At 50.5% G+C, this 55918-nt stretch carries 61 protein-coding genes and 1 tRNA gene (2 of these 62 only partly in view); 48 read left to right on the top strand and 14 right to left on the bottom strand.

Annotation, left to right across the window (positions count from 1 at the left end):
• The 3 genes in view from DXD02_RS06775 to DXD02_RS06765 are tightly spaced (at most 37 nt apart) and all read left to right on the top strand, a layout consistent with a single transcriptional unit that may run on beyond the window.
• A protein-coding gene (locus DXD02_RS06775; RefSeq protein WP_117760631.1) for an NTP transferase domain-containing protein crosses the window boundary here: on the top strand, positions 1 to 723 show its 3' portion. It extends 1050 nt beyond the left edge of the window; the window shows 723 of its 1773 coding nt (coding positions 1051-1773); the start codon falls outside the window, past its left edge; its stop codon occupies positions 721 to 723.
• A gap of 12 nt (positions 724 to 735) precedes the next feature.
• A complete protein-coding gene (locus DXD02_RS06770) occupies positions 736 to 1524 on the top strand; it encodes an NTP transferase domain-containing protein (RefSeq protein WP_243001878.1) in 789 nt (262 codons plus the stop codon).
• A gap of 37 nt (positions 1525 to 1561) precedes the next feature.
• The gene (locus DXD02_RS06765; RefSeq protein WP_022461560.1) at positions 1562 to 3133 is read left to right on the top strand and encodes a BCCT family transporter; all 1572 of its coding nucleotides are present in this window, start codon (positions 1562 to 1564) and stop codon (positions 3131 to 3133) included.
• Between the two features lie 78 nt (positions 3134 to 3211).
• Here the strand turns inward: DXD02_RS06765 and DXD02_RS06760 are convergent, their stop codons facing one another.
• Both DXD02_RS06760 and DXD02_RS06755 read right to left on the bottom strand, forming a co-directional pair.
• Positions 3212 to 3403, bottom strand: coding sequence for a hypothetical protein (locus tag DXD02_RS06760; RefSeq protein WP_022461561.1), 192 nt, complete (start codon positions 3401 to 3403; stop codon positions 3212 to 3214).
• Positions 3403 to 4533, bottom strand: coding sequence for a glycoside hydrolase family 27 protein (locus DXD02_RS06755; RefSeq protein WP_118666605.1), 1131 nt, complete (start codon positions 4531 to 4533; stop codon positions 3403 to 3405). Before DXD02_RS06755 ends, DXD02_RS06760 begins: the two co-directional genes overlap by 1 nt.
• Before the next feature lie 130 nt (positions 4534 to 4663).
• On the opposite strand from DXD02_RS06755, the gene DXD02_RS06750 reads away from it, so the two are divergent.
• Positions 4664 to 5467: an AraC family transcriptional regulator gene (locus DXD02_RS06750; protein ID WP_117509373.1), complete on the top strand. Its 804-nt coding sequence runs from the start codon at positions 4664 to 4666 to the stop codon at positions 5465 to 5467.
• Between the two features lie 10 nt (positions 5468 to 5477).
• On the opposite strand, the gene sigG is transcribed toward DXD02_RS06750, so the two are convergent.
• On the bottom strand, positions 5478 to 6263 hold the full coding sequence (sigG, locus tag DXD02_RS06745; protein ID WP_055220491.1) for an RNA polymerase sporulation sigma factor SigG: 786 nt from the start codon (positions 6261 to 6263) through the stop codon (positions 5478 to 5480).
• A gap of 220 nt (positions 6264 to 6483) precedes the next feature.
• Here sigG and DXD02_RS06740 point away from each other — a divergent pair, with 220 nt between their 5' ends.
• The 4 genes from DXD02_RS06740 to DXD02_RS06725 all read left to right on the top strand — a co-directional run bounded on the left by DXD02_RS06740 (position 6484) and on the right by DXD02_RS06725 (position 9245).
• The gene (locus tag DXD02_RS06740) at positions 6484 to 6999 is read left to right on the top strand and encodes a transcription repressor NadR (protein WP_055220692.1); all 516 of its coding nucleotides are present in this window, start codon (positions 6484 to 6486) and stop codon (positions 6997 to 6999) included.
• Positions 7000 to 7152: 153 nt separating this feature from the next.
• Positions 7153 to 7226 (top strand) — tRNA-Arg (locus DXD02_RS06735).
• 200 nt (positions 7227 to 7426) lie between these two features.
• Positions 7427 to 8929: an alpha-N-arabinofuranosidase gene (locus DXD02_RS06730; RefSeq protein WP_118666604.1), complete on the top strand. Its 1503-nt coding sequence runs from the start codon at positions 7427 to 7429 to the stop codon at positions 8927 to 8929.
• A 61-nt stretch (positions 8930 to 8990) separates the two neighbouring features.
• Entirely contained in the window at positions 8991 to 9245 is a 255-nt protein-coding gene (locus DXD02_RS06725) for a DUF6171 family protein (RefSeq protein ID WP_118600883.1), read from the top strand.
• Between the two features lie 83 nt (positions 9246 to 9328).
• On the opposite strand, the gene DXD02_RS06720 is transcribed toward DXD02_RS06725, so the two are convergent.
• Positions 9329 to 10681: an MATE family efflux transporter gene (locus DXD02_RS06720; protein ID WP_117804733.1), complete on the bottom strand. Its 1353-nt coding sequence runs from the start codon at positions 10679 to 10681 to the stop codon at positions 9329 to 9331.
• Positions 10682 to 10865: 184 nt separating this feature from the next.
• Between DXD02_RS06720 and DXD02_RS06715 the strand changes: the two genes are divergently transcribed.
• The 23 genes from DXD02_RS06715 (at position 10866) to DXD02_RS06605 (ending at position 30242) form a co-directional block, all read left to right on the top strand.
• Complete coding sequence (locus tag DXD02_RS06715; RefSeq protein ID WP_055227940.1) at positions 10866 to 11705, top strand: MerR family transcriptional regulator; 840 nt, start codon at positions 10866 to 10868, stop codon at positions 11703 to 11705.
• A gap of 148 nt (positions 11706 to 11853) precedes the next feature.
• Positions 11854 to 12876, top strand: a complete 1023-nt coding sequence (gene rfbB / locus DXD02_RS06710; RefSeq protein ID WP_022461570.1) for a dTDP-glucose 4,6-dehydratase — start codon at positions 11854 to 11856, stop codon at positions 12874 to 12876.
• Between the two features lie 59 nt (positions 12877 to 12935).
• Positions 12936 to 14117 carry a MerR family transcriptional regulator gene (locus tag DXD02_RS06705; protein ID WP_117802055.1) on the top strand — a complete coding sequence of 394 codons (1182 nt, stop codon included), beginning with the start codon at positions 12936 to 12938 and terminating at the stop codon, positions 14115 to 14117.
• 189 nt (positions 14118 to 14306) lie between these two features.
• Entirely contained in the window at positions 14307 to 15035 is a 729-nt protein-coding gene (locus tag DXD02_RS06700) for a CpsB/CapC family capsule biosynthesis tyrosine phosphatase (RefSeq protein WP_055227942.1), read from the top strand.
• Between the two features lie 19 nt (positions 15036 to 15054).
• Positions 15055 to 15798 carry a YveK family protein gene (locus DXD02_RS06695; RefSeq protein WP_055228010.1) on the top strand — a complete coding sequence of 248 codons (744 nt, stop codon included), beginning with the start codon at positions 15055 to 15057 and terminating at the stop codon, positions 15796 to 15798.
• A gap of 15 nt (positions 15799 to 15813) precedes the next feature.
• Positions 15814 to 16515, top strand: a complete 702-nt coding sequence (locus DXD02_RS06690; protein WP_055227943.1) for a polysaccharide biosynthesis tyrosine autokinase — start codon at positions 15814 to 15816, stop codon at positions 16513 to 16515.
• 5 nt (positions 16516 to 16520) lie between these two features.
• Complete coding sequence (locus tag DXD02_RS06685) at positions 16521 to 17255, top strand: immunoglobulin-like domain-containing protein (protein WP_118666603.1); 735 nt, start codon at positions 16521 to 16523, stop codon at positions 17253 to 17255.
• Positions 17256 to 17393: 138 nt separating this feature from the next.
• The gene (gene yqeC, locus DXD02_RS06680) at positions 17394 to 18230 is read left to right on the top strand and encodes a selenium cofactor biosynthesis protein YqeC (RefSeq protein ID WP_118666602.1); all 837 of its coding nucleotides are present in this window, start codon (positions 17394 to 17396) and stop codon (positions 18228 to 18230) included.
• Positions 18231 to 18255: 25 nt separating this feature from the next.
• A complete protein-coding gene (gene moaC / locus DXD02_RS06675; protein WP_022462471.1) occupies positions 18256 to 18744 on the top strand; it encodes a cyclic pyranopterin monophosphate synthase MoaC in 489 nt (162 codons plus the stop codon).
• Positions 18745 to 18747: 3 nt separating this feature from the next.
• Positions 18748 to 19263, top strand: a complete 516-nt coding sequence (locus DXD02_RS06670; RefSeq protein ID WP_118666601.1) for a MogA/MoaB family molybdenum cofactor biosynthesis protein — start codon at positions 18748 to 18750, stop codon at positions 19261 to 19263.
• A 21-nt stretch (positions 19264 to 19284) separates the two neighbouring features.
• Positions 19285 to 20328: a selenide, water dikinase SelD gene (selD, locus tag DXD02_RS06665; RefSeq protein ID WP_055220516.1), complete on the top strand. Its 1044-nt coding sequence runs from the start codon at positions 19285 to 19287 to the stop codon at positions 20326 to 20328.
• Between the two features lie 26 nt (positions 20329 to 20354).
• On the top strand, positions 20355 to 20969 hold the full coding sequence (gene yedF / locus DXD02_RS06660; protein WP_334294816.1) for a sulfurtransferase-like selenium metabolism protein YedF: 615 nt from the start codon (positions 20355 to 20357) through the stop codon (positions 20967 to 20969).
• Entirely contained in the window at positions 20966 to 22114 is a 1149-nt protein-coding gene (locus DXD02_RS06655) for an aminotransferase class V-fold PLP-dependent enzyme (protein WP_118666600.1), read from the top strand. The genes yedF and DXD02_RS06655 overlap by 4 nt, the downstream gene beginning before the upstream one ends.
• Before the next feature lie 64 nt (positions 22115 to 22178).
• On the top strand, positions 22179 to 22415 hold the full coding sequence (locus DXD02_RS06650) for a DUF3343 domain-containing protein (RefSeq protein ID WP_022462466.1): 237 nt from the start codon (positions 22179 to 22181) through the stop codon (positions 22413 to 22415).
• 15 nt (positions 22416 to 22430) lie between these two features.
• On the top strand, positions 22431 to 22802 hold the full coding sequence (locus DXD02_RS06645) for a winged helix-turn-helix domain-containing protein (RefSeq protein WP_022462465.1): 372 nt from the start codon (positions 22431 to 22433) through the stop codon (positions 22800 to 22802).
• A 151-nt stretch (positions 22803 to 22953) separates the two neighbouring features.
• On the top strand, positions 22954 to 23799 hold the full coding sequence (yqeB, locus tag DXD02_RS06640) for a selenium-dependent molybdenum cofactor biosynthesis protein YqeB (RefSeq protein WP_022462464.1): 846 nt from the start codon (positions 22954 to 22956) through the stop codon (positions 23797 to 23799).
• Positions 23800 to 23828: 29 nt separating this feature from the next.
• Positions 23829 to 24854, top strand: coding sequence for a molybdopterin-binding protein (locus DXD02_RS06635; RefSeq protein WP_118666599.1), 1026 nt, complete (start codon positions 23829 to 23831; stop codon positions 24852 to 24854).
• Between the two features lie 3 nt (positions 24855 to 24857).
• Entirely contained in the window at positions 24858 to 25829 is a 972-nt protein-coding gene (gene moaA / locus DXD02_RS06630; RefSeq protein ID WP_118666598.1) for a GTP 3',8-cyclase MoaA, read from the top strand.
• A gap of 37 nt (positions 25830 to 25866) precedes the next feature.
• On the top strand, positions 25867 to 26304 hold the full coding sequence (locus tag DXD02_RS06625) for an MOSC domain-containing protein (RefSeq protein ID WP_118666626.1): 438 nt from the start codon (positions 25867 to 25869) through the stop codon (positions 26302 to 26304).
• Positions 26305 to 26333: 29 nt separating this feature from the next.
• Positions 26334 to 27356: an XdhC family protein gene (locus DXD02_RS06620; protein WP_117802064.1), complete on the top strand. Its 1023-nt coding sequence runs from the start codon at positions 26334 to 26336 to the stop codon at positions 27354 to 27356.
• 26 nt (positions 27357 to 27382) lie between these two features.
• Complete coding sequence (modA, locus tag DXD02_RS06615; RefSeq protein WP_118666597.1) at positions 27383 to 28330, top strand: molybdate ABC transporter substrate-binding protein; 948 nt, start codon at positions 27383 to 27385, stop codon at positions 28328 to 28330.
• Between the two features lie 153 nt (positions 28331 to 28483).
• Positions 28484 to 29188 carry a molybdate ABC transporter permease subunit gene (gene modB, locus DXD02_RS06610; RefSeq protein ID WP_118666596.1) on the top strand — a complete coding sequence of 235 codons (705 nt, stop codon included), beginning with the start codon at positions 28484 to 28486 and terminating at the stop codon, positions 29186 to 29188.
• 10 nt (positions 29189 to 29198) lie between these two features.
• Positions 29199 to 30242 carry a sulfate/molybdate ABC transporter ATP-binding protein gene (locus tag DXD02_RS06605; RefSeq protein ID WP_117760653.1) on the top strand — a complete coding sequence of 348 codons (1044 nt, stop codon included), beginning with the start codon at positions 29199 to 29201 and terminating at the stop codon, positions 30240 to 30242.
• Between the two features lie 91 nt (positions 30243 to 30333).
• On the opposite strand, the gene DXD02_RS06600 is transcribed toward DXD02_RS06605, so the two are convergent.
• Complete coding sequence (locus DXD02_RS06600; protein WP_118666595.1) at positions 30334 to 31707, bottom strand: sodium-dependent transporter; 1374 nt, start codon at positions 31705 to 31707, stop codon at positions 30334 to 30336.
• 124 nt (positions 31708 to 31831) lie between these two features.
• Positions 31832 to 32908, bottom strand: a complete 1077-nt coding sequence (locus DXD02_RS06595; protein ID WP_118666594.1) for an NAD(P)H-dependent flavin oxidoreductase — start codon at positions 32906 to 32908, stop codon at positions 31832 to 31834.
• 462 nt (positions 32909 to 33370) lie between these two features.
• Here DXD02_RS06595 and DXD02_RS06590 point away from each other — a divergent pair, with 462 nt between their 5' ends.
• The 12 genes from DXD02_RS06590 (at position 33371) to atpC (ending at position 44629) form a co-directional block, all read left to right on the top strand.
• A complete protein-coding gene (locus DXD02_RS06590; protein ID WP_118666593.1) occupies positions 33371 to 33949 on the top strand; it encodes a nitroreductase family protein in 579 nt (192 codons plus the stop codon).
• Between the two features lie 412 nt (positions 33950 to 34361).
• On the top strand, positions 34362 to 36959 hold the full coding sequence (locus DXD02_RS06585; RefSeq protein ID WP_117760916.1) for an alpha-L-rhamnosidase: 2598 nt from the start codon (positions 34362 to 34364) through the stop codon (positions 36957 to 36959).
• A gap of 248 nt (positions 36960 to 37207) precedes the next feature.
• The gene (locus tag DXD02_RS06580; RefSeq protein ID WP_055227958.1) at positions 37208 to 37492 is read left to right on the top strand and encodes an AtpZ/AtpI family protein; all 285 of its coding nucleotides are present in this window, start codon (positions 37208 to 37210) and stop codon (positions 37490 to 37492) included.
• A gap of 104 nt (positions 37493 to 37596) precedes the next feature.
• Complete coding sequence (locus tag DXD02_RS06575) at positions 37597 to 38019, top strand: hypothetical protein (protein WP_117509356.1); 423 nt, start codon at positions 37597 to 37599, stop codon at positions 38017 to 38019.
• Positions 38020 to 38185: 166 nt separating this feature from the next.
• Positions 38186 to 38947, top strand: a complete 762-nt coding sequence (locus DXD02_RS06570) for a F0F1 ATP synthase subunit A (protein ID WP_022462450.1) — start codon at positions 38186 to 38188, stop codon at positions 38945 to 38947.
• 50 nt (positions 38948 to 38997) lie between these two features.
• Positions 38998 to 39276, top strand: a complete 279-nt coding sequence (gene atpE / locus DXD02_RS06565; protein WP_022462449.1) for an ATP synthase F0 subunit C — start codon at positions 38998 to 39000, stop codon at positions 39274 to 39276.
• A 37-nt stretch (positions 39277 to 39313) separates the two neighbouring features.
• Positions 39314 to 39817: a F0F1 ATP synthase subunit B gene (atpF, locus tag DXD02_RS06560; protein ID WP_022462448.1), complete on the top strand. Its 504-nt coding sequence runs from the start codon at positions 39314 to 39316 to the stop codon at positions 39815 to 39817.
• Positions 39814 to 40353 carry an ATP synthase F1 subunit delta gene (gene atpH / locus DXD02_RS06555; protein WP_118666592.1) on the top strand — a complete coding sequence of 180 codons (540 nt, stop codon included), beginning with the start codon at positions 39814 to 39816 and terminating at the stop codon, positions 40351 to 40353. Before atpF ends, atpH begins: the two co-directional genes overlap by 4 nt.
• A 9-nt stretch (positions 40354 to 40362) precedes the next feature.
• On the top strand, positions 40363 to 41892 hold the full coding sequence (atpA, locus tag DXD02_RS06550) for a F0F1 ATP synthase subunit alpha (protein ID WP_055220549.1): 1530 nt from the start codon (positions 40363 to 40365) through the stop codon (positions 41890 to 41892).
• 18 nt (positions 41893 to 41910) lie between these two features.
• Positions 41911 to 42777 carry an ATP synthase F1 subunit gamma gene (gene atpG / locus DXD02_RS06545; protein WP_118666591.1) on the top strand — a complete coding sequence of 289 codons (867 nt, stop codon included), beginning with the start codon at positions 41911 to 41913 and terminating at the stop codon, positions 42775 to 42777.
• A 35-nt stretch (positions 42778 to 42812) separates the two neighbouring features.
• A complete protein-coding gene (atpD, locus tag DXD02_RS06540) occupies positions 42813 to 44213 on the top strand; it encodes a F0F1 ATP synthase subunit beta (RefSeq protein ID WP_022462236.1) in 1401 nt (466 codons plus the stop codon).
• 14 nt (positions 44214 to 44227) lie between these two features.
• Positions 44228 to 44629, top strand: a complete 402-nt coding sequence (atpC, locus tag DXD02_RS06535) for an ATP synthase F1 subunit epsilon (protein ID WP_022462237.1) — start codon at positions 44228 to 44230, stop codon at positions 44627 to 44629.
• Between the two features lie 74 nt (positions 44630 to 44703).
• On the opposite strand, the gene DXD02_RS06530 is transcribed toward atpC, so the two are convergent.
• From DXD02_RS06530 to DXD02_RS06495, 8 genes are all read right to left on the bottom strand, one after another.
• A complete protein-coding gene (locus tag DXD02_RS06530; RefSeq protein ID WP_118666590.1) occupies positions 44704 to 46101 on the bottom strand; it encodes a Na+/H+ antiporter NhaC family protein in 1398 nt (465 codons plus the stop codon).
• A 78-nt stretch (positions 46102 to 46179) separates the two neighbouring features.
• On the bottom strand, positions 46180 to 47058 hold the full coding sequence (gene aguB / locus DXD02_RS06525; RefSeq protein ID WP_118666589.1) for an N-carbamoylputrescine amidase: 879 nt from the start codon (positions 47056 to 47058) through the stop codon (positions 46180 to 46182).
• Positions 47055 to 48185: an agmatine deiminase gene (gene aguA, locus DXD02_RS06520; protein ID WP_118666588.1), complete on the bottom strand. Its 1131-nt coding sequence runs from the start codon at positions 48183 to 48185 to the stop codon at positions 47055 to 47057. The genes aguB and aguA overlap by 4 nt, the downstream gene beginning before the upstream one ends.
• Positions 48157 to 49290, bottom strand: a complete 1134-nt coding sequence (gene nspC, locus DXD02_RS06515; protein ID WP_022462241.1) for a carboxynorspermidine decarboxylase — start codon at positions 49288 to 49290, stop codon at positions 48157 to 48159. The genes aguA and nspC overlap by 29 nt, the downstream gene beginning before the upstream one ends.
• A 4-nt stretch (positions 49291 to 49294) precedes the next feature.
• Positions 49295 to 50554 (bottom strand): saccharopine dehydrogenase family protein, encoded by a 1260-nt coding sequence (locus tag DXD02_RS06510; protein WP_022462242.1) that lies wholly within the window; start codon positions 50552 to 50554, stop codon positions 49295 to 49297.
• Between the two features lie 470 nt (positions 50555 to 51024).
• Positions 51025 to 51555 carry a GNAT family N-acetyltransferase gene (locus DXD02_RS06505; protein ID WP_022462243.1) on the bottom strand — a complete coding sequence of 177 codons (531 nt, stop codon included), beginning with the start codon at positions 51553 to 51555 and terminating at the stop codon, positions 51025 to 51027.
• Positions 51556 to 51557: 2 nt separating this feature from the next.
• Entirely contained in the window at positions 51558 to 52076 is a 519-nt protein-coding gene (locus DXD02_RS06500) for a peptidylprolyl isomerase (RefSeq protein WP_055227969.1), read from the bottom strand.
• Between the two features lie 150 nt (positions 52077 to 52226).
• On the bottom strand, positions 52227 to 53435 hold the full coding sequence (locus DXD02_RS06495; RefSeq protein ID WP_022462245.1) for an aspartate kinase: 1209 nt from the start codon (positions 53433 to 53435) through the stop codon (positions 52227 to 52229).
• A gap of 245 nt (positions 53436 to 53680) precedes the next feature.
• Here DXD02_RS06495 and tsaE point away from each other — a divergent pair, with 245 nt between their 5' ends.
• The 5 genes from tsaE to DXD02_RS06470 form a co-directional block, all read left to right on the top strand.
• The gene (gene tsaE, locus DXD02_RS06490; protein WP_022462246.1) at positions 53681 to 54100 is read left to right on the top strand and encodes a tRNA (adenosine(37)-N6)-threonylcarbamoyltransferase complex ATPase subunit type 1 TsaE; all 420 of its coding nucleotides are present in this window, start codon (positions 53681 to 53683) and stop codon (positions 54098 to 54100) included.
• Between the two features lie 117 nt (positions 54101 to 54217).
• The gene (tsaB, locus tag DXD02_RS06485; RefSeq protein ID WP_117804712.1) at positions 54218 to 54970 is read left to right on the top strand and encodes a tRNA (adenosine(37)-N6)-threonylcarbamoyltransferase complex dimerization subunit type 1 TsaB; all 753 of its coding nucleotides are present in this window, start codon (positions 54218 to 54220) and stop codon (positions 54968 to 54970) included.
• Positions 54967 to 55422, top strand: coding sequence for a ribosomal protein S18-alanine N-acetyltransferase (rimI, locus tag DXD02_RS06480; protein WP_179965869.1), 456 nt, complete (start codon positions 54967 to 54969; stop codon positions 55420 to 55422). The genes tsaB and rimI overlap by 4 nt, the downstream gene beginning before the upstream one ends.
• 168 nt (positions 55423 to 55590) lie before the next feature.
• Positions 55591 to 55833 (top strand): hypothetical protein, encoded by a 243-nt coding sequence (locus DXD02_RS06475; RefSeq protein WP_118666587.1) that lies wholly within the window; start codon positions 55591 to 55593, stop codon positions 55831 to 55833.
• A 46-nt stretch (positions 55834 to 55879) separates the two neighbouring features.
• Positions 55880 to 55918, top strand: the start of a protein-coding gene (locus DXD02_RS06470; protein WP_118666586.1) for an alpha/beta fold hydrolase. 960 nt of this gene lie beyond the right edge of the window; the window shows 39 of its 999 coding nt (coding positions 1-39); the start codon lies at positions 55880 to 55882; its stop codon lies beyond the right edge, outside the window.

The raw sequence follows: 55918 nt of genomic DNA, 5'->3' as shown, positions 1-55918 counted from the left end.
GAGGCGGCGGTATATCGGACACTGGACGGAAAGGGCATCTGCGATGAAATCGTGTCGATCAATCCGGAAAACGGCTATAAGATTACGAAATACCTGGAGGGTGCGCGTGTCTGCGATCCGGAAAACCCTGAGGATGTGCAGGCCTGTATGAAAAAGCTCCGTTCCTTCCATGAGGAGCATCTGAGCGTGGAGCATACGTTTTCGCTGTTTGACCAGATCGCATACTATGAAAGTCTGTGGGAGGGAGAACCGTCTGTTTATCGGGATTACAGCACGACGAAAGCGCATGTGCTGGAGCTTGAGGCTTATCTGGAAGCGCAGCCGAAGGTGTGGACGCTGACGCATATTGATGCGGTGCCGGACAATTTTCTGTTTGTGGAGAAAAACGGCGGAACGGAAATTCGTCTGATTGACTGGGAATATGCGGGCATGCAGGATGCACATGTGGATCTGGCGATGTTCTGCATTTACGCCATGTATGACCGTCCGCAGGTGGATGCGCTGATCGACAGTTATTTTACGGAAGGCTGTCCGCAGGAGGTGCGCACGAAAATTTATGCATACATTGCGGTGTGCGGGCTTTTATGGAGCAACTGGTGTGAGTACAAGAGCCGGTTAGGCGTGGAGTTTGGCGAGTATTCGCTGAAACAGTACCGATATGCTAAGGATTACTATAAACTTGTTAAGCAGGAGCTTGCCAAAAGCAAAGGTCAGGAAGAATAAGAGGGTGGAAGAATGAAAGCGATGGATGTGGGGCAGAGACCGGGAAGTGAAATTCAGCAGAAAAATCATGTAGAACGTGCAATTATCATGGCGGCGGGAACGGGAACGCGGATGCGGCCGGTAACGCTTACTACGCCGAAACCGCTGATCCGTGTGAAGGGTGTCCGCATGATTGATACGGTGATTCAGGCGCTGCATGAAAATGGAATTTATGAGATTTATGTAGTAGTGGGATATCGGAAAGAGCAGTTTGCGTGCCTTACCGCAGAATATAAAGGTGTGACACTGATCGAAAATCCATACTGGGATTCCTGCAATAATATTGCATCGCTCTATGTGGCGCGGGAACAGTTGGAAAATGCAATGATTCTGGATGGGGATCAGATTATATACAAAAAAGAAATTCTTGCACCGGAATTTACGCATTCTGGCTACAATGCTGTCTGGACGGACGAAAAGACGGATGAATGGCTGATGCAGGTGAAGGATGGAATCGTGTGTTCCTGTAGCCGGACCGGCGGTAAGGGCGGCTGGCAGCTCTTCAGTGTATCACGTTGGAACCGGGAGGACGGAAAGCGGCTGAAACGCCACCTGGAACTGGAATTTGAAAAAAAACAGAACCGCCAGATTTACTGGGATGATGTGGCGATGTTCTGTCATTTTGAAGAATATGAGCTTGGCATTTATCCTATGCAGGAAGGCGATCTGATTGAGATTGATGATTTCTCGGAACTCTGCGATCTGGATCCGTCTTACTGCGGATATGAGGCACAGGGGCAGGAAAAATCAGAAGAAAAATAAGCTGGATCGGGCAGTATAGCAGAAAGGAACAGAAAACATGAATACAGTTGATGAAAACAGAGTGGCGAAAAAGAAACAGAGCGGAAAAATACGGAAAAAAGGTCAGATTGACTGGATGATCACGCTGCTGCCGCTGGGACTGATTGCAGCGCTCAGCATTTTGTTTTTCCTCCTGCCGGAACAGTCCAACACAGTTCTTGCGAAGGTACGCTTCTTCTTGGGAGATACCTTTGGAGTCTATTATCTTGCAATTGGCCTTGGCGTTTTTCTGCTCTCTTTGTATCTGGCATTTTCAAAATATGGCGATATTGTGTTAGGAGAGCAGGATGAGAAACCGAAATATTCTTTTTTTGCCTGGGGATCCATGATGTTTACGTGCGGCCTTGCGGCAGACATTCTGTTTTATTCTTTTGCAGAATGGGTGATGTATGCTGCTGATCCGCAGATTGAAAAGATGGGCGGAATCCAGGAGTGGGCGGGCGTGTACCCGCTGTTTCACTGGAGTCTGATTCCGTGGGGCTTTTATCTCGTTCTCGCTGCCGCATTTGGGTTTATGCTGCACGTGCGGAAACGGAACCGGCAGCGGTATTCAGAAGCCTGCCGTCCGATTATGGGAAAACAGACGGACGGCATCGGCGGACGGCTGATTGATCTGCTGGCGGTATTTGCACTCCTTGCAGGAACGGCAACGACATTCAGCGTGGCAACGCCGCTGATGGCAAGTGCAATCAATGCATTGTTTCATATCAATCTGGACCGGAACGCAGTGACAATTGTGATTCTGCTGATTACGTGTTTTGTGTACACGTATTCGCTGCTTCACGGCTTCCGCGGAATCGGTTTTCTGGCAAAGCTCTGCATCTATCTGTTTTTCGGGCTACTGGCGTACGTGCTGCTGTTCGGCGGACAGACGCGGTATATTATCGAGACGGGATTTTCATCGCTGGGACGGATGATTCAGTATTTCCCGACGTTGGCGACCGATACCGATCCGCTGCGCGAGACGCATTTTCCGCAGAACTGGACTATTTATTACTGGGCATACTGGATGGTATGGTGCGTGGCGGCGCCATTTTTTATCGGAAGTATTTCCCGGGGAAGAACGGTGCGGCAGACAATCCTTGGCGGATATGGATTCGGCGTTGGCTCCACGATTTTAAGCTTTATCATCCTGGGAAATGAATCGATGGGGATGCAGATGGCGGGAAAAGCGGATTTTATCGCGCGGTATGCCAAAGACGGTGATCTCTATGGAATGATTATCGCCATGATCCAGAAGATCCCGTGTGCATCGCTGGTTCTTGTCGTTCTGCTGCTCACGATGATTGCCTTTTATGCGACCTCGTTTGATTCGATTGCGCTGACGGTTTCCTGCTACAGCTACCGCCGTCTGGAAGAGGGACAGCAGCCATCGAAAGCGATTCAGCTTATGTGGTGCCTTCTGCTGATTCTGCTTCCGATTGCACTGGTCTTTTCCGAAAGCTCTATGAGCAATCTGCAGTCGGTCAGTATCGTGGCAGCGTTTCCGATCGGAATGGTAATTCTTCTGATTGTGGCGGGATTCCTAAAGGATGCCGGAGCATATCTGAAAGAAATAAAGAAGAAATGATTTTTTATGCAGCATGAAAATAGAGCCGGATTTCTATTTGGCGGAAATCCGGCTGTGTGCATTTCAGACAGTGTAGGTCTATACAAACAGTGTACACCCCTGTCGCTTGAACTGTTCGATCTTTTCGTCAATGAGCTCCGGCGTTACACCGAGATGCTCGGCAAGACACTGCTTGCAGAAAAACTGTTCTGCGCCGCGGTTGATAAATTTACGGTGGGCGCCGATCTCGTTATGTGTGAGTTCTTTGCCGCACTGCATACAGCGTGCCATCAGAGTTTTATGACCTTTGCACGGTATACTTTTGATGCAAATGGCTCGAGCTCTGTGACAAGGGATGCATTGTTTGCACACAGGTTCTCGCAGGTCCAGACCTCAGTAAGTTCCAGAGTACGGCCAGTGGAGAACGGAAGGCCGATCTCATCCAGATTCATGGCTGCACGTGATTTTTCATCACTGAGATTGAACATACCGATGGCGAGATCTCCGTCTGCGAGTGCCTTCACATAGATCAGAACCTTGTCATTCCATGCATGGTTTTTCACTTTATACGGCTGACGGCAGAGCGGATCCTGGTTGATGCGGATCATTTCGTCATTCATGAGAATGCGGCGGGTTTCGTCGCTCATCTCGCGGATGTCGCAGCCGATCATCAGCGGGGAGCCAAGGAATGCCCACAGTGCATAGTGTGTCTGATACTGGACATCGCTGCAGCCGGCCAGTCCAACATTTCCTTTTCCATGCATGCCGACGATCAGCATGTCCATATCGTTGAAGCAGCCGACGCCGTTGTACGGATGCAGTTTTTCCTGCTGTGCCACGAGATCTTTGACAGAATCCCAGGTATCAAAGATGTCGCCGGTGGAACGCCACATGGAAGCGCCGGTTTCTTTGATCCACTCATGCGTTTCATCAGCACCCCAGGAGCAGGCAGAGAAGAGAATGTCGTGGCCGCAGTTCTCGAGTGCCAGTCCCATGCGGCGGTACAGATATTTTCCGTGCAGGATCGGGCTGTGGTAGCAGTAGTCGTATTTTAAGAAATCAACATCCCAGGATGCGAAAGTTTCCGCATCGACAAATTCGTGCTCATAGCTGCCAGGGTAGCCGGCACACGTCATGTTTCCGGCGCAGGAATACATACCGAATTTCAGCCCTTTGGAATGAACGTAATCGGCAACGGCTTTCATACCATGCGGAAATTTTTCCGGATCCGGCACAAGACGGCCATTTTCATCGCGTTCACGTAAGGACCAGCAGTCGTCGATGACAAGATATTCGTATCCTTTATCGCGCAGGCCGCTCTCGGCCATGACATCAGCAGTTTCAAAAATCATTTTTTCATTGATATTTTCTCCGAAGGTGTTCCAGGAATTCCAGCCCATCGGCGGTGTAAGTTTGATCATAGTATTGACCTCCCGTAAGTTTTGATGTACTTTGAGTATAGATGGATTTCCAGAGCAAAACCATGGAATTTTAAGACAAAAGCATGGATTTTTGCTTCATAAAGAATAAAATACGGGAAAAGGAAAGAATATGCTTGTATCAGAAATGAACGGGATCCGGCCTGTCGATGCCGGGCGGCAGGACTGCCATGATCTGCATTCCTGGGGGCCGGGTGTACGGCAGTGCTATATTATACATTATATTATAAGCGGAAAGGGAACGTTTACCTGCGGGAAAAAGACGTACACGCTTACCGCCGGACAGAGCTTTTTAATCTGTCCAGAGCAGGTGGTGCAGTACGCGCCGGATGAGAACGAGCCGTGGGAATATGTGTGGGTTGATTTTGTCGGGGAACAATGCCGGCAGATTCTGGCACGGTCGGTACTGAACCCACAGCAGCCGGCGGCGCCGCCTCTCCGTCAGGAAAGGCTTCTGCCGTATTTTGAGCGTCTCTGCCAGATGGAACTCTATCGCCGGAACAGCCAGGAGGCCGTCGGTGTGCTGCTTGCGCTTCTGGGCGTGTACCAGGATCTGGCGGAGCCGCAGCGGGAGGAGAGAAAGAAGGAGGATCCGCGGATTATGGAAGCGATGGCTCTGATTGCCGCAGGGTATCACAGGAGTGAGTTCTGCGCGGAGACAATTGCGCGGAAAATGGCGGTCAGCCGCACAACGCTGAACCGTCTGTTTCAGAAGAAAATCGGCTGGTCACCAGGACAGTATCTGCTGGAATATCGGCTGCAGCAGTCAGAAAAGCTGCTGCAGATGGGGATGACGGTCAAACAGACGGCGCTGTCGTGCGGATTTGAAGATCCCTTTTACTATTCCCGTGTGTTCCGGAAACACTATGGAATGCCGCCGTCGGATTACCGGCTGGAGTTTGCAGAAATTCAGTGAACGGCGGGCGTTACCGCTCGTCGGAGAGATAATTCCGCATAGAGCGCAGGGCGGACTTTTCCAGCCGGCTGACCTGCGCCTGCGAGATGCCGATTTCCCGGGCAACCTCCATCTGGGTCTGCCCCTCATAGAAACGCATGCGGATGATCTGGCGTTCGCGCTCATTGAGACGGGCGACCGCGTCCTGCAGGGCGAGGTTCTGCACCCAGTTTTCTTCTTTATTTTTCTTATCACTTAACTGATCCATGACATACAGGGTATCGCCGCCTTCCGTGTAGACGGGCTCATACAGACTCATTGGGCTTTGGATTGCATCGAGGGCATAGACGATATCCTCTTTTCCAATGCCGATTTCAGCGGCGATTTCCTCGATCGAAGGCTCTTTCTGGTTCTGCTTGAGATAAAGTTCGCGGGCGCAGATGGCGCGGTAGGCAGTATCCCTGAGGGAACGGCTGACGCGGATCGCATTGTTGTCACGCAGATACCGCCGGATTTCACCGATGATCATCGGCACGGCATAGGTGGAGAAACGGACGTTTAAGGTCGTGTCGAAGTTATCAATCGCCTTAATCAGGCCGATACAGCCGATCTGAAAGAGATCGTCGGCGTTTTCACTGCTGTTGGAGAAGCGCTTGATCACGCTTAAGACAAGGCGCAGATTGCCCTGAATGTAGCGTTCGCGGGCAGCAGCATCTCCTTCGCGGGCCTTTTTCAGCAGAGTCTCTTTTTCTTCGGCATTCAGTACGGGAAGGCGTGATGTATTGACTCCGCACAGTTCAACTTTATTGATCGCCATGGTATGCATCCTCCTGAAACATGGAACGTATGGTTACCGTTCGTTACTGTTATACGTTCATGATTGGCAGTTGGCGGGACGAATATACGAGAGCCCGGAAAATTTCATAAAGTTTTAGTCCTTGACAAAGCTTTTGGAAAATGATTTCCTGCTATTGTAGAAACGGCGGAAAGTGTGATAAGATAAGGGAAGTGTACGAAATGCGAGGTCTTGTTTTATGATGAGTGGAAAGGAACGAAGAGAAGAGATTCTTCAAAGAATAACAAACAGTAAGACGCCGGTCTCCGGTGCAGCGCTGGCGAAGAGCTGTGAAGTCAGCCGTCAGGTGATTGTCCAGGACATTGCCCTGATCCGCGCTGCCGGATACGATGTGATTGCGACAAACCGCGGCTACATCTGCAGCAGCCCGGTGAGAGAGACGCGGGTCTTTGAGGTGAATCACACGGATGAGCAGATGCAGGACGAGCTGAATACAATTGTGGATTTCGGCGGCGTTGTGCTGGATGTGATTGTGCGTCACGAGGTTTACGGAGAACTGCGGGCGGAACTTAATATCAGTTCACGAAATAAGGTGGCACTGTTTATGGAAGAAATCCGGCAGGGAAAATCACGGCCGCTGAAGAATATCACATCAGGGGAACATTTTCATACCGTATCGGCAGACTCTGCGCAGACCCTGGATCTGATTGAAGAGGAACTGCGAAAGAAAGACTACCTGGTGCGGACTGTGAAATAGGGGAAAAAGCCCTTATTTTCACAAAAAACTGTTATTCGAAAAAATTTTAAATTTTTTTCAAAAAGGTGTTGACTTTTCTCTTAGGATAGTGTAATATACATGATGTCAGCGGGAACGAGTGATAAACAAAGAGTTCTAAAGCGACAAAGAAATGTGCGTTTAGCTCAGCTGGATAGAGCGTTTGGCTACGGACCAAAAGGTCGGGGGTTCGAATCCTCTAACGCACGGACGGTAACCGTCCTGGTGAAAACCAGGGCGGTTTTTTCGTATGCAGAATGAAAAATAAAACAAGCGGCCTTTTGGTCAGCAGCCAGACGGCCGCACTTTTTGAAAAAATCATGGGGAAACAACTTGTACGCTCATTGACACAAGTGAGATACATCTCCTATAATAAAGCCAAATTTAAGATCTCGAAAGGGGACAAGTTATGGCTAAGTTAGTAATTGATGCGAACAGAAAGCTTTCAAAAATCAATAAGGAAATCCAGGGACAGTTTTCGGAGCATCTGGGAAGATGTATTTATGAAGGACTCTATGTAGGAGAAAATTCCGATATTCCGAACGTGAACGGAATGCGTACCGATGTTGTTGAAGCACTGAAAAATATCAAAGTTCCGGTACTGCGCTGGCCGGGCGGATGTTTTGCAGATGAATATCACTGGAAAGACGGTATCGGACCGAAAGAAAGCCGCAAAAAAATGATCAACACCAACTGGGGCGGTGTTGTCGAGGACAACAGCTTCGGTACCCACGAGTTTTTTGAACTCTGCCGTCAGATCGGATGTGAAACCTATATCAACGGAAATATGGGAAGCGGTACTGTACAGGAGATGTCGGAGTGGGTTGAATATATGACATTTGACGGGGTATCTCCGATGGCAGACCTTCGTGCGGAAAATGGCCACGAAAAGCCGTGGACCGTCGATTTCTTCGGCATCGGCAATGAGAACTGGGGCTGTGGCGGAAATATGAATCCGGAATTCTACGGAAATATGTACCGCAGATATCAGACCTTTGTGCGTGATTACGATGGAAACAAAAAGATCCGGAAGATTGCCTGCGGCGCCAATTCGGATGATTATGAGTGGACGCAGGAAGTGATGAAAGCATGCTTCCGCAGAATCTCCCCACAGCAGCATGGCATGATGGATGGCCTGTCGCTTCATTACTATACGGTGCCGGAAACCTGGGATCACAAGGGAAGTGCAACGGAGTTTGCGGAAAAAGACTGGTATAAGACCATGAAAAAGACGATGTACATGGAAGAGCTGATCCGCCGCCACAGCGCCATTATGGATCAGTATGACCCGGACAAAAAGGTCGGTATGATCGTGGATGAGTGGGGTACCTGGTATGATGTAGAGCCTGGAACAAATCCGGGATTTCTGTATCAGCAGAATACCATGCGTGACGCACTGGTCGCAGGGATCAACCTGAATCTTTTCAACAAACACAGCGACCGCGTCAAGATGGCAAATATCGCACAGATGGTCAATGTTCTGCAGTCGATGATCCTGACCGAGGGGGAAAAGATGGTCAAAACTCCGACGTATCATGTTTTCGATCTGTATCAGGTACATCAGGAAAATGATCTTCTGGCAAGCTCTCTGGAAACGGAGCAGGTTGGTCTGGAAGATGAATACATGGTTCCGAATCTGACGGAATCTGTTTCGGTAGATGCCAACGGTGTACTTCATATTACGATGACGAATGTGGATCTGGAGAAAGCATATCCGGTAGAGGCGGTACTTCTTGGAAAAGAAGCCGGCGAGATCAAAGCCGAGATCGTAACCGGCCATATGCAGGATAAAAACACCTTTGAAGCGCCGGAGACGGTTGGCGTTCAGGGCTTTGACGGTGTGCAGGCAACAAAAGAGGGAATTTCCTTTACCATTCCGGCGTGCAGTGTGCTTCATATCGCCGTAAAATAGGGAAACCATAAAAACCAGAAGATATCTGGGATGAAAAAAGATTCGGTTCCGGAGGAGTTTGATGGACGGAAATACCAGGATCTGTAAAAAATGCCTGCTTCGTGAGATGGACGAGGCAGGCTTTTTTCAGAATATGTATGATTATATTGCAAGAATTCCGGCGGACGATAAAACGCCGGAGGAGGAATACGAGCGGCGGCTTTCCCTCTGTAAGGAGTGTGAAAAGCTGCTGTCCGGCATGTGCCGCATGTGCGGCTGCTACGTGGAGATGCGGGCAGCGATTGCACTGCGGGACTGCCCGGGGAAAAAGTGGTAGCAAAAGAGAAACCCCGCACAGCGGATCCTGTGAAAACAACGGATCCCTGTGCGGGGTTTTGAGAATCAGCGAAGTCGGTAAGATCAGTTGGGACTTGTTTGCGTCTCCGTTGCGACTTTCGGATCCTTGAAATAGCGGGACAGCTTCGGCACGGAGATGAACAGCGTCAGAAATTCGGCGACCGGAATCGACAGCCACACACCGTTGGTGCCAAGCACGAGCGGCAGAAGCAGCGCGGAGAGAACGATAAAGACGAAGGTTCGCAAAAAAGAAATCAAAGCAGAGGTCTTTCCGTCTGACAGTGCCGTAAAAATGCCGGAGGCGACGATATTCGTACCGCAGAACAGGTAAGCGATGGAGAACAGATATCCGCCGTGGCGTGTCAGTTCAAAGCCGTACGTGCCTTTCTGCATGAAAACGGCGGAAATAACAGGAGAACCGAAGGCAGCCACAAGTGCGATGATCACAGAGCTTACCACAACGAAGCGGATACTGATGCGGTAAAGCCGGATCAGCCGCTGTTTGTTCCGGCTGCCGTAGTTGAAGCTGAACACAGGTGCAACGCCGATACTGTAGCCGAGGTACAGCGCAACAAAGAGAAACTGTCCGTACAGAATCGCCGTGATGGCGGCAACACCGATTTCGCCCTCAAATTTCAGCATCAGCATGTTGAAAAGGTAAGTGACAACGGCTGCAGAAAGATTGCTGACCATCTCGGAGGAACCGTTGAAGCAGCTTGTGGAGAGCAGGCCTTTGGAAAATTCCGGCCTGGTGAAACGAAGGCCTTTTCGGGCAAAGGTAAAGTATAAAATACCGGCAACGGCCGGGATACACTGGCCAAGGCCGGTGGCAAGGGCCGCTCCCGCAACACCAAGATGGAGCGGAACGACAAACAGATAGTCCAGAAGCATGTTGGTAATGCCGGCGGACACCGTAAGGGAAAGTCCGAGTCCCGGGCGCCCTGCCGTTACAAAGAAGGACTGGAACAGCGCCTGGAGAAGACAGACCGGGGCAAAGAAAAGGATCGTCCGCAGATAGGCGGTACCGTAATCCATCAGCACCGGCGTTGCACCGAGCAGACTGCAGATCTGACGGCAAAACAGGTTGCCGAGCACTGCGCCCAGAATACCGATGATCAGTGTGGTAAGGGTAAGGGCCGAAAAGTTACGGTTGGCTTCCTCCTGTTTTCCCTGTCCGATCTTTGCGGCGACAACGGCGCTGCCTCCGGTACCGAACATGATGCCGACGGCAAGAAGAATGCTGACGGCAGGATAGACGATATTGGCGGCGGAAAGCGCCATGCTGTCCACGTACTGTGCGATGAAAAAGCCATCCACAATACTGTAGAGAGACATAAAGATCATCATGATGATCGATGGAAACGCAAACTTCAGCAGAGAGCGGAAGTTGAAATCCTTGGCGAGTGACTGGCTCATAATCAAAAACCTCCTTTTTATGTGTGAAAAGCCTTTTTCAGACACGCTTTAGATGGGAAAGATTTCTTGTGAAAATTTGAATCGTTTGCTATTATAAAGGATAGGGTAACCCTATAGTCAAGTGCAAAAAAGGTGAAAAACAGGAAAAATTCCGAGAGCACATATTCAGGAAAAGGAGTCAGAAATGGGAAAACAGGAGTATTTAAGCGCGGGGCGATTTGCAGCGCTGGTAGGCACGACAAAGGAAACGCTCTTCCATTATGATGAGATTGGGCTGTTCGTACCAAAAAGAAGAGGGACAAACGGCTACCGGTATTATGCGATGGATCAGATGGAAACGTTTGATGTGATCGGAATGCTGCGGGAGCTGGGCATGCCGCTGGCAGAGATTCGAAATTATCTGGAACAGCGAAGTCCTGAAAAATTCGGAGTACTGCTGGAACAGGAGGAGAAGGTGGTGCGCGAAAAAATGCAGCGGCTCCGCGAGATGCAGCGCTGGATTGGGGAAAAGAAGCGGTTTCTGGCACAGGCATCGGCGGAATGCCGTGAGGCGTTTGAAAAAGATCCCTTCTGTCCTGTGGGGATCCATACCCTTCCATTGCAGTATCTTGTCACAAACCACAGCGAGTCAGCGGATAATCTGGCAGTCAATCAGAAAATCGGAGAGCTCTATGCTTACTGCGGGCAATACGGAAATCGAAGTTCGTATAATGTGGGGTTTGTTCAGAAACGGGAAACACTGGAAACGGGGAATTTTCTGGATTACCGTGATTTCTATCTGATTTTTGATCGTGTGCCGGCGAAAGTGCGATACACGGTTCGGCCGGAGGGAGAGTATCTTTGCTATTATTATAAAGGACCATGGCAGGGAATTGAAGCGGCGTACCGGAAGCTGTTCCGATATGCCACGGAACAGAAATTTTTGCTGGATGACCGCTTTTATGAGGAATATATGGTGGACGCGCTGACCAGTCAGGAAATGGAACAGTATATTACGAGAATCGCCGTAAAAATCCTAAGATAGACAGGTAGGAGGGGAAAAAACAAGATTTTCACAAACTTTTTTCATTCTCCTCTTGACCATGACGCAACGTCACCCATTATAATGAGGGTACAACAAGTTGAATTGACATAAAACTGAGACGATAAACACACCAAAAAGGAGAAAAAGCATGAAAGTATTAGTAACAGGCGGAGCCGGATTTATCGGCGGAAACTTCGTACATCACATGGTAAACAAATACCCGGATTATCAGATCGTAAACCTGGACCTGCTGACCTATGCGGGAAACCTGGAGACTCTGAAACCGGTTGAGGACAAACCGAACTACAAATTTGTAAAAGGTGATATCGCAGACGAAGCTTTCATCATGGATCTGTTTGAAAAAGAGAAATTTGACGTTGTTGTCAACTTCGCAGCAGAGAGCCATGTAGACCGTTCCATTGAGGATCCTGGCATCTTTGTTCAGACCAACGTAATGGGAACCCGTGTACTGCTGGATGCTTCCAGAAAATTCGGCGTAAAGAGATATCATCAGGTATCTACCGATGAAGTTTACGGAGACCTTCCGCTGGATCGCCCGGACCTGTTCTTTACAGAGAATACCCCGATCCACACCTCCAGCCCGTACTCTGCATCCAAAGCAAGCGCAGACCTGTTTGTACTGGCTTACCACAGAACCTTCGGTACCCCGGTTACCGTTTCCAGATGCTCCAACAACTACGGCCCGTATCACTTCCCGGAAAAGCTGATTCCGCTTATGATCAGCCGCGCACTGGCAGACGAAGAGCTTCCGGTATACGGAAACGGTGAGAATGTCAGAGACTGGCTGCACGTATCCGACCATTGTGAAGCAATCGACCTGATTATCCATAAAGGTAAAGTAGGCGAGGTTTACAACATTGGCGGACACAACGAGAGAACAAACCTTCAGGTAGTACAGACCATCCTGAAAGCTCTGGACAAACCGGAATCTCTGATCAAATACGTAAAAGACCGCCCGGGCCATGACAGAAGATATGCAATCGACCCGACCAAGATCGAGACTGAACTTGGATGGAAACCAAAATACAATTTCGATACCGGAATTGCACAGACAATCCAGTGGTATCTGGACAATGAAGACTGGTGGAAACACATCATCAGCGGTGAGTATCAGAACTACTTTGCTGAGATGTACAAAGACCGTCTGTAAGAGAGAAAAGTGAAATGCAAAGGCCGCAAAAAAGCGGCTTTTGCGAAGGAGTGGTGGATATGGATCAATATTATACCACTGGTGAATTTGCCCGGATGGCCCATGTGACCATTCGGACAATTCGCTATTACGACAAAAAAGGGCTGCTGAAGCCAAGCTTTATCAACGAGTCTGGTTATCGGATGTATTCGGATGAGGATTTTCTGAAGCTGCAGAAAATTTTATCGCTGAAATATCTCGGATTTTCCCTGAATGAGATCGGAAATATGACGATTCACGATACGAGTGCGGATATTCTGAAATCATTGAAAATGCAGATCGGACTTGTGCACAAGAAGATGGAAAATCTGGAGCAGATGGAAAAGGCGCTGCAGAATACGACACAGATTCTGGAGGAGACGAACCAGATCGACTGGACCGGCATTCTGAACCTGATTCATCTGACCGATATGGAAAAGATGCTGGTGGAGCAGTACAAAAACGGGGAAAACCTGAATATCCGTATTTCGCTGCACGAGCAGTATTCCCAAAATAAAAAGGGATGGTTCCCGTGGCTTCTGGAACAGATGGATTTTGACGGTGCGCGCCGGATTCTGGAGATTGGCTGCGGAAACGGACAGCTCTGGAAAAAAGCGGAGCCATCCGTGCTGAAAGGAAAGTATATCTGTCTGTCTGACCTGTCGGACGGCATGATCCGGGATGCGGCGGAAAATCTGGGAGAAGAAAAGGCATCCTGTTTTGATTTCCGGACACTGGACTGCCAGAAGCTTCCGTTTCCGGATGCGGAATACGACCGGATTATTGCAAATCATGTTTTGTTCTATGTCCAGAATCTGTCCCGCGGTCTGCAGGAAATCAGCCGTGTGCTTTCAGATGACGGCGTGTTCTACTGCAGTACGTATGGAAAAGGCCATATGAAAGAGATTACCGATCTGGTACAGGAGTTTGATCCGCAGATCAATCTTTCGGAGGTGGCGCTGTATACTATTTTTGGTCTGGATCACGGAGAAAAGCAGTTAAAGCCTTATTTTGGCAGCGTAGAGAAAAGAATCTACGAGGACAGTCTCTGGGTCGACCGGCCGGAGCCGCTTCTGGACTATATCCTTTCCTGCCATGGAAATCAGAATGAGTATCTGTATCCGAGACAGCGGGAATTCAAAGAATTTCTGGAAAAGAAAATTCAGAAACACGGCGGAATTGCGATCACAAAAGAGGCAGGGGTTTTCATCTGCAGAAAATAACGGGAGAGGCCGACATGAAAATGGAGGTCTCTTTTTTATCCCTCATTTTAGGCAAGTTTGACAAAAATGTTAAAAAATAAATACAGAGTATGTTTTTTGTATTGCCAGAGATCACAAAAGGATGTATACTAAAGTAGAATGTCTAAGTATGCGTGACTTGAAGAAAGAACACAAAAAGAGGGATAAGGTATGAAGGAATTATTTGATGTACACTGCCATATGGTCCCGGGGGTAGACGACGGTGCAGCTGACCTGGAAGAGTCGCTGGCGATGCTGAAAATGCAGCACGAGGACGGGGTCAGGAAGATTATCATCACACCGCATTATCGGCGGCGGATGTTTGAAACACCGGCAAAAAAGGTACATGAGCAGTTTCTGAAACTGCAGGAAGCGGCAAAAAAGGAATATCCGGATATGTCGCTTTATCTCGGGTGTGAACTTCACTCGAACATGGATCTTCAGGATATCCTGGAAAAACGGAAATATGTGACCATGGCCGGTTCATCCTATGTTCTGTTGGAATTTTCCGAGGGAGATTCCGCACAGCATATCCGTGAGAGAGTCTACAATGTACTGTCCTGCGGTTACGAACCGATTATCGCGCATGTGGAGCGCTATCAGGCAACGGTAAAGAGCGTCGGATTTTCCAGCGATCTGGTGGATATGGGCGCAAGACTGCAGGTGAATGTGGAAAGTATACTTGGAAAGTATACGTGGGGGGCAAAACGCTACTGCAGAAAACTGATGAAGGAAGATCTGCTCGGTTTTGTCGGCAGCGATTCCCACAACACAAAAACACGTATTCCCAACATAGGAGCAGGCGCTGCCTATGTTTCAAAAAAAATGGGAGAGGCATATGCCGAAAGGATTTTCCACGATAATCCGATGGAAATCTTAAGGGATGCCGGAGAAATCTAAAAAAAGTCAGGAGAAGAAGATGGAAACGAATCAACAGAATCAGGATGAAATTGAAATCGATTTACTGGAACTGCTTCGTGTGCTCTGGAGCAAAATTGGCTATGTGATTTTAGCTGCATTGGCACTTGGCCTTCTGATGGTACTGGTCAGCAAAGTATTTATGAAGCCGCAGTATGAATCGACGACAAAAATGTATGTACTGTCAAAACAGGACAGCAGCAGTACTGTAACAAGTGGAGATCTGCAGGCAAGTTCTCTTTTAACCAAAGACTATGCGGAGCTGATTCAGAGCCGTCAGGTTGTTGAAACCGTTATTGCACAGTTAAATCTGGATCTTACCTATGAGGAGTTTTTGAACAAAATTACTGTTACTACACAGAACGATACGCGTATCCTTTCGATTACAGTAAAAGACGAAGATCCGTATGTAGCAAGCCAGATGGCGGATGCAATCCGTGTAGCAGCATCAGATCATATTCAGAACGTTATGAACACAGAAGCTGTAAATGTGGTAGATGAGGCGAATATTCCAGATGAGCCGGTAAGCCCAAGTATTAAGAAAAACGGGCTGATCGGTGCAATAGCAGGGGCATTTATCGCGATTGTCATCATCATTATTGTTTATCTGACAAATGACACCATCCAGACCTCCGAAGATGTAGAACGTTATCTGGGTGTCAGTACACTCGGCATAATTCCTCTTGCAGAAGGACAGAAAAAGAGCAAGAAGAAAAACAAAAACGGCCGTGGAAGAAAGAAATAAGGGAGGATACGGAACGTGAATCAGGTAGTAGTAAAACAGGAAAAATCAGGCTATCAGATTGTGGAAGCCTACAAATCTCTTCGGACCAACCTTCAGTTCTGCGGAGAAGATAAGAAAGTAATCGCGGTTACAAGCTGTACACCAAATGAGGGAAAGAGCAGTGTTTCTATGCAGCTCGGCATTTCTCTTGCAGAGAGCGGAAAAAGAGTGATTTTGATCGATGCCGATCTTCGGAAATCGGTTCTTCTTGGAAGAACGAAAACACAGAAATCTGTTCGCGGACTGGCACACTTCCTGTCCGGTCAGGCAACTCTGGAGGATGTCATCTGTTCTACCAATGTAAAGAACTTTTACATGATTTATTCCGGCCCGTTTCCGCCGAATCCGGCAGAGCTTCTGGGGGGAAAGAACTTCCGAAGTCTTTTAAATGCACTTCGTAAAGTTTACGATTATGTGATTGTGGATACTCCTCCGCTTGGAAGCGTTATCGACAGTGCAATCGTTGCAGAAATCTGTGATGGTTCAATCATGGTCATTGAGTCCGGTGTGATCAGCTATCGTTTTGCACAGGAAGTAAAGAGCCAGCTCGAGAGAAGTAACTGCCCGCTGCTTGGCGTTGTCCTGAACAAGGTGGATATGCAGAAACAGGCGTATGGTAAATACGGAAAATACGGTCAGTACAAATATGGAGATTACGGCCAGGAGGAGGACGATTAACTGCCATGAAAAAAGGGATTGTTGCAGGTTTGATTGTCCTGTGCGTGGCGCTAGGAGCCGGTACAGCAGCTGTCGTAGTGACGGACGACCGAAAAGGCCCGGAAATCGAGCTTCCAGCTGATGGGGATGTAACGTATGAGGAAGGCAGTGATACAGCGCCTTTGCTGGAAGGCGTTACTGCAACGGATGAGAAAGACGGAGATGTGACAGATTCGCTGGTGATTGAAAACATTTTCCCGAACGATGACCATACCAGTGCATCGGTTGTCTATGCGGCAAAGGACAGTCACAATAATGTATCAAAAGCAACACGCCGCGTGAATTATAAAGCTGCAGCGGAAGATACCCCGGCGGAAAATGAGGCTACGCAGGAAACGGATAACAGTGGGGCGGCAGATGAGTCTGCACCGGCAACAGAGGAGCCGCAGCAGAATGACACAGAGGGCACAAAAAATGAGACAGATGCGCAGATGGAAATCGAAGCACTGCCGGCGGAAAGCCCAAAACTGTACCTGAATACGTATGAAGTAACAGTGGAAGCCGGAAACGATCTGGACAAAACCAGCTATATCAAAGAGATGACCGATGATGCAGACAGCCAGGAGTCACTCTTTAACCAGATTGAGATCGACGGCGATGTGGATACTGCAGTGCCGGGAGATTACACGCTGACGTATCATGTGACGGACAGCGATGGAAACAGATCAAATGCAGCGGTGCTTACCGTACACGTTCAGTAAGAATAGAAGAACTGCTCTGATGGGGATGCCCGATCGGGGCAGTTCTTTTTTCAAGTTTTTACGGCGCGAGTAAAATTTGACAGCCCAAAATGAGTATGGTAGAGTGAGAAAGAAAGACGGCAGAAGGGGGCAGAGGAGATGCTTCGAATCTGGCAGAAAACAGAAAAACAGAAGCTGGAGCCGGTAGGAATGGGAACGGCGTTCCCATTTTTAAAGGAAAAGAACCATGTAGTTTCTATCATCGGCGGCGGCGGAAAAACGACGCTGCTGTACGAGATGGCAGGCTTTTGTGTAAAAAACGATCAGAAGGTACTGGTGACAACTTCGACGCACATTTACCGTCCGCCGAAGGAATGGCATGACCAGAGTCTGGAAGCGGTCGAAAGAAAATTTCGCACAGGCCGCGCAGCGATTATCGGGAGTGCCTGCCGGGATACGGAAAAGCTTTCCATGCCGGAAACGGAACTATTTGAAGCGGCACGCAAAAAGGCCGATCTGACGCTGATCGAGGCGGACGGCGCGAGGCACCTGCCGTGCAAGGCACCGGCGGAACATGAACCGGCGCTGCTTTCCTCTTCAGATCTTGTGATTGGTGTGACAGGTCTTTCGGCACTGGGACAGCCGCTTGGCAAGGGCTGCTTTCGGGCAGAACGGGCGGCGGAACTGCTTGGCTGTACGATGGAACACCATATCACGGAAGAAGATCTGGCACGGCTGATCGCATCGGAACAGGGACAGCAGAAGGATTTGAAAGGCAGAACGTTTTATGCGGTACTGCACCAGTATGAGGAAAAAGAACACCGGGCGGCCGCAGAGAAACTTGTGGAGCTGCTGCGCAGGCAGGGGATCGAGCATGTTCTGGTTACGTGCGCGACAGGAAACAGAAGACAAAGCGGTGAGAACACGAATCCCTGGTATGGGAGAGCAGAGCTTCCCGTGCGTGAAGCGGAAGAAGAGTGGGAACCCGGAGAATAAAACGGAAATAGAACGGAGGAGACAGATGGCGGAATTTACCCATTTTAAGAAAGACGGCAGCGCCGTCATGGTCGATGTCCATGAGAAGCCGGACACGTACCGGGCAGCATCGGCGACGGGAACCATACAGGTAAGCCCGGAGGTATTTGCAGCCGTGCGGGACCATACGGCGAAAAAAGGCGATGTGCTCGGCGTTGCACGGCTGGCAGGCATCATGGGGGCGAAGAAGAATGCGGAGTTGATTCCGCTGTGCCACATTGTGCCGCTGACGAACTGCGAAGTGACATTTACCACGGACGAGAATACAAATTCTATTACGGCCGTGTGCACCACATCCTGTGTCGGAAAGACCGGCGTGGAGATGGAGGCGCTGACTGGTGTTTCCACAGCGCTGCTCACGATCTACGATATGTGCAAGGCGATGGACCGCGGCATGGTGATTCGTGATATCCACATTCTGGAAAAGGACGGCGGAAAGAGCGGTCATTATATCTATCAGAAAGAGGAAAAATAAAGCATGGCAGAAAAGAAAGATTTCCCGGTTTTCCGGGTGGGAATTGTAACGTTAAGTGACAAAGGCTATCAGGGCGAGCGCGAGGATAAGAGCGGCCCAAAGATCAAAGAGCTGCTTCCGGCGGAGCAGTATGAGGTCGTTTCGATGCGCCTTCTGCCGGATGAGCGGGCGATGATCGAAGAGGAGCTGATCCGTCTTTCCGATCTGGAGCGGTGTGATCTCGTTCTGACGACGGGCGGCACGGGATTTTCCCTGCGGGATGTGACCCCGGAAGCAACGCTGGCGGTTTCAAACCGTGTGGCACCCGGTATTGCGGAGGCGATCCGCGCGGGCAGCATGGCGATCACAAAACGGGCGATGCTGAGCCGGGCAGTGAGTGCAATCCGTCATCGGACGCTGATTATCAATCTGCCGGGAAGCCCGAAGGCGGTGGAAGAGAGTCTTGGATTTGTACTTGATACCCTGCCGCATGCGCTGGGACTTCTGCGCGGAACGGACGGAGAGTGCGGAAGAAGCTGAAAAAAGAGGGAACAGGTAACGATGGAAGAAGAAAAAATTATTTTCTGTAAGAGCGGCGGCTGTACGGCAAAGCTCGGGGCAGGCGTGCTCGAACATATTCTGGAGAAGCTGCCGAAAGGGGAAAAGGATCCGAATCTGCTGGTGGGCTATGACAGCAAAGACGATGCATCCGTCTACCGGCTGACGGACGACCTTGCGATGGTCCAGACGCTGGATTTCTTTCCGCCGGTGGTGGAGGATCCGTACACGTTTGGAAAAATTGCGGCGGCGAATGCCTTAAGCGACATCTATGCGATGGGCGGAGAGGTGCGGACAGCCCTGAATATCGTCTGCTTTCCGGAACAGATGGATCTGAATGTCCTCGGAGAAATCATGCGCGGCGGCGCGGAAAAGGTGCAGGAGGCGGGCGGATCGCTCTCCGGCGGTCATTCGATTGCGGATGACAGTGTAAAATACGGCCTTTCTGTCACGGGAACCGTGCATCCGGACCGGATCTGGCAGAACAATACGGGCCGCGTGGGTGATCTGCTCATTCTGACGAAACCGCTCGGAACCGGCATTCTCTGTGCGGCGCACCGCGTCGGGGAGGAAAACCCGGGTGGATTTCAAAAGGCAGTGGAATCGATGATGACGCTGAATAAGTACGCCTCGGAGACGGCACGGAAGTATAACATTCATGCCTGTACCGATGTAACGGGCTTTAGTTTCCTAGGACATCTGCATGAGATGATGGAGTCGGGCGTGTCCTGCCATATCTGGGCGGATCAGATTCCGGTGTTCCCGGGGGCTGTGGAAGCGGCGGAGGAGTTTCTGATCACTGCGGCAGGCCAGCGGAACCGGAATCATCTGGAGCAGCATGTGACCTTTAAGGATATACCGTTCGGCATGCAGGAGGTGCTGTTTGACCCGCAGACATCGGGAGGGCTTCTGATGGCCGTGGATGCCGTGGATGCAGAAAAAATGCAGAGAAAACTGCTGGAGCAGGGGATTCCGGCAGCAATCGTTGGAAAAATCACAGAGCCGGCAGGAACCGAAATTTATGTGACACAGAGCAGGAAATGGTAAGGCAGGGAGGATGAAAAATGGCAGAGATGGAGAAAAAGACAGTAAACGCAATGGGTGATGTGTGCCCGGTACCGCTGGTAAAGGCAAAAAATGCGATTGCAGAACTTGCGGGAAGCGGAAAAGTGGAGGTTCTGGTGGATAATGAAATCGCCGTGCAGAACCTGGAAAAAATGGCGCAGCAGAAAGGATATGGCTTTCTGGTAAAAGAGAAGAAAGAAAAAGAGTATCATGTGGAGTTCACCGTATCGGAAACAGAGCCGGCTGAAACAGAAGAGAAAACCGTATGCCTCGTACCGGCGGCAAAGAAAACAAAACTCGTCGTTCTTTCTGCAGACCATATGGGCGAAGGAGCCGAGGAGCTGGGTAAAATTCTGATGAAGAGCTTCCTTTATGCACTGACCCAGCAGGATGAGCTGCCGGATACGATTCTGTTCTACAACGGCGGTGCAAAGTTGACCTGCGAGGGTTCCGAGTCCCTGGAGGATCTGAAAGATCTGGCAGCGCGCGGCGTTGAAATTCTGACCTGTGGAACATGCCTGAACTTCTACGGCATCACCGAAAAGCTGCAGGTCGGCAGTGTGACCAACATGTATGACATCGTGGAGCGCATGAGCAGCGCAGACCGCGTGATTAAGCCATGATTTACCTCGATTCGGCGGCAACGTCGCTGTGGCATCCAAAAGAAGCAGAGGAGCGTATGATCCAGGCACTGCACGGCTGTGGAAATGCAGGCCGCGGTGCACACGATGCGACACTGGATGCGGGCCGCATCGTCTTTGAGACGAGAATGCGGCTGGCAGAGTTGTTTCACGCGGAGAGTCCGGAGCGGATTGCATTTACGTGCAACGATACGGAGGCACTGAACACGGCAATTTTCGGACTCTTCGGGCCGGGGGATCATGTGATCACGACAGTCTGCGAGCATAATTCCGTTCTGCGCCCGCTGTATGCACTGGAAAAACAGGGACTGGAGCTTTCCGTGATTCCGGCGGATGTATCTGGAAGGATCGATTACGATCAGATGGAAGCGGCAGTGCGGAAAAACACGAAAGCGTTTGTCGTTACGCATGCCTCCAACCTGACCGGAAATATCACGGATCTTGCGCGGGTGTGCGAAATTGCGGAACACCATTCCCTGCTTCTGATCGTCGATGCGGCGCAGACAGCGGGGATTCTGCCGATCAATGTACAGAAAAGCGGGATCGACGTGCTCTGTTTTTCCGGCCACAAGGGACTATTAGGGCCGCAGGGAACCGGCGGAATCTACGTCCGTCCCGAACTTTCGATCCGGCCGCTCAAAATGGGCGGAAGCGGAATCCGAAGCTATGAAAAAGAACAGCCTGCGGCGATGCCGGAGCACCTGGAAGCTGGAACTTTAAATGTCCACGGAATTGCGGGACTTCTGGGAGCGCTGGAATATCTGGAGAAGACGGGGATTGAAATGATTTACAAAAGAGAGAGGGAGCTGATGCACCTCTTTCTGGAGGAAATTCAGGGAATCCCGGGACTTACTTTATATGGAACAGACGATCTGCAGCAGCGGGTACCAACGGTGGCATTAAACATCGGCTCCTGTGATTCGGGATATGTCAGCGACTGGCTGTATGAGAACTATGGTATTGCAGTCCGAAGCGGGGCACACTGCGCGCCGTTGATGCACGAAGCACTCGGGACACGGGAGCAGGGAGCCGTGCGGTTCAGCTTTTCCCATGTACTGACGGAAGAAGAAGTCCGGATTGCCGCGCAGGCTCTGCGGGAGTTTGCCGAAGAAGAAATGCAGCAGTGAGAGAGGCGGCAGCCGGCATCCGGCATCCGGGATACAAAAGAAGCTGGAAAAAGGAAGAAACGATATGAGACAGCGAAAAGAAACCTGGATTCTGACGTTTGCGGGGACAACGCAGGCGATGCAGATGGAACAGTATGCGAGAGCGCACGGCCTGCCGGGAAGGATGATCCCCGTTCCGCGGGAAATTACGGCGGGCTGCGGCCTTTCCTGGAAAGCAGCGCCGGAAGAGGGAAAAGAAATCCTTGCGGCACTTCAGACGGCGGGACTTGCCTATGAGGCGGAGTACCGTGTGCTGTTGTAGAGGTGTGAGGTGGAAATGGAAGAAAAAGAAGAAACATTACGACAGAAGCTGCGGTACGACATGCGGCTGCGCGTCAGCCGGACGGATCATGCCTTCGGTCCCGGTGTGGCGGAGCTGATGGAGCATGTGGAAGCAACCGGCTCCCTTTCGAAGGGCTGCAAATGCATGCAGATGGCGTACTCGAAGGGATGGAAAATCTTAAAGCGCGCCGAGGAGGATCTCGGCATCCCGCTGGTACAGGGCAACCGGGGCGGCAGCAACGGCGGCCAGACGGTACTGACCCCGGAGGGAAAAGAATTCCTGAAGCGGTACCGGAAGTTTGAACAAGAAGTCCGCGCAGGCGCCGATGCGTCGTTTCAGAAGTGGTTTGGAACAGAAGAAAAATAACATTTTTTACGGGGACACGTTGACAAAACGGGTCCTTTCCTGTATTTTTATTAATGGAAAAAGCGTTATTCTCGCGCGAGAATAACGAGGCAGACCGCGGAAGACGGAAGAAAACGGCGGCTGCTGAAACGAAAGAAGGAAGACAGCGAAGATGAAAAAGAAAGATCTGATCGTGGTACGGGGAGCAGGAGATCTTGCAACCGGTACGATCCATCGTCTGAAAAAAGCGGGCTTTCGTCTGCTGGTTCTGGAAGCAGAGCACCCGGCGGCGATCCGGCGGCAGGTGGCTTTGAGCGAAGCGGTATATGCCGGCAGTGCCAGGGTAGAGGACGTGGAAGCCGTGCGCATGGACGTGGATCTCGCAGAGAAAAAGAACCGGAAAGAACTTCTGGAACAGGAAATGGAACGGATCTGGAAGAAAGATGGTGTTCCGGTGCTCGTGGATCCGGCGGGACTAAGCATTGCAGCACTTCGCCCGGCCGTCGTGGTCGATGCGATTCTGGCGAAGAAAAATCTCGGGACGACAAAAGAGATGGCGCCGCTTGTGATTGCCCTCGGACCGGGCTTTACGGCAGGAGAAGATGTGGATGTTGTAATTGAGACGAAGCGCGGTCATAATCTTGGACGCGTGATCCGAAGCGGAAGCGCGGTTCCGAACACTGGCATTCCGGGCATCATCGGCGGGTACGGAAAAGAGCGTGTGATGCATGCACAGGCGGAAGGTATTCTGCGGAATGCGGCTTCGATCGGAGACATTGTGGAAGCCAGGGCTGTGATTGCAGAGATTGAGACAGAAAACGGGACGGTACCTGTGGAAGCATCTCTCTCCGGTCTGCTGCGCGGGCTGATCCGCGACGGCTATCCGGTGACGAAGGGATTTAAGATTGCGGACATCGATCCGCGGAAAGAAGAACTGCAGAACTGCTTCACGATTTCCGATAAGGCGCGGTGCATCGCCGGAAGCGTGCTGGAAGTGATCTGCGGGGAACTGGAATAGATTCAAATAGAAAAAGTGAGGCGTTTCAGATGAAACTGATGAAAACAGAAGACGCGGTAGGCCAGGTGCTCTGCCACGATATTACACAGATTATCAAAGGTGTGACAAAAGATGCGGTATTCCGCAAAGGCCACATCATTACAGAAGAAGATATTCCGGTGCTGTTAAGTGTCGGAAAGGACAACATTTACATCTGGGAAAAGGACGATACAATGCTGCATGAAAATGAGGCGGCACAGATTCTTTACGATATGTGTAAAAACGATCACATGCATCCGTCCGATGTCAAAGAAGGAAAAATTGAACTGATCGCGGACTGCGACGGTCTTTTGAAAGTGGACCGCGAGAAGCTGAAAAAAGTAAACAGCCTCGGCGAGATGATGATTGCGACGCGCCACAGTGATACATACGTGAAAAAAGGCGACAAACTGGCGGGAACGAGAATTATTCCGCTCGTCATCAAAAAAGAGAAGATGGAGACGGCACAGACAGTCTGTTCCGACGGGCCGATCCTGACCTTAAAGCCGTTCCACAAGAAAAAATTTGCGGTTCTGACAACGGGAAATGAAGTGTATTACCATCGGATCGAGGACACCTTCACACCGGTTATCCAGGAAAAGCTGGCAGAATTCGGCGCGGAGATGATCTTTCATGAGGTTTACGATGATGATGCATCGAAGATCACAGACGGATGCCGCCGCGCGATGGAAGCGGGTGCCGATCTTGTCTTCTGCACCGGAGGAATGAGTGTGGATCCGGACGACAAGACGCCGCTGGCGATCAAAAATACCGGAGCACGCATCGTTTCCTACGGCGCGCCGGTGCTGCCGGGAGCTATGTTCCTTCTGGCGTATGCCGAAAACGGAACACCGATCGTCGGCCTGCCGGGATGCGTCATGTATTCGAAACGGACGATTTTCGATCTTGTCCTGCCGCGCCTCATTGCAGATGATGAGGTGACAGCGGAGGAGCTGGCCGGTCTTGGCGAGGGCGGTCTCTGCCTGAACTGCAAGGTCTGCACCTTCCCGAACTGCGGTTTTGGAAAAGGCAGATAAACGATGAAGGATCAGTATGGCAGAACGATAGATTACCTGCGGATTTCCATCACGGACGCGTGCAATTTGAGATGCCGGTACTGTATGCCGGAGAGTGCGGCGGGCTGTGCACTGGAGCAGGCGGAACAGAATCCGCCGCTTACCGTCGAAGAGATGCTGAAGATTGTGCACGCCGCGGCTGGGCTCGGCATCACGCATTACCGGATTACCGGAGGGGAACCGCTGGTAAGAAAAGAGTGCGTGGAGCTGGTGCAGAAAATAAAAGCAGTGCCGGGCACCGCATCCGTTGGGATCACGACGAATGGCGTGCGCCTGGCATCGTGTGCGAGGGATCTGAAGGCGGCCGGCTGTGACAGTGTGAATGTGAGCCTGGATACAGTGGATGCGGCAGAGTTTGCGGCGCTTACCGGACGCGATGCGCTGGAGCAGGTAAAGCAGGGCATCTGCGCGGCCAAAGAGGCGGGTCTTTTAGTGAAGCTGAATGCGGTGCATCGAAAAGAACTGCATGCGCAGGAACTGATTGAATTTGCAGAGCAGGAAAAAGTCCCGGTGCGGTTCATCGAGGTGATGCCGGTGGGCGCCGGAAAATCGTACGTGGGTCCGTCGAATGAGGCGCTGAAAACAGAGCTGGAACAGTGGTATGGGGCATGTACGCCGGACCTGGAAAAAGAAGGAAACGGTCCTGCGGCTTATGTGCGGTACGAAAAGCTGTCGATGCCCGTCGGCTTTATCAGCGCGATCCACGGAAAGTTCTGCGGAAGCTGCAACCGCGTACGGCTGACAAGCCGCGGCTTTTTAAAGCTCTGCCTCTGCTATGAGAACGGCGTGGATCTGCGGGAGGTTCTGCAGAACGGAACGGCGGCGGATCTGCGGGATGTGATGGCACAGGCAATCTTAAAAAAGCCGATGGAACACTGCTTTGAGCGGCCGAAGGATATGACAGAGCACCACCTGATGTCCGGCATCGGCGGATGAAATGACGGCGGTTCGAAAAGAAGAGGAAACAAAAGAAATGGGAAAAATCATAGGAATCTGTATCAGTAAAAAACGGGGAACGGCAAAGCACGAGGTGGAAACGGCGAAGCTGGTGGAAGACTGGGGCATCGAGGGCGATGCACACGCCGGGCACTGGCACCGCCAGGTGAGCCTTTTGTCGTATGAAAAAATAGAAGCCTTCCGTGCAAAGGGGGCGGATATTCCGCTCGGCGCCTTCGGGGAAAACCTGATCGTGGAAGGATATGATTTCCGGAATCTGCCGGTCGGCACGCGGTTTTCCTGCGGGGATGCGCTGCTTGAGATGACGCAGATCGGAAAGGAGTGCCACAGCCACTGCGAGATTTTCAAACGCATGGGTGAATGCATCATGCCGCGGGAGGGCGTTTTCGCGGTGGTGCTGCGCGGCGGCACGATTCAAAAGGGTGACACCATCGAACTGGTGACGGAAAAGTAGACCAGAGATCAGACACAAGGAGAGGAAACATGGACGAACTTTACCGGAAACTGCTTGCACAGCTGGAAGAGGGACAGGACACGGTTCTTGCCTTTATCACCGAAGGGGACGGCTCCATTCCGCGCACGACGGGCGCCTATATGCTGGTCGGCCGGGAAGGACGGGTTTTCGGAACTATTGGCGGCGGAAACCTGGAATATCAGGCGGTTCTGCATGCGCAGGAGCTGGTGCAGGAGAAGAAAAGTGAATACAGAGAATACGATCTCGGAACCGGAGAGGGGAAGGGGCTTGGCATGGTCTGCGGCGGCAGAGTGAAGGTGTGCTTCTATTTTATGAATGGAGCGCACGGCGAAGCAGAAAGTCTGGCGCAGGCGCTTGCGGCGCAGGAGCGGTACCGCAGTTACTGGATTTTTTTTGCGCTGGACGGAACCGGTATCCGCGTGCTGGAAAAAGAAGCGTGGGAAATGCTTCCGGCGGCACAGGAAAAAGCGGGCCACTGCCGGATTCTGGAACTGGACGGGAAAACGTATTACGCCGAGGAATTCTGCTACGACGGAAAGGTTTATCTGTTCGGCGGCGGCCATCTGGCCCAGGAACTCGTTCCGGTGCTGCATCATCTGGATTTCTGCTGTATCGTACTCGATGACCGGGAGGAATATGTGGACAAAGCATTGTTCCCGGACGCCGGGCAGACCATGCTGGTGGATTTTACGAAACTGGACGAGATTCTTTCGATCCGGAAAAATGATTATCTCGTGATTGTGACACGCGGCCACCGGTGCGATGCGGATGCCGAGGCGTTTGCGCTTCGCACCGGCGCATCGTACATCGGTGTGGTGGGAAGCCGCAGAAAGACAAAGTATGTGCGCGAAAAACTGGAAGCGCAGGGTTTTACCGGAGAACAGCTCGACAGTGTCTATGCCCCGATCGGAATCGAGATCGGAAGCGAGACGCCGGCGGAGATTGCAATCAGCATTGCCGCACAGCTCATTCAGATCCGGTCAGCAAAAACCGGAAAACGAAAAGGTGCACATCCGGCGCTTCATACGTAAATATACAAAATGAGGAGTCAATTATCATGAAAACGAAAACCGTATCCATTCTTCTGATGGCAGCTATGGCACTTTCTCTTGTCGCATGCGGATCTTCCAATTCCACAGATTCTTCCAGTAAGAGCAGCTCCAAGGCAGAGAGCACATCTGCATCCAGCGCTTCTTCGGAAGCAGAGAGCGCATCCAGCGCCAAGAGCACAGCAGACGGCGAAGTATTTGACGATACCACTGTCACCGTATTTGCCGCAAAGAGCCTGAACTCTGTAATGGAGACGCTGATCAGCGAGTACAATAAGACCCAGCCGAATGTCAAACTGGTTGGAAGCTATGACAGCTCAGGAACCCTGATGACACAAATCGAAGAGGGTGCATCCTGCGACGTATTCTTCTCCGCAGCAGCAAAACAGATGGATCAGCTTGAGGAAGAGAATCTTCTGGTTGAGGGAACCCGCCACAATATCGTAAACAATCAGGTCTGCGTTGTAACCTATGAGGGAAACAATACAGAAGTTACGGGCCTGGAGGATCTGAACAAGGCATCCAGCATCGCACTGGCAGACGGTTCCGTTCCGGTTGGAAAATACACAAGAGAAGCACTGGTCAATGCAGGCATTCTGGAGAAAGCAGACGACGTATCGGCCATCACAACCCAGCAGGTTTCCGAAGCGCTCAGCGGCGTGGAAATCAATGAGTGTGCAAACGTAGGAGCCGTTACTTCCGCAGTTGCAGAGGGATCCAACGAGGTTGGTACCGTTTATTATTCCGATACCTACGGTCTGGAGGACCGTCTGAAGGTTCTGCAGGTCGTTCCGTACGATCTGACCGGAAATGTCATCTACCCGGCAACACAGGTTGTCAACAAAGAGGCAGATGAGACCGAGCAGGCAGCAGCGAAAGACTTTGTAGAGTTTCTGACTTCTGATGAGGCAGCCGCCATCTTCCGGAATTATTACTTTGATACAGAGGTAGAATAAAAAGAAGATCCCACAAAAAACAGCAGGAATTTGGAATCACCGTCCGAAAAAGAAAGATTTCGTTTCTACGGACGGTGGTTTTGCATCAGAGAAAATCCGGGCAGGATGCGTGATGCAGGTATGCAGGGCTGCCGTGGATAGAAAGGAAATGTTATGCAGGAAATACTGGATTTTTTACAGTCACTGGACTGGAGCCCGCTTGTCATTTCGATCAAGACCGGTATTGTGGCGACGATTCTGTCCTTTTTCTTTGGTATTTTTGCCGCGCGTGCGGTGATGAAGCTGCGTCCCGGCGCGCGTGCGGTGATTGACGGCTTTCTGACACTTCCGATGATTTTGCCGCCGACCGTTGCAGGCTTTTTCCTGCTTCTGATTTTCAGCCTCCGCCGTCCGTTTGGTGCTGCACTGTATGAGAATTTCAGTATCAAGGCAGTACAGACATGGCTTGGCTGTATTCTGGCGGCAACAATCATCGCGTTTCCGCTGATGTACCGCAATACGAGAGCGGCATTTGAGCAGGTGGATACGAACCTGATCTATGCGGCGCGGACGCTTGGTATGTCGGAGTGGAAGATTTTCTGGAAAGTGGTCATCCCATCGGCAGGTCCCGGCGTGCTCTCCGGTACGGTACTGGCATTTGCAAGGGCGCTCGGTGAGTACGGTGCGACGTCGATGCTGGCCGGAAATATTCCGGGAAAGACGGGTACCGTTTCCCAGAAAATCGCAATGGTGATTCAGGACGGGGATTATAAAACGGCGGGTTTTTGGTCTGCTGTCGTACTGCTTGTCGGATTCCTTGCGATGACGGCAATGAACCTTCTGGGTAACCGGAGAAAGAAAAATCAGAAACAGTGGTAGAGGATAAAGAATGGCGCTTGAAGTAGATATTACGAAAAAGCTGGACGGATTTTTTATGCATATGCAGTTCCGGGCGGAGCAGGAGATTTTTGCGATTCTCGGCGCGTCGGGCTGTGGAAAAAGCATGACCTTAAAGTGCATCGCCGGAATCGAAAAGCCGGATGAGGGGCGGATTGTCCTTGACGGCAAGGTGCTGTTTGATTCGGAGAAAAAAATCAATCTGCCGCCGCAGAAGCGGAAAGTCGGCTATATGTTCCAGGATTACGCCCTGTTTCCGCATATGAATGTTGTGCAGAATATTGAGGCAGGCATGGGAAAACGGCCGGACCGGAGCCGGACGGAATCGTTGATCCGCCAGTTTCAGCTGGAAGGGCTGGAGAAAAAGATCCCGGGACAGCTTTCCGGCGGACAGAAACAGCGCGTCGCGATGGCACGGATGCTCGCAGCAGAGCCGGAGCTGATTCTGCTCGACGAGCCGTTTTCAGCGCTCGATACCTATCTGAAATGGCAGTTGGAGCAGGAGATGTACAAACATCTGAAGGAGGCCGGAAAACCGGTCATCTTCGTATCACACAACCGCGATGAGGTGTACCGCCTCTGCGATACGGTCAGCTGTATGAACCGGGGAAAGATGGAAGTCATGGAACCGCTGAAGGAATTTTTCCAGAATCCGAAGACGCGCACAGCGGCAATTTTGTCGGGCTGCAAGAACATTTCGGCGGCCGAGCGGGTGGATGCGCACACGCTGCGGGCCGTGGACTGGGGCGTAACGCTGCACGTAAAGGAGCGGGAAATTGCAGACGATATCCGCGCAGTCGGCATCCGGGCACATTTTCTGGCCACAGTAGAAAGGCCGGGTGAGGAAAATGTATTTCCGGTCAACGAATCCGAAATCTGGGAAGATCCGTTTGAATGGAACATTTCGTTCCGGAAGAATGCCGAATGCAGCTGGCTGCAGTGGAATATCGCAAAAACAGACTGGAGCCCGGAAATGGGGATTCCAAAGGAGCTGTATCTGAAGGAGGAAGATATTCTGCTGCTGACGGATTCCTGATGCTGGTGTGACAGATTTGGATAAAAAAAGATTGTTTTCGAAATCGTGATCGTGTTTCGAAAACAATCTTTTTTCATCGTTTACAGATTCATTACATGGTGATCCAGCCGAATGCATTTGCCACGGAACTGAACAGAATGATCAGTGCAAACACCGGGCAGAGATACTGGATCATGACAAGAAAGATTTTCTTTCTGCGGAAGCGGCGCTCACCGTGGATGATTTCTTCCTCGATTTTTGCCACACCGATGACTCTCGAAACGAGAAGACAGGTGGCAATGGCAGCAATTGGCATCATCACGGAGTTCGTCAGGAAGTCGAAGAAATCCAGGAACTGCATGCCAAGAATGGTGACGGAGGAAAGCGGTCCGTAGCCAAGGCAGGAGAGCGTTCCGAGCGCAATCATGATAACGCCGATCAGAACGGTCGATTTTTTACGGCCCCAGCCGAGCTCATCCTCAAAGGTGGAAACGGCGCTTTCTGTCAGTGCGATGGAGCTGGTCAGTGCGGCAAACAGCACCAGAAGGAAAAACAGAATACCGATCACAGTGCCAAAGCCCATATTGGCGAATACCTTCGGGATGGTGATAAACATCAGGGAAGGTCCTGCCTGCAGGGTATCCGGATTTCCGCCGGAGAAGGCAAAGACGGCAGGAATGATCATCAGGCCTGCCATGATCGCAATGGCAGTGTCAAAGATTTCGACGTTGCGTGTGGAATCCTCGATCGAGGTGTCTTTTTTCATGTAGGAGCCAAAGGTGATCAGAATACCCATCGCAATCGAGAGGGAGTAGAACATCTGTCCCATGGCGGCAACAACGGACATCCATGAAAAGTTTTTGAGGTTCGGAACAAGGAAATACTTCACGCCTGCCAGTGCGCCCGGTCTTGTTACGGAATAAACGGCAATGATAACGGAAAGGACGATCAGAATCGGCATCATCACCTTGGAAACGCGTTCAATGCCGTTTCGCACACCGGCGTAGATGATGGCGACCGTAATAAGGCAGAAAACGGCAAAACAGAGCTCTGTGGAAACTCCGTTTGAGATGAAGCCGGAAAAATAGCCGTCCTCTGCGAGCAGGGTACTGTTGTCCTTCACGTATTCAATCAGATATTTGATGACCCATCCTCCGATGACAGAGTAGTATGGAACGATCAGAATCGGGATAATGGCGTTGATCCAGCCCCCGGCGGAAAGCCATTTCGATTTGCCGAACGACTGGAAAGCGCCGACCGGGCTTTTTCGTGTCATGCGTCCGATGGCGGACTCGGCAACGATCATGGAGTAGCCGAAGGTGAGCGCCAGCAGGATATAAATGAGGAGGAAAATTCCTCCGCCGTATTTTGCTGCGAGGTAGGGAAAACGCCAGATATTTCCAAGTCCGACGGAAGCGCCTGCTGCAGCCAGCACGTAACCGATTTTGCCGGAAAACGAGCTGCGGGATTTGTTGTGTTTGTTCATAGAGTTCCTTCCTTTTGTGTGTTACAAAAATTTTGGGTTTATGGTCAGTTCTTGAAGATTTTTTATGCTGACACCATAAAGAAGATTGTAACATTATTGGGAAGGAAAGTCACTACTAAATTTTTTATTTTTTGCTGTCCGGCAGGGATTCCCCGGCCAGTTCCGCCATCAGCTCCGGCACGGTGGTCATGTGATCGAGACGCCATGCATTTTCTCCGCAGAAAAGGAGAGCGTTGTCGGTATCGCCATCGGCAGCGCGGGTCAGGGCAGTGGTAATACAGTAGGGAATGGAGGCTTTGTCGCATTTTTTGAGGCACTGGTAGCAGTGTGAGATTTTTTCCCGTTCCTGTTCGCGTTCCGTCAGAAACGGATTGCGGATTGCGCGGCCCGGCATGCCGACCGGACTGTGCATGATCGTGATATCTTCTTTTTTTGCATTCAGGTATGCCTGTTTGTAGCGGGGATCGGCATCGCATTCTTCCGTGACAACGAAACGGGTAGCCATCTGGACGCCTGCGCAGCCAAGCGACAGATAGTGAAGGATATCCTCATGGGTGTAGACGCCTCCGGCAAAGACGACGGGGATGGTACAGGCATATTTTTCTTCGTAGACATGTACAATCTGCAGAATTTCCCGGATTTCGTCATCGTAGCCGCGCCGTGCTGTTTCTTCCACGGTTTCGGCGGAGTAGCCGAGATGGCCTCCGGCTGCAGGACCTTCGATGACAACGAGATCAGGAACGCGGTGATAGTGATTGTCCCAAAGCTTCAGAAGAACCTTGGCAGTCCGGGGAGGGGAAACGATAGGGGCGAGCTTGATGGAGCTTCCCTTTGTGTATTTTGGCAGATCGGTCGGGAGACCGGCCCCGGAGATGATGAGATCGGCTCCGTTTTCGATGCAGCAGCGGACGTATTCCTCGTAGTGGGTCAGGGCGCACATGATATTGACGCCGATGATGCCGCCGTTTGAGATTTCTTTGGCACGGCGGATGTGGAAGGCGAGGGCGCGGAGATTGGCACTTAAGGGATCACGCGCGAATTCCGGATCGCGCCAGCCGGGCTGGGCGGCGGAGATGACGCCGATTCCGCCGGCTTTGGCAACGGCACCGGCGAGGGATGAGAGGCTGATGCCGACGCCCATTCCGCCTTGGATGATGGGGTATCTGGCAACTAAATTTCCTATTTTTAATTCTGGAAGCATATAAATTCTCCTTTGTGGTAGGAAGGACGACCTCAAGCCAGTCGCCGCGCCGTGGAGCGTCTTCCGGGCAGGCGCGGTTTCGGAGGCCGGGAAACTCTAAGTCCATGAAATTTTGCTAAAAGCGCTTTCGAAAACGGCAAACTCGCTGCGCTCAGACAGTGCCGTTTTTGAAAGCAACGCAAAATTCCATAGACTAAGAGTTTGCGGGCCTCCTGCAAATGCGCCTGCCCAGAAGATGCTCCATGGCGCGGCGACTGGCTTGAGGTCTGGTTATTGGTGACGAATAAATAGAATAAATATGTGATGTAAAATACTTTAGCATGTGGTTTTTAAAACTAGATATATAATACTTTGAATATCAAAGTATGTCAAGAGGGAAAATGAAAAAGGTGATTGCGGGGGGTGGGGAGGTGTGGTAGAGTGGGTGGTAGAAAGTAAATTTGAGACAGGAGGATATGGGACATGTTAAGGGATCTGGTGTTGAAGAACAGGAGTTATCGTGGTTTTGATGAGTCGGTGCGGATTTCGCGGGAGACGTTGGAAGGGTTTGTGGATTGCGCGCGGCTTTGTCCTTCGAGTGTGAATAAGCAGCCGTTGAAGTATTTTCTGGCGTGGGAGCCGGAAGATGTGGAGAAGGTGCAGGGACTGACGAAGTGGGCGCGGGCGCTGCCGGAGATGGTTTTGCCGCATCCGGGGAAACGGCCGACGGGCTTTGTTGTGATCTGTCAGGATAAGGGGATTGATGAGAATCTGAACCGGTATCAGAAGGATGTCGGGATTGTGGCGCAGACGATGCTGCTTGCGGCTGTGGAGCAGGGGCTTGGCGGCTGCATGATCGGGAATTTTCAGGCGGGCGAGGTGATGGAAGTGCTTGGACTGCCTGAGGAGATCCGGCCGCTTTTGATTGTGGCGTTTGGAAAACCGGCGGAGGAGATTCATCTGGTAGATGTGCCGGAGGATGGGAATACGAATTATTACCGGGATGAAAATGATGTGCACTATGTGCCGAAGAGAACGCTGGCGGATGAATTGCTGAACTGAAGATAGAAACTGAAGATAGAGCCGGAAAATTCCGGAAAAATGTCGGATGAACCGTCCTAAAAAGTTAGATCTAAAAAATCTGATTTCTTGGGGCGGTTCAAAGAATCCGGCATTTTTTTACTTTACAGGAAACTTCGTTGAATTTTCCTGTAAAGTAAAAAGCCCTCCGGGCAGGATCGCACTGCGGCGGAGGGGAAAGGAAAGCACAGGCTCTTATTAGTTTCGGTGTAGCCCGAAAAAGGGAAAATGTCCCATACTTTCTGGCAATCCGGGGAGATGTCTGGTGGGCAGAAAATGGTGCAAATAAAGATGTTTTTTCCTGCAAAACAGAACCTTTTTTCTCGAAAGGGATCATGATAAAATGAGAAAAAATGGGGGAATTTTCAAAAATAAGATGGAGGAGGATATTGAAATGAAAATTTATCACGCACAGGTGAATCATCTGGAAAATCCAATGGGGTTCCGAATGGAGAGAACGGTCTTTTCCTGGAAAGTGAAAGACGCGGAAGGAAAAAAACAGAGCTATGCGAGAATCCGTGTAGCATCGGATGCAGCGATGGAGCATCTGCTGTTTGATTCCGGAGAGGATGATAAGGCGAGCAGTCTTTTCTATCCGGTGAAGCTGGATCTGGAGCCGAGAACGCGGTATTACTGGAACGTGGAAGCGGGCAGTGATGCCGGGGAGACGGCGGTGAGTGAAGTACAGTTTTTTGAGACCGGAAAACGGAATGAAGCATGGACAGGAAAATGGATTTCCTGTGACAGTAAGGAGAACCGTCATCCATATTTTGAAAAAGAAATTGTTCCGGCAAAAGAGGTAGCGAAGGCCAGGCTGTATGTCTGCGGACTTGGACTGTATGAGGTGTATGTGGATGAGAAGCGTGTCGGGGATGAGTACCTGACGCCGTACAGCAATGATTACAATGAATGGGTACAGTATCAGACGTATGATGTGACAGAGGAGGTTTCAAAACAGGGAATGCTCCGTGTGCTGCTTGGAAACGGCTGGTACAAGGCGCGGTTTGGATTCAGTGCGTTTGAGGACAAGGGATTTTACGGCAATGAGTGGAAGCTGATTGCGGAGCTGCATCTGACGTATGCGGACGGTTCGGAAGAGGTGATTGGCACGGATGAATCGTGGCAGGTGCGGCGCAGTAAAATTGCATTCTCGAATCTTTACGACGGTGAGCACCGGGACGACACGCTGTCGGAACTGCCATTGGAGAAGGCGGTTTTTTGTGAGGCACCAAAAGGAGAACTGACGGAACGCATGAGCCTTCCGGTGACGATTCATGAGACGTTTGAACCTAAAGAACTGCTTCATACTCCGGCCGGCGAGCTGGTCTTCGATATGGGGCAGGAGTTTACGGGAATTTTCAAGCTGCATGTCAACGTGCCGGCAGGAACCAAAATTCATGTTCAGACAGGTGAGATTTTGCAGCGCGGCAATTTCTACAATGACAATCTGCGGAGTGCAAAATCCGAATACATCTATATTTCCGATGGAACCGAAATGGATCTTGTGCCGCATTTTACGTTCTACGGCTACCGTTACGTGAAGATCGAAGGCATTCCGGATCTGAAAAAAGAGGATTTCACGGGTCTTTCTTATTACAGCAACATCACAGCGACAGGCTGGATGAAAACAGGAAGTGATTTGGTCAATCAGCTCATCAGCAATGTGCGCTGGGGCTTAAAGTGCAATTTTGTGGATGTTCCGACCGACTGCCCGCAGCGTGATGAGCGCATGGGATGGACGGGTGATGCGCAGGTGTTCTCGCCGACGGCGATGTATCTCGAAGATACGTATGCATTTTATGCAAAATACCTGTACGACATGGCAAAAGAGCAGAGCGTGCTCGGCGGAAAGGTGCCGCATGTGGTGCCATCGTGCGGCATCGAGGATGCAGCGTGTGTCTGGGGCGATGCGGCGTGTATCATTCCGTGGAATCTATATCTGTTTTATGGGGACAAGAGCATTCTGGAAGATCAGTTTGTGAGCATGAAATCGTGGGTGGACTACATCACGAAAGTGGATGGGGACAACCATGGCTGGAGATATGTATTCCACTTTGGCGACTGGCTGGCGCTTGACAATCCGGTGCAGGGCGCTGAGCAGGTCATGGGTGCAACGGACGAGGAGTTTATTGCAAACCTGTATTATGCGATCAGCGCAGGAATCGTGGCAAAAGCGGCCGGTGTGCTGGGATACCGCGAGGAGCAGGAGAAGTATCAGAAGCTGTCCGAGGAGCAGTTTGCTGTGGTACAGGAAGAATATTACAGCGCAACAGGCCGCTGCTGCATCAAAACACAGACGGCGCTGCTGCTGACGCTGAAATACCATCTGTCAAAGAACGAAGAGCTGACAAAACGGCAGCTTCTGAAGCTGTTTGAGCAGAGTAACCACAAACTGAAGACGGGATTTGTCGGAACACCATTGCTGAACAATGTGCTCACCGACAACGGCATGAATGATCTTGCCTACGAACTGTTGCTGAACGAGGAATTTCCGGGTTGGCTTTATGAGGTTAAGCTTGGTGCAACTACCGTCTGGGAACGCTGGAATTCCCTTCTTGCGGACGGTACGATTTCCGGCATCAGTATGAACAGTATGAACCATTATGCTTACGGCTCCATCCAGGAATGGATGTTCCGTCACGTTGCCGGCATCAACACGATGGAATCCCATCCGGGTGTCAGGACCGTACAGTTTGCACCGACGCTGAACTGGGATTTGAGGTATGCAGAGGCAAAATATGATTCTGCATCGGGAATGTACAGCATTCGCTGGGAGCTTTCCGACAAAGAGCACGTGACCATCACCATGGATGTTCCGTTCGACTGTACCGCAGAGGCCGTACTTCCAATGGTTGCCAAAAGTGAAAAAGAAGCGGTTGCAGAAGTGCTCGGATCAGAAGAAAACGGTAGATACCTGCTGGAGCCGGGACACTATGAGGTAAGCTATCAGCTTTCCGGTTGGAAAGAAAAAACGGCAGTATGTGTGGAATAAAACCGCAGTTTTTTTCAAAAAATAAGAAGCGAGGTGAACGCTGCAATTTTGCAATGGGACAAAATGAGAAAATTGTTCCAATTATTATGAAAAGAATGTAAATAAAAACAAATAATTTGGAAAATATACAAATTCATTTGTCTTATGAAAACGTTTATGGTACAATCTGACTAAGCGGTTACAAAAATGGAAGACAGAACGCAGACCCGAAAGTCTGACAAAAAAGAGACGGCAGAAAGGGACAGGATATGAAGAAGTGGACGGGGATGATTACCAATCTCACAATGTTGACACAATTCGGACTGTCCCTTGTGACGCCTCTTTTTCTTTGTCTGGCACTTTGCTGGTGGCTTTGCGACCGCTTTTCGGTTGGAACATGGATTTATCTGCTCGGCTTTTTCTTTGGGATCGGAGGCGGTGCCGTGACAGCCTGGAAATTCGGGCAGAGCGTTCTGCGGCATCAGAAACGCATCGAGACGGAGCCGGACGGAAAAAAGAAGAAAAAGCGGGTGTCTTTCAACCGACATATTTAGAACGTGTCTGAAAAAGTTTTCACAGTTGACGAAGATCAAGTGGCAGAGAAAAGATTTCAGACTGATTTTAAGGGGAAAATCCATTAGAAAGGAAACAAGGCGATATGAGCAATTTCGGAGACAAGGTCCAGCCGGCCGTAAAAAAGGAGACGAAAAATGTTGCCATCTATACTGTTGTCGGCGTGGTTGTGATGTGGGTCGGGTTTCTGATCCTGCACCTGATCTGGCCGGAAAAAATCCCATTTGACTATCGGGTGATCCTCGGGGGAATCGGAGGCGGTGCCGTTGCGGTGCTGAACTTTTTCCTGATGGGCATGGCAGTACAAAAAGCAGTGTCCGAGACAGACGAGGCGGGAGCAAAACGGCGGATGCAGGCAAGCTATTCGCAGAGAAACCTGATGCAGATGCTCTGGGCAGTTCTGGCGATTGTGCTTCCATGCTTCCAGTTTGCTGCAGGAATCCTGCCGCTTTTAATTCCGGGAACGGCCATCAAGCTGAAGGGCATAAAAAACAGCATAAAGCGCTGAACCTGATCTTTGGCGAAAGCCGCAAAGACGGGACGGCGTTTTTAAACCGAAACAGCGAAGCAGCGATTCGGTTATGAGCAAGCAGCGAAGCGGATTGTGAAGATCCGCTTTGACAAAAGGTTCAAATTTTTTATTTTATCTCATACAGAGGAGGTGAGAAAAGAGAATGGAGGTTGATATCTCCGGTGCAAAAGTCTTTTTTACGATCCCGATCGATTTTCCGCTGTTCGGGAAAATTCAGATCAGCGAAACGCTGGTGGTAAGCTGGATTGTAATGGCACTCATTACCGGACTTTGCATCTGGCTCACAAGAGATTTGAAGATACGGAACATCTCCAAACGCCAGGCGGTGGCAGAAATGATTGTGGAGACCGCAAATAAATTCGTCATCGGCAACATGGGAGAAAAATTCCGGTATCTGATTCCTTTTGTGTCGGCGCTTTTCGCGACCAGCGTTGTCTCGAACCTGATCAGCCTGATCGGACTTCGAAGTCCGACAGCAGATCTTTCTACCGAGGCGGCCTGGGCTGTTGTGGTTTTCATCATGATCACCACACAGAAGATCAAAACCAACGGTTTTGGCGGATATCTGAAGGGCTTCACGACTCCGATTGCGGTTATGACACCGTTTAACGTTTTGTCGGAGCTCGCAACGCCGATCAGTATGGCGTGCCGTCACTTTGGAAACATCCTTTCCGGCGTTGTTATCAATGCCCTGATTTACGGATCTCTGGCACTGGCAAGCGGAAAGCTGCTGGGACTGCTTCCCGGCGTGCTCGGAAGAACCCTTTCACAGATCCCGATTCTGGACGTCGGTGTTCCGGCTGTTCTGTCGGTCTATTTTGACTGGTTCTCCGGCGTGATGCAGGCCTTTATTTTCTGTATGCTGACTGTCATGTACATTGCGAATGCAGCAGAAGAAGGCTAAAGAGATTAAAAAATGAGGTTTACAAAAAGAAAATACAGGAGGAAAACAAGATGGATTTTCAGATTTTAGCAAAAGGTATCGCTCTCGCAGGATGCGCAATCGGCGCAGGATGCTCCCTGATCGCAGGTATCGGACCTGGTATCGGTGAAGGCAACGCCGTAGCAAAGGCACTTGAGGCAATCGGACGTCAGCCGGAATGCAAAGGTGATGTAACAAGTACGATGCTTCTTGGCTGTGCGATCGCAGAGACCACAGGTATTTACGGTTTCGTAACCGGCCTGCTTCTGATCTTCGTAGCACCGGGAATGTTCATGAACTTCCTGAAATAGTTGCAAGGAGTAAATGATTGCTAGGAGGAAAGAAACTATGCAGGTTCAGGAACTGGTAGGAATTGTCCCCTGGACTTTTATCGCACAGATCTGCAACCTCTTCATCCAGATGTATCTGATCAAACGGTTCCTTTTCAAACCGATCAATGAGATGCTGGAAAAACGGCGTGCGGCAGCCGATGCGGAGATCACAGACGCAGAGGCGGCAAAAAAAGAAGCCAACGCCATCAAAGAGGAATATGAGCAGAATATGCAGGAGGCCAAGGCAAAGGCCAACGAGATTCTCGAAAGCGCCAGAAAGACAGCAACGCTGCAGAGCGAGAAAATCGTAAAAGAGGCTTCCGAACAGGCGGCTGCCCTGAAAAACAAGGCAGAAAAAGAGATTGCCCAGGAGAAAAAGAAAGCGGTCAATGAAGTCAAAGGCGAGATCGGCGGCATTGCCATGGATATTGCCGGAAAGGTCATTGAACGTGAGATTAATGAAAAAGACCATGAGAAGCTGATAGATGAATTTATATCGAATGTAGGTGAAGCATCATGACAGAAACTGCCAGAGTATACGGTGGGAGCCTGTATGAGCTGGCCGCAGAGGAGCATCTCGAAGAGGAAATCCTTTCCGAGATGAAGGAGATCCGAGCTCTGTTCCGGGAAAACCCGGAGTATCCGCGCCTTTTATCGGAGCCTTCGATTCCGCGAAAAGAGCGGATCGGGCTGATCGACGCGGCATTTGGCAGCCAGGCGGAACCGTATTTGGTCAATTTTATCAAACTGCTGTGTGAAAAAAATCTTCTCCGTGAATTCGGCGGATGCCAGGAAGCATTCCAGCGCAGATACTACGCAGCCCACAATATTGCCGAGGCAGTTGTGACGAGCGCAGCATCCCTGTCGAAGGAACAGGAAGAGCTTCTGAAGAAAAAACTGGAAACGATGAGCGGAAAAACGGTCGTGATGGAACTGAAAACCGATCCGTCCGTTCTGGCGGGTGTCCGTGTGGAGCTCGACGGAAAGCTGTTTGACGGAACCGTAAAGGGACGTTTGGCCGAGCTTTCCAGAAGAATCAGCGATACAGTGGTGTAGGAGGAAAAAATGCAACTGAAACCAGAAGAAATATCCAAGGTCATCCGCAGCCAGATCAAATATTATGAAAATGCGATCCGGCAGGATGAGACAGGCACCGTTCTGATGGTCGGAGACGGAATCGCAAGAGCCAGCGGTCTTTCGAACTGCATGGCAGGCGAGCTGCTGGAATTTGAGGATGGAAGCTATGGAATGGCACAGAACCTCGAGGAAAACAGCGTATCTGTCGTTTTATTCGGTTCCGGCGAGAACATCAGCGAGGGACAGCTTGTAAAAAGAACGGGAAAAGTTGTTTCGGTTCCGGTCGGAGAAGGCATGATCGGACGCGTTGTCAACGCGCTCGGCCAGCCAATCGACGGCGCAGGCCCGATTACGGCAGCAGAGTACCGTCCGATTGAAAGCCCGGCACCGGGCATCTGTGAGAGAAAAGGTGTTAATCAGCCGCTGCAGACCGGTATTAAAGCGATCGATTCCATGGTTCCGATCGGAAGAGGTCAGCGAGAGCTGATCATCGGAGACCGTCAGACCGGAAAGACAACGATTGCAACCGATACCATTCTGAACCAGAAAGGCAAGGATGTGATCTGTATCTACGTTGCCATCGGACAGAAACGTTCGACAGTAGCATCCTTAGTAGAAAATCTTGAGAAGAACGGCGCAATGGCGTACACCATCGTCGTGGCAGCGACGGCATCCGAAGCGAGCCCGCTGCAGTATATCGTACCGTATTCCGGCTGTGCCATGGGCGAGTACTTTATGTATCAGGGAAAAGATGTGCTGATCATTTATGATGACTTAAGTAAGCACGCGGTTGCATACCGTGCACTCTCCCTGCTGATCCGCCGTCCGCCGGGACGTGAGGCTTATCCGGGAGATGTTTTCTATCTCCATTCCAGACTTCTGGAGCGTGCAGCAAAGCTGGACGATGAACACGGCGGCGGATCCATGACGGCCCTGCCGATCATTGAGACCCAGGCAGGCGATATTTCCGCCTATATTCCGACGAACGTCATCTCCATCACAGACGGACAGATTTTCCTTGAGACAGAGCTGTTCCACTCGGGCGTTATGCCGGCGGTAAACCCTGGCGTATCCGTATCCCGTGTCGGTGGAAATGCGCAGATTAAGGCGATGAAGAAGGTAGCCGGAACTCTGAAACTGATCTATTCCCAGTACCGCGAGCTGGCAAGTTTTGCACAGTTCGGATCCGACCTGGATGCCGATACAAAGGCGCGTCTGGAGCAGGGTGTGCGTATCGTGGAAGTATTAAAACAGAACCAGAATGCACCGGTTCCGGTAGAAAAACAGGTGGCCATTCTTTATGCGGTAACGAAAGGAATTCTGTCAAAGGTTGCAGCTGAGGATGTCCGCGCCTATGAGGACGGACTGTATACCTGGCTTGATACCGATGCCGAGGGTGCTGCCGTGATGCAGGAGATTTCCGCAACCGGAAAACTCGAGGCAGATACCGAAGAGAAGCTGAAAAGTGCGCTCGAATCGTACACCGAAAACTTTATCAATACAAGACCTGCAAAATAAGGAAAGAAGGAGGAGCCTATGGCTGCAAACATGAAAGCCGTAAAGCTGCGGATCAAAAGTGTCGAAAGCACGATGCAGATTACCAAGGCGATGGAACTTGTAGCGTCCTCCAAGCTGCGAAAAGCGAAGGAGCGGGCTGATACCTGCCGTCCGTATTTTCAGGAGCTGTACCGCACTTTGCAGGATATTGCAAAAGGAAACACGGAATTTTATTCCATTTATGCAAAAGAGGCAAAAAATCAGAGATGCTGCTACGTGCTGGTTGCCGGAGACCGCGGCCTTGCGGGCGGATACAACGCGAATCTGTTCCGATGCTTTGAGGCAGATGCCAAAGGAAAAGAGATCTGTGTGGTTCCGGTCGGCAAAAAGGCAGTGGAGTATGCAAAATCCCGGAAGCTGGAAATCCTGACGGACAGCTTTGCCGAGATCGCAAATCTTTCTGTGGCAGACAGCTTTGAGATCGCGCGCGCACTGTGCCGTGAGTTCCGGAAAGGGACCTTCGGACATGTGGAGCTTTGTTACACAAAATTCGTGTCGATGCTGTCGCAGATGCCGGTTTCCGTGCCGATCCTGCCTCTGATTGACATTGCAAAAGAGGACGGAGAGGATCCGGAAGCGAAAAAAATCCGGAATCTGATCCTGTATGAGCCAAACGGTGTCGAGGTATTTGAAGCGATTGTGCCGGAATACTTAGGCGGCCTGATCTACGGCGGTATCTGTGAGAGTGTGGCAAGTGAGCTTGCGGCACGCCGTACCGCAATGGAGGCGGCAACGGGAAATGCAGAGGAGATGATTGAACAGCTCAATCTGTATTACAACCGTGCCCGTCAGGCAAGCATTACGCAGGAGATCACGGAGATTGTCGGCGGTGCGGAAGGCGTGTAAGAGTGGAAACAAGAAAAGTGAGGAGAAGTCGTTAAATGAGTGAAAAACACATTGGCGAGGTTGTGCAGGTAACGGGTCCTGTTCTGGACATCCGTTTTCCGGAAGGAGAGCTGCCGGCACTTCTGAATGCCATCGAGATAGACAACCACGGCGAGAAGCTGGTTGTGGAAGTGGCGCAGCAGACGGGCGACAACATGGTCCGCTGCATTGCCATGAAGTCCACAGACGGACTTGTCCGCGGAACAAAAGCAGTTGACACGGGCGGCCCGATCGCCGTTCCGGTCGGAGAGGAGTGCTTAGGCCGCGTGTTCAACCTGCTCGGTGAGACCGTAGACAATAAGCCGGCACCGGAAACAGCAGAAAAATGGCCGATCCACCGCGATCCGCCGTCCTATGAGGAACAGGTTCCGGCAACGGAGATCCTCGAAACCGGAATCAAGGTCGTTGACCTGATCTGCCCGTATGCCAAGGGCGGAAAAATCGGTCTGTTCGGTGGTGCCGGCGTTGGAAAAACAGTCCTTATCATGGAGCTGATCCACAACGTGGCAACGGCACACGGCGGACTTTCCGTTTTCACCGGTGTCGGAGAGCGTACCCGTGAAGGAAATGACCTTTACAACGAGATGAAAGAGAGCGGTGTTATCGACAAGACAGCACTGGTCTATGGACAGATGAACGAGCCGCCGGGAGCGCGTATGCGTGTCGGACTTTCCGGCCTTACCATGGCAGAATATTTCCGTGATGTGAAAAATCAGGATGTGCTGCTGTTCATCGATAATATTTTCCGATTTACGCAGGCAGGTTCCGAGGTTTCGGCTCTGCTTGGCCGTATGCCGTCCGCAGTAGGATACCAGCCGACGCTGGCAACCGAGATGGGCGCACTGCAGGAGCGTATTACTTCCACAAGAAAGGGATCCATCACATCGGTACAGGCTGTTTACGTGCCGGCCGATGACCTGACCGACCCGGCTCCGGCAACAACGTTTACCCATCTGGATGCCACGACGGTACTTTCCCGTGAAATCTCCAGCCAGGGTATTTACCCGGCTGTTGATCCGCTCGATTCTACCAGCCGTATCCTGACACCGGAAATCGTAGGCCATGAGCACTATGAGGTAGCACGTGCCGTACAGCAGGTGCTGCAGAGATACAAAGAGCTGCAGGATATCATCGCCATCATGGGTATGGATGAACTGTCCGAGGAGGATAAGCTGACGGTCAGCCGTGCCCGTAAGGTACAGCGTTTCCTGTCCCAGAGCTTCTCGGTAGCGGAGCAGTTTACCGGTATGGAAGGAAAATATGTGCCGTTAAAAGAAACTCTGCGCGGATTCCGCATGATCCTTGACGGCGAGTGCGACGATCTTCCGGAGAGCTGCTTCCTGTTTGCAGGTACCATCGACGAGGTATTTGAAAAAGCAAAAGCACTGAATCAGTAAAGGAGGAATGACGTATGAGTACATTTCCTTTACGTGTCGGCACGCCGGACGGACTTCTCTATGAGGGTGACGTAGCGCGAGTTGTCTGCAGAACCATCAGCGGCGACCTGGCAATTCTGCCTGGGCACTGCAATTACTGCACTGCACTCGGTATGGGCGAGGCGCATATTGTGCTGGAGGACGGAACGAGAAGAAATGCCGCCTGCATCGGCGGAATGCTTTCCATGATGAACGGGGTCTGCCGTGTCCTGGCAACAACCTGGGAGTGGGAAGAGGATATTGATGCAGAGCGCGCCGAGGCTGCCAAACACAGGGCCGAGCAGGCGCTGGCAAACGGCGGTCTGACAGACAAAGAATACCGTATTGCCGAAGCCAAGCTGCAGCGTGCGCTGGTGCGGTTGAGTGTAAAAGAATAAAAAAACAAAAAAAGCCTTCGATGAATCTGGAAAAATCCGATCGTCGAAGACTTTTTTTATTTTAAGGGTGCTTTTTAAAGAGCAAAAATTCCGCAGATTAAGAATCCTGCTACGGCGAGAGCAGCACTGATCAGGACGTAAGGAAACTGCGACACGGCATGTGACATATTGTCAATCTCGCAGGTCGCGGAGGAAAGAACCGTTGCGTCGGAATAGAAGCATGCATGGCTTCCGAAAACACCGCCGGATACGACAGCGCCAAGCGCCAGAAGTACATTAGCATCAAGGGCGATGGCAAGCGGAACAACGATGGAAACGGCTACGGCCTCAATTCCCCAGAAAGAGCTGGTGACAAAGGTCAGAACTGCAATGACAACAAAAATAATAGCTGCCAGTGTTTTGGCATTCATGTACGGAACACACAGGTTGATAACATATTCCGACAGTCCCATTTCGCCGCAGGCAGTCTTGATCATAAAGGATGCAAGAAGAATGGCGAGAACCGGAAGAATATCTGCAAAGCCGGCAAAAAACAGTTCCACGTACCGCGTAAAGGTCATTTTCTTCCGTGGAAGATAAAGAATCATACAGGAAGCAAGAGCAAGAATGATCGCCTGCATCATATCCTGTGTGGCTACTGTCACACCGATCAGAATGCCAATAGGGATCAGAAAATCCAGTATATTTCCGGTATTGGTATTTTCGGGCGGGTAATCAACGCTCATTCCGGCCATGGCAAGGTCGACGGAAGGGGCATTGTGCATTTTGGGATGCTCCGGTGTCTGCTCTTCCTTTTCCAGATCTGCATAGGCAGCTTTCATTTTTCCGAGCTTTGGCATTAGTTTGCAGGCAAACAGAATCACAACCAGAAGGGCAGCCATGGGATAAAACATATAAGGAAGCACTTTTAAGTAAACACTCATACCGGTGGAAAAGCCCATGTTGAGAATATCCGGTTCCTGAATAAAAACACCGGAATAAAAGACCACCCAGGTGGAAAAGGGAATCAGTGCACAGACAGGTGCACCGGTTGAGTCAATGATATAGGCAAGCGCCTGTCTTGGGACTTTTCGTTTGTCACAGACATCCTTCATACAGGTTCCAACGGTCATGATGTTGAGATAGTCATCGACAAAAATAATGATTCCGAGAAATACCGACATCATCATGGTGATCCGCTCATTTTTACAGAAACGGCTTAACAGGTTGGAAAAACCAAGTGTTCCTTTTGCCTCGCGGAGCAGGAAAATGAAGCCTCCGAACAGTCCGCAGAGAAGAAGAATATACTGGTTATCTGCGTTGCTGATCTCCGAAAGCAGCAGATCACACCAGGGCCCGATAAAAGCCGCTTTGTACATGATGAGATAGGCAATCAGGGTTCCGAAAATCAGAGCTTCGAAAGATTTTTTCGTTTTTAATGCAAAAATCAGCATCGCCGCAGGCGGCAGCAGACATAAAACTCCATATTGCATAGCGGTTCTCCTTTGTAGTTAGAATATGTGATGCAGCGCACCGCTGTAGGAAGAGTTACAACAGGAAGAGACAGAGCTTTACTGTTTCGTCATGATACGATAAGTTTCCGGCCGTCGGTCACGGAAAAGCCCCCAGGAAAAACGTTCTTCGCGCAGGGCATCCAGATCGAAGGAGGCGTACAGGATTTCCTCGGTATCTCTTCCGGCAGATGCCACAAGTTCACCAGTTGCATCGGCAATAAAGGAAGAGCCGTAGAAAGTAAGAGAAGAGGACTGGCCGCCATTTTCTTCACAGGGCGTTACGGTTTCGGTACCAATCCGGTTTGCAGCAGCAACCGGAATAAGATTTGCGGCAGCATGTCCCTGCATGACGCGTCGCCAGTGCCCGCTGCTGTCTACATTCAGGATCGGCTCACTTCCGATCGCGGTAGGATAGAGCAGGATTTCAGCTCCCTGCACAGCCATGCATCGTGCTGTTTCCGGAAACCACTGATCCCAGCAGATGCCGACGCCGACGGCTCCGAAACGTGTTTCAAAGACCTTGAATCCCGTATCTCCCGGAGTGAAATAGAATTTTTCCTGATAAAAATGATCGTCCGGGATATGGGTCTTGCGGTAAACACCAAGAATGGATCCGTCTGCATCGATCATGGCAATGGAATTAAACAGGCGCTGAACATCCCTTTCATAAAAGCTGACCGGAATCACGACCCCAAGTTCTCCGGCAACGGCCTGAAAACGCCGGATGGCGGGATTTTCTGTCAAAGGCAGGGCATAATCATAATAATCGTATCGCTTTTCCTGACAAAAATACGGTCTTTCAAATAATTCAGGAAGAAGGATGAGATTGGCACCGTTGGAAGCGGCTTCACGGACCATGGTCTCTGCTTTGTCTATATTTTCCTGTACCTGGCTGCAGCATGAAAACTGCAGTGCGGCAATTTTTATATTTCTCATAATCTGTTTCCTCTTTTCTTTGCCGGAATCTGCTGGGTAATACAGTGAATGTTGCCTCCGCCGGTCAGAATGACGCGTGCATCGACAGGGAGGATCCGTCGATCCGGAAAGCATTTTCCAAGAATTTCTGCAGCCACGGTATCGTTTTCATCGCCGAAACGGGGAAGAAGGACACAGTGATTGGCAAGATAAAAATTGATATAGCTGGCGGCAAGGCGTTCCCCGGTTTCCCGCTGATCTTCGCCAGCTTCAAAATCATAGCCGAGAAGATCTTCTTCTGTAATACAGATGGGATGCTTCGGAATGGGCAGTTTGTGAATCACAAAGCTTCGTCCCTTCGCGTCAACGGTATGGGAGAGAAGATCAAAAGCGGCCCTGCTTCTGGCATACTGAGGATCGTTTTCGTCATCTGTCCAGGCAAGAAGCACTTCTCCGGGCTTTACAAAGCAACACATATTATCAATATGGCCGTTGGTTTCATCGTTGTAAATACCAAAAGGCAGCCAGATGATTTTTTCAACCGAAAGATACTGACGCAGCTTTTCTTCAATTTCCGCTCTTGTAAGAGAAGGATTGCGCCCCGGACTCAGCAGACATTCTTCGGTCGTAAGCAGGGTTCCTTCCCCGTCAACATGGATGGAGCCGCCTTCCAGAACAAAGGGGCGGGCATTATAGAAGGAATCTCCGAGAAAACTGCAGATTCGTTCCGGAACCTCACGGTCATGTTCAAAGTGGGAGTACAGACCGTCATACTGGCCGCCCCAGGCGTTGAATTCCCATTGAATGCCTCTTCGCCCGCCCTGATCGTTAATTACAAACGTAGCACCGGTATCCCTCGCCCAGGCATCCTCTGTCGGGGCTTCGATCAGATGAATCCGGTCGGAGGAAAGCAGTTCCTGTGCCGATGCTTTATCCTGTGGCCGGACGAAAAGATAAACTTGCTCATAAGCGGCAATTGCTTCTGCAATTTCTGCAAATGCCGTTCTTGCCGCTTTTGCCCCGTAATTCCAGGAACCGGGACGCCACGGCCAGATCATCAGCGTGCCTTCGTGGGGCTCAAATTCGCCCGGCATGTAAAAGCCATCGGCTTTTGGGGTTCTAAGACAATCGGTTTTTGAAATCTTCATATCCAAACTCCTTTATCATTCGGCAGTTTCCAGCTTTGTCCATCACCGCGATGGAAGGGAGTGGGATTCCGTTAAAGGTATTGGTTTTTACCATCGAATAAATCGCCATATCTTCAAAATACAGTCTGTCACCGATCCGGATTTGGGAATCGAAGGAATATTCGCCGATTACGTCGCCCGCCAGGCAGGTATTGCAGGAAAGGCGGTAGGTATAAGGCTTTTCTCCGGGCAGTCCGCTGCCTTTGAGCGGAGGGCGGTACGGCATCTCAAGCACATCCGGCATATGGCAGGCGGCGGAAGTGTCAAGAATTAAAATTTTTCCGTTATTTTCAACAATATCGAGAACTTCCGTGACATTGTAGCCTGCGTTTAAGGCAACTGCTTCCCCGGGCTCCAGGTAAATCTGAAGACCATACGTTTCTTTCATATGGTTGATACAGGAAATCAGGCGTTCGATATCGTAATCCTCACGGGTGATATGATGTCCGCCTCCCATGTTAAGCCAGTTCATTTTAAAAAGCCACTTGCCGAATTTTTCTTCCACGGCGCGCAGCGTGGTTTCCAGATCATCCGAATTCTGTTCACAGAGGGTATGAAAATGAAGACCGTCCACAAGATCAGCCAGTTCGTCTGTAAAATCGCAGGCGCGGATGCCCATGCGGGAGCCGGGCGCACAGGGATCATAAATCGCATGGCCTTCCTGCGTGGAGCATTCCGGGTTGATGCGAAGTCCGGCTTTTGCGGTTCCGGAAGCCTTAAGTACAGGGAGGTACGTTCGGAGCTGCTTTTCTGAATTGAAAATAATGTGATCGCAGATCTGTGCGAGCTCTTCCATATCCTGCGGGCGGTAGGCCGGAGAATACACATGATTCTCCAGCCCCATTTCTTCCTTTCCAAGCCGCGCCTCATAGAGTCCGCTGGCAGTTGTTCCGCTGATATATTTTCCAATCAGCGGATATTCCGAAAAGCAGGAAAAGCATTTCTGAGCCAGCAGAATTTTTGCACCGGTGCGTTCTTCTACCTGGTGCAGGAGCTTTAAGTTTTCTTCCAGTTTGCCTTCATCAATGACAAAACAGGGAGTTGGCAGTTCGTTTATCTTATACATAGGCTTAATCTACTAAAACAGGATTTTCTACGACCTTCCACGGAAGACCCCACTTGTTGAGTGCTTCCATATACGGATCCGGATCGAATTCATCTGTGGTGTAGACACCCGGCTTGTTCCAGAGGCCGTTCACGACCATCATGGTTCCGATCATAGCCGGAACGCCGGTGGTGTAGGAGATTGCCTGAGACTCTACTTCCCGGTAGCATTCCTGGTGGTCACAGACATTGTAAATGTAAATGCTTCTTTCTTTTCCGTCCTTGATACCGGTAAAAATACAGCCGATGTTGGTTTTACCCACGGTGCGCGGACCAAGAGTGGAAGGATCCGGAAGAAGCTCTTTTAAAAACTGGATCGGTACAATCTGCTGTCCGTTGAAGGTAATCGGAGTGGTGGAGAGAAGTCCTACATTTTCCAGACATTTCATATGGGTCAGATAGCTCTGGCCGAAGGTCATGAAGAAGCGGATTCTTTTTACGCCCGGGATATTTTTTGCAAGAGCCTCAATTTCTTCATGGTGAAGAAGGTACATATCCTTCTCGCCTACCTCATCGAAGTTATATTCCCGTTTGATCGACATTGGCGGAATTTCTACCCAGTGGCCGTTTTCCCAGTAAGAGCCGGGAGCGGATACCTCGCGGAGGTTGATTTCCGGATTGAAGTTGGTTGCAAACGGATATCCGTGGTCGCCGCCGTTGCAGTCCAGAATATCAATCGTGTGAATTTCATCGAAATAGTGTTTCTGTGCATAGGCTGCAAAAACGCTGGTGACGCCCGGGTCAAAGCCGGTTCCGAGAAGACCGGTGATGCCGGCTTCCTTGAAACGGTCCATATAAGCCCACTGCCAGGAATAATCAAAGTAGGCGGAAAAGCCAAGCTCTTCGCATCTCTTTTCGTAGATTGCGCGCCATGCCGGATCATCTGTATTTTCTGCTTCGTAATTTGCAGTATCGATGTAAGGAACCTTACATGCGAGGCAGGCATCCATAATGGTAAGATCCTGATAAGGAAGAGCCAGATTTAATACGGCATCCGGCTGATACTGTTTGATTAAGGCGATTAATTCTTCTGTGCAGTCGGCATCCACCTTTGCTGTTGTGATAATGGTTTTTGTGGTCGGAGCCAGCTTTTCTTTTAAAGCATCGCACTTGGAAAGGGTGCGGCTTGCAATCATAATTTCAGAAAATACTTCACTGTTCTGGCAGCATTTGTGAATGGCTACGGATGCAACACCGCCGCATCCGATGATCATAACTTTTGACATTGTTTGGTTCTCCTTTTTCAGAAAATGGTGTTGGGTTCATCTTTGGCTATAAGCACGAAAAAAAGACAGATGACGTGCATCATCTGTCTAAAAATCGAAATTTATACATGATCGTATTGTGCAAACTTCAGGGGATGGACAAAAATCCAGGCTTCTCCCTGTTTTCCTATGCAGAAATATATAGTCACGTACTCTTATTGACCGTTTCATAAGATGATGTGCTCGTCGTAGAGCATCGATTATAAAGTAATCAACTCATAAAATTTGCGCTTTTAACGCAATCAATAATGTGGCTCTTAACCACGCTCGGCAACTACCCCTGCCTGTCCGTCGGTTTTTTACCAGGGGCATATATTTTGCATAAGAACAGAATTGTTCGCTTGCAGTTCCAAATTATAAAGTGAAATGACATGGATGTCAAGAAAAATTTGTGAAACTATTCAGAGCTATGCGAAATGGAAGATTAAAAATCACAGGGTGATCCAGTAACGCTCCAGTGTTTTGTTTTCATCGGCACGATAAGCGGTGCCGTCGAACCGGCCGCCATTTTTCAGGATCGTTCTGCGGCTTCCCTCGTTGGTATCCAGGCAGCAGACCAGAATTTCGGAAAGGCCGAGGCTTTTGCAGTACGGCTGCACATTTTTCAGCATCCAGGAGGCATAGCCTTTTCTGCGTTCCGACGGGCGGACGGAGTAGCCGATATGGCCGCCAAAGGTGCGCAGAAAATCGTTCAGGTAGTGGCGCACCTGAATCATGCCGACAAGGCGGTTGTCTGATTTGCGGATGCACAGAAACTGTGTTGCGAGAACCATGCCCTCCGGCAGAGTCTCCTCTCTGGTATACCGCATGGTATCTTCAAGATACGCCTTCATATCATCAAACCGGCGAAGCGGTCCGCAGCCGTCCATGGAATCGCTGTTTTCCAGAAAATCGTTCCGGTAGGCGGCGAGCTCGGCGAAGTATTCCTCCGACGGTTCAACTAACATCAGTTCATCGTTCATCCTTAGCATTTCTCCGGTTCCGGATACTCGACGCCGAAGGTCTCAACGGTAACGGTAGCCATTCTCTGCGGCTGCAGCGGTTTGTCGCTGTAGTCGGTGTTGACAGATGCGATTTTATCTACGACTTCCAGGCCTTCTGTTACTTTTCCGAAAGCAGCGTATGCGCCGTCCAGATGCGGAGCAGCTTTGTGCATGATGAAGAACTGGCTTCCTGCGCTGTCCGGGAACATGGTACGTGCCATGGAGAGAACGCCTGGGGTGTGTGCGAGGTTGTTCTCAAATCCGTTCTGGGAGAACTCACCCTTGATGCAGTAATCCGGGCCGCCGGCGCCTGTGCCTGCAGGATCTCCGCCCTGGATCATGAATCCCGGGATGACGCGGTGGAAGATCAGGCCGTCATAGAAGCCTTTTTTTACCAGACTGATGAAGTTGTTTACGGTGTTCGGCGCGATTTCCGGGTAAAGCTCTGCTTTCATCACATCGCCGTTTTCCATAGTAATTGTAACGATTGGGTTAGACATCATTGTTTTCCTCCTGATTTTTAAACGATTTCTTGATAAGACGTAAGTAGCCATTTTTCGAAGAAAAATGAGCGGATTACGAATGTTTTTGATGATTGCCGGAGTGCAAAGCACGTAGCAATCAGGTATCAAAGGGGTCCCCCCTTTTTTTCAGACACGCTCCAGGAATGTCTCATGGATCGCACGCATTGCCTGATCTGCGTATGCTTCGTCGATCAGGGCAGTGATGCGGATTTCCGAGGTGGTAATCATCTCGGTATTGATTCCTGCATTGGCGAGCGCGCCGAACATTTTGGCAGCCACGCCCGAATGGGAGCGGACACCGGCTCCGATGACGGAAATCTTTGCCACGTTCTCATCATAATCCAGCTTTTTGATGCCGAGCGAATCCTTATTGTCGTTCAGCACATCGATCGTGCGCAGCATATCCGGCTTTGCAACGGTAAAGGAAACGGATTTTGTGCCGTCCTTTCCGAGTGACTGGATCATGACATCGATGTTCAGATTGTTCCGATCCAGTAAATTTAAGAGGCGGAACGTGCTCTCCGGATCGTTGCCAAGGCCTGCAACACGGATTTTTGCCACATTTTTGTCGGCAGCCACGCCGCTGATTAACATTTTTTCCATTTTGGTTTTCTCCCTTACCATCGTTCCGGAATTCCGGTTCAGACTGGAGCAGACCAGAAGTTCCACGCCGTATTTTTTTGCGATTTCCACGCATCTGCTGTGAAGGACTTTTGCGCCGAGCGAAGCCATCTCCAGCATTTCATCGTAAGTTACCTCTTCCATTTTGCGCGCATTCGGTACAATCCGCGGATCTGCGGTGTAGACGCCGTCTACATCCGTGTAGATTTCACAGACATCCGCGTGCAGCTCTGCAGCGAGGGCAACCGCAGTCGTATCGGAGCCGCCGCGTCCGAGCGTTGTGATATCATCGTATTTGTTGATCCCCTGGAAGCCGGTGACAATGACAATTTTGTTGTCATCCAGCTCTTTACGGATGCGCTCGGTGTCGATCCGTTTGAAGCGCGCGTTCTGATAATCGGAGGTCGTGTGCATCGGTACCTGCCAGGCATTTAAAGAAACAGCACTGACGCCCATCTGAATCATGGTTATGGCCATCAGGGAAACGGAAACCTGTTCACCGGTGGCAAGAAGCATATCCATCTCGCGGCGGGACGGTTTTTCCGTAATCTGTTTTGCGGTTGCAATCAGTCCGTCCGTCGTTTTTCCCATCGCGGAGAGAACGACAACGACCTGGCTTCCGGCCTGCTGTTTTTCGATGCAGCGCTGTGCTACATTGCGGATGTGCGCAAGATCTGCGACGGAGCTTCCGCCAAATTTCATTACAGTCAGCATAACAGTTTTGATCTCTTTCCTTTTTGATTTACGCGGACAAAAGCGCAGAGCGTGTTTTACCGCGTTTTCCGGGCCGAAAAAACAGGAGTGGGACGTTTTTGGGCCGCGAAACTCTGATACATAGTATAGCGAAAACAGATAGAAAAAGCAAGGAAAAGCACAAGGAAAAGCGGTTTCGTTCTGCGGTTGTATTACCTTTTTGTTTGTGTTAAAATGATAGGCAGAAAAAGAGGAGAAGAAAGCATATGATCATAGAAACAAATTCTGCGTCGGAGACGCTTGCCCTTGGCGAAAAGCTGGGAAAAGCGGCGAAGCCGGGCCAGATTTATACATTAAACGGAGACCTTGGTGTTGGAAAAACCGTTCTGACGCAGGGCTTTGCAAAAGGACTTGGCATCACAGAGGCAGTCAACAGTCCTACATTTACCATTATTCAGGAATATACCGAAGGGCGCCTGCCATTTTATCATTTCGATGTTTACCGGATCGGTGATATAGAAGAAATGGAAGAAATCGGATACGATGATTACTTTTTCGGTGAGGGTGTCTGCCTGATCGAATGGGCAGAACTGATTGAAGAGCTGATCCCGGAGGGTGCGATTTCGATTACGATAGAAAAAGACCTAGAAAAAGGGTTTGATTACCGGAAAATTACGGTGGAATAAAAGAAAAAATCCTGAATGTGGTGGAAAAACAAAAGGAAATCGTAAAGATTCCTGTTTCCGGCAGACTGCCAAAATGAGTTGCACAGGAAGGAAATATCGGAAAGGAAACAAAAAATTATGAAAATACTTGCACTGGACAGCTCCGGCCTGGTGGCTTCGGTGGCTGTTGTTGAAAATGACACACTGCTTGCGGAATACACCGTAAATTATAAAAAAACACATTCCCAGACTCTGCTTCCGATGCTGGATGAAATCTCGAACATGACAGAGCTGGATCTTTCGACGATCGATGCGATTGCAGTTGCCGGAGGTCCGGGCTCGTTTACCGGTCTTCGCATCGGTTCTGCAACAGCCAAGGGACTTGGTCTGGCACTTGAAAAACCACTGATTTCCATTCCAACGACGGCGGCAATCGCGTACAATATCTGGGATACTAACAAATTTGTCTGCCCGATCATGGATGCGAGAAGAAACCAGGTCTATACCGGAGTTTACTGCTACACGGATCATCGTCTCGATACGGTCTGGGAACAGGATACGATGAGCATTGAGGCACTGGCGGAGGGCCTGAACTGCCTCGACCACGAAGTGATTTTCCTCGGGGACGGCGTTGCGGTTTACCGGGAAAAATTAGAGGCACTGCTGACGATTCCGTTTTCCTTTGCACCGGCACACGTCAACCGCCAGAGAGCGGCAGCCGTCGGAGCACTGGCTGAGGTTTATTACAAAGAAGGTAAGATTCAGACGGCAGAAGAGCACGAGCCGGAATACCTGAGAAAATCGCAGGCGGAGCGTGAAAGAGCGGAGCGGGAATCTGTGAAGCATGCCGATGTGGTGAAAAAACAGGAGAACGGAGAAAAAAGCGAATGATCACAATCCGTGAAATGCAGATCGATGATCTGGAGCAGGTGATGCCGATTGAGGAGGCCAACTTTTCGATTCCGTGGACAGAAACCGGATTTTTTACATTTCTGATCCGTGACGACGCACTGTTTCTTGTAGCAGAGGAGGACGGTGAAATTTTAGGATATCTCGGAATCCTGATTTCCTTTGATGAGAGTGAGATCACAAATGTCTGCGTGGCAGAAAAAGCGAGAAGACGCGGCATCGGCCGTGCACTGATGGAAGAGCTGTTCCGTCGGATGCAGGAGAGAAAGGTGCGCGTGATTCATCTGGATGTGCGCATCGGCAATACGCCGGCGCGGAATCTGTATGAGAGTCTTGGCTTTGTGCAGGACGGCCTCAGGAAGGGGTACTACGATCTCCCGAAGGAGGACGCAGTACTGATGAGCCGGACGGATGAATCGGTTCCGAAGAGGTAGAGAGAAATTGTTATTGTATACGCATTTAACGCACAGGACTTTCCTTTCATTCCCAGTAGGAATGGCGGGAAAGATGTGTTACAATCGACAGGACACAGGAGAATCTGATTTCTGTTTTGTGTCAGGAACGAAGAAAGAAACGTTTTTTGATACACGGGAGGAAGAAAAATGCGGAAATACAACAAAAACACAAATGAGCTGGAAGCGGCGGTGTGTAACTGCTGCGGAAAAAGCATGAAAATACAGAATGGAATGCTGCTGGAGGGGATCTGCTCGGTCGACATGACGTGGGGGTACTTTTCCGGGAAGGACCTGGAAAAGCATGAGTTTGATCTGTGCGAGGAGTGCTACGATCGGATTACATTGTCGTTTGCGGTTCCGCCGGAAATTTCGGAGGACACGGAGGTTTAGAATTTCGGGCAGTTCGGCATCGTTCTGGAAGAAAGGGGAAGGTGCAATGCAAAGAGGTTTTACGATTCAGTCGAAGGTGGATGGA

The organism is Blautia sp. TF10-30 (genome assembly GCF_003481245.1).
Taxonomy (GTDB): Bacteria; Bacillota; Clostridia; order Lachnospirales; family Lachnospiraceae; genus Fusicatenibacter; species Fusicatenibacter saccharivorans.
Note: the sequence above shows the minus strand (reverse complement) of the source record. Positions and strands in the feature narration are given on the sequence as shown.

What these genes read in the sequence shown, in the direction of transcription:
- DXD02_RS06770 (WP_243001878.1), top strand. Translation starts at nt 736, where the DNA reads ATGAAAGCGATGGATGTGGGGCAGAGACCGGGAAGTGAAATTCAGCAG.
- DXD02_RS06765 (WP_022461560.1), top strand. Translation starts at nt 1,562, where the DNA reads ATGAATACAGTTGATGAAAACAGAGTGGCGAAAAAGAAACAGAGCGGA.
- DXD02_RS06760 (WP_022461561.1), bottom strand. Translation starts at nt 3,403, where the DNA reads ATGGCACGCTGTATGCAGTGCGGCAAAGAACTCACACATAACGAGATC.
- DXD02_RS06755 (WP_118666605.1), bottom strand. Translation starts at nt 4,533, where the DNA reads ATGATCAAACTTACACCGCCGATGGGCTGGAATTCCTGGAACACCTTC.
- DXD02_RS06750 (WP_117509373.1), top strand. Translation starts at nt 4,664, where the DNA reads ATGCTTGTATCAGAAATGAACGGGATCCGGCCTGTCGATGCCGGGCGG.
- sigG (WP_055220491.1), bottom strand. Translation starts at nt 6,263, where the DNA reads ATGGCGATCAATAAAGTTGAACTGTGCGGAGTCAATACATCACGCCTT.
- DXD02_RS06740 (WP_055220692.1), top strand. Translation starts at nt 6,484, where the DNA reads ATGAGTGGAAAGGAACGAAGAGAAGAGATTCTTCAAAGAATAACAAAC.
- DXD02_RS06730 (WP_118666604.1), top strand. Translation starts at nt 7,427, where the DNA reads ATGGCTAAGTTAGTAATTGATGCGAACAGAAAGCTTTCAAAAATCAAT.
- DXD02_RS06725 (WP_118600883.1), top strand. Translation starts at nt 8,991, where the DNA reads ATGGACGGAAATACCAGGATCTGTAAAAAATGCCTGCTTCGTGAGATG.
- DXD02_RS06720 (WP_117804733.1), bottom strand. Translation starts at nt 10,681, where the DNA reads ATGAGCCAGTCACTCGCCAAGGATTTCAACTTCCGCTCTCTGCTGAAG.
- DXD02_RS06715 (WP_055227940.1), top strand. Translation starts at nt 10,866, where the DNA reads ATGGGAAAACAGGAGTATTTAAGCGCGGGGCGATTTGCAGCGCTGGTA.
- rfbB (WP_022461570.1), top strand. Translation starts at nt 11,854, where the DNA reads ATGAAAGTATTAGTAACAGGCGGAGCCGGATTTATCGGCGGAAACTTC.
- DXD02_RS06705 (WP_117802055.1), top strand. Translation starts at nt 12,936, where the DNA reads ATGGATCAATATTATACCACTGGTGAATTTGCCCGGATGGCCCATGTG.
- DXD02_RS06700 (WP_055227942.1), top strand. Translation starts at nt 14,307, where the DNA reads ATGAAGGAATTATTTGATGTACACTGCCATATGGTCCCGGGGGTAGAC.
- DXD02_RS06695 (WP_055228010.1), top strand. Translation starts at nt 15,055, where the DNA reads ATGGAAACGAATCAACAGAATCAGGATGAAATTGAAATCGATTTACTG.
- DXD02_RS06685 (WP_118666603.1), top strand. Translation starts at nt 16,521, where the DNA reads ATGAAAAAAGGGATTGTTGCAGGTTTGATTGTCCTGTGCGTGGCGCTA.
- yqeC (WP_118666602.1), top strand. Translation starts at nt 17,394, where the DNA reads ATGCTTCGAATCTGGCAGAAAACAGAAAAACAGAAGCTGGAGCCGGTA.
- moaC (WP_022462471.1), top strand. Translation starts at nt 18,256, where the DNA reads ATGGCGGAATTTACCCATTTTAAGAAAGACGGCAGCGCCGTCATGGTC.
- DXD02_RS06670 (WP_118666601.1), top strand. Translation starts at nt 18,748, where the DNA reads ATGGCAGAAAAGAAAGATTTCCCGGTTTTCCGGGTGGGAATTGTAACG.
- selD (WP_055220516.1), top strand. Translation starts at nt 19,285, where the DNA reads ATGGAAGAAGAAAAAATTATTTTCTGTAAGAGCGGCGGCTGTACGGCA.
- yedF (WP_334294816.1), top strand. Translation starts at nt 20,355, where the DNA reads ATGGAGAAAAAGACAGTAAACGCAATGGGTGATGTGTGCCCGGTACCG.
- DXD02_RS06655 (WP_118666600.1), top strand. Translation starts at nt 20,966, where the DNA reads ATGATTTACCTCGATTCGGCGGCAACGTCGCTGTGGCATCCAAAAGAA.
- DXD02_RS06650 (WP_022462466.1), top strand. Translation starts at nt 22,179, where the DNA reads ATGAGACAGCGAAAAGAAACCTGGATTCTGACGTTTGCGGGGACAACG.
- DXD02_RS06645 (WP_022462465.1), top strand. Translation starts at nt 22,431, where the DNA reads ATGGAAGAAAAAGAAGAAACATTACGACAGAAGCTGCGGTACGACATG.
- yqeB (WP_022462464.1), top strand. Translation starts at nt 22,954, where the DNA reads ATGAAAAAGAAAGATCTGATCGTGGTACGGGGAGCAGGAGATCTTGCA.
- DXD02_RS06635 (WP_118666599.1), top strand. Translation starts at nt 23,829, where the DNA reads ATGAAACTGATGAAAACAGAAGACGCGGTAGGCCAGGTGCTCTGCCAC.
- moaA (WP_118666598.1), top strand. Translation starts at nt 24,858, where the DNA reads ATGAAGGATCAGTATGGCAGAACGATAGATTACCTGCGGATTTCCATC.
- DXD02_RS06625 (WP_118666626.1), top strand. Translation starts at nt 25,867, where the DNA reads ATGGGAAAAATCATAGGAATCTGTATCAGTAAAAAACGGGGAACGGCA.
- DXD02_RS06620 (WP_117802064.1), top strand. Translation starts at nt 26,334, where the DNA reads ATGGACGAACTTTACCGGAAACTGCTTGCACAGCTGGAAGAGGGACAG.
- modA (WP_118666597.1), top strand. Translation starts at nt 27,383, where the DNA reads ATGAAAACGAAAACCGTATCCATTCTTCTGATGGCAGCTATGGCACTT.
- modB (WP_118666596.1), top strand. Translation starts at nt 28,484, where the DNA reads ATGCAGGAAATACTGGATTTTTTACAGTCACTGGACTGGAGCCCGCTT.
- DXD02_RS06605 (WP_117760653.1), top strand. Translation starts at nt 29,199, where the DNA reads ATGGCGCTTGAAGTAGATATTACGAAAAAGCTGGACGGATTTTTTATG.
- DXD02_RS06600 (WP_118666595.1), bottom strand. Translation starts at nt 31,707, where the DNA reads ATGAACAAACACAACAAATCCCGCAGCTCGTTTTCCGGCAAAATCGGT.
- DXD02_RS06595 (WP_118666594.1), bottom strand. Translation starts at nt 32,908, where the DNA reads ATGCTTCCAGAATTAAAAATAGGAAATTTAGTTGCCAGATACCCCATC.
- DXD02_RS06590 (WP_118666593.1), top strand. Translation starts at nt 33,371, where the DNA reads ATGTTAAGGGATCTGGTGTTGAAGAACAGGAGTTATCGTGGTTTTGAT.
- DXD02_RS06585 (WP_117760916.1), top strand. Translation starts at nt 34,362, where the DNA reads ATGAAAATTTATCACGCACAGGTGAATCATCTGGAAAATCCAATGGGG.
- DXD02_RS06580 (WP_055227958.1), top strand. Translation starts at nt 37,208, where the DNA reads ATGAAGAAGTGGACGGGGATGATTACCAATCTCACAATGTTGACACAA.
- DXD02_RS06575 (WP_117509356.1), top strand. Translation starts at nt 37,597, where the DNA reads ATGAGCAATTTCGGAGACAAGGTCCAGCCGGCCGTAAAAAAGGAGACG.
- DXD02_RS06570 (WP_022462450.1), top strand. Translation starts at nt 38,186, where the DNA reads ATGGAGGTTGATATCTCCGGTGCAAAAGTCTTTTTTACGATCCCGATC.
- atpE (WP_022462449.1), top strand. Translation starts at nt 38,998, where the DNA reads ATGGATTTTCAGATTTTAGCAAAAGGTATCGCTCTCGCAGGATGCGCA.
- atpF (WP_022462448.1), top strand. Translation starts at nt 39,314, where the DNA reads ATGCAGGTTCAGGAACTGGTAGGAATTGTCCCCTGGACTTTTATCGCA.
- atpH (WP_118666592.1), top strand. Translation starts at nt 39,814, where the DNA reads ATGACAGAAACTGCCAGAGTATACGGTGGGAGCCTGTATGAGCTGGCC.
- atpA (WP_055220549.1), top strand. Translation starts at nt 40,363, where the DNA reads ATGCAACTGAAACCAGAAGAAATATCCAAGGTCATCCGCAGCCAGATC.
- atpG (WP_118666591.1), top strand. Translation starts at nt 41,911, where the DNA reads ATGGCTGCAAACATGAAAGCCGTAAAGCTGCGGATCAAAAGTGTCGAA.
- atpD (WP_022462236.1), top strand. Translation starts at nt 42,813, where the DNA reads ATGAGTGAAAAACACATTGGCGAGGTTGTGCAGGTAACGGGTCCTGTT.
- atpC (WP_022462237.1), top strand. Translation starts at nt 44,228, where the DNA reads ATGAGTACATTTCCTTTACGTGTCGGCACGCCGGACGGACTTCTCTAT.
- DXD02_RS06530 (WP_118666590.1), bottom strand. Translation starts at nt 46,101, where the DNA reads ATGCAATATGGAGTTTTATGTCTGCTGCCGCCTGCGGCGATGCTGATT.
- aguB (WP_118666589.1), bottom strand. Translation starts at nt 47,058, where the DNA reads ATGAGAAATATAAAAATTGCCGCACTGCAGTTTTCATGCTGCAGCCAG.
- aguA (WP_118666588.1), bottom strand. Translation starts at nt 48,185, where the DNA reads ATGAAGATTTCAAAAACCGATTGTCTTAGAACCCCAAAAGCCGATGGC.
- nspC (WP_022462241.1), bottom strand. Translation starts at nt 49,290, where the DNA reads ATGTATAAGATAAACGAACTGCCAACTCCCTGTTTTGTCATTGATGAA.
- DXD02_RS06510 (WP_022462242.1), bottom strand. Translation starts at nt 50,554, where the DNA reads ATGTCAAAAGTTATGATCATCGGATGCGGCGGTGTTGCATCCGTAGCC.
- DXD02_RS06505 (WP_022462243.1), bottom strand. Translation starts at nt 51,555, where the DNA reads ATGAACGATGAACTGATGTTAGTTGAACCGTCGGAGGAATACTTCGCC.
- DXD02_RS06500 (WP_055227969.1), bottom strand. Translation starts at nt 52,076, where the DNA reads ATGTCTAACCCAATCGTTACAATTACTATGGAAAACGGCGATGTGATG.
- DXD02_RS06495 (WP_022462245.1), bottom strand. Translation starts at nt 53,435, where the DNA reads ATGCTGACTGTAATGAAATTTGGCGGAAGCTCCGTCGCAGATCTTGCG.
- tsaE (WP_022462246.1), top strand. Translation starts at nt 53,681, where the DNA reads ATGATCATAGAAACAAATTCTGCGTCGGAGACGCTTGCCCTTGGCGAA.
- tsaB (WP_117804712.1), top strand. Translation starts at nt 54,218, where the DNA reads ATGAAAATACTTGCACTGGACAGCTCCGGCCTGGTGGCTTCGGTGGCT.
- rimI (WP_179965869.1), top strand. Translation starts at nt 54,967, where the DNA reads ATGATCACAATCCGTGAAATGCAGATCGATGATCTGGAGCAGGTGATG.
- DXD02_RS06475 (WP_118666587.1), top strand. Translation starts at nt 55,591, where the DNA reads ATGCGGAAATACAACAAAAACACAAATGAGCTGGAAGCGGCGGTGTGT.